The sequence below is a fragment of the Saccharothrix carnea genome (assembly GCF_003014735.1).
Classification (GTDB): domain Bacteria; phylum Actinomycetota; class Actinomycetes; order Mycobacteriales; family Pseudonocardiaceae; genus Actinosynnema; species Actinosynnema carneum.
The window spans coordinates 57672-115342 of record NZ_PYAX01000018.1 but is presented as its reverse complement, the minus strand read 5'-3'; the positions used below and the strand labels follow the sequence as shown (position 1 = coordinate 115342).

Annotated in this window: 44 protein-coding genes (2 of these 44 cut by a window edge); 18 read left to right on the top strand and 26 right to left on the bottom strand. The window is 73.1% G+C overall.

Annotated elements, in window-relative coordinates:
• Positions 1-1754, top strand: partial view of a S8 family serine peptidase gene (locus B0I31_RS34805; protein WP_106619649.1) — the 3' portion only. 1456 nt of this gene lie to the left of the window's left edge; the window shows 1754 of its 3210 coding nt (coding positions 1457-3210); the start codon falls outside the window, past its left edge; its stop codon occupies positions 1752-1754.
• A 21-nt stretch (positions 1755-1775) separates the two neighbouring features.
• Here the strand turns inward: B0I31_RS34805 and B0I31_RS34800 are convergent, their stop codons facing one another.
• The 5 genes from B0I31_RS34800 to B0I31_RS34780 all read right to left on the bottom strand — a co-directional run bounded on the left by B0I31_RS34800 (position 1776) and on the right by B0I31_RS34780 (position 5883).
• Complete coding sequence (locus B0I31_RS34800; protein ID WP_181320689.1) at positions 1776-2378, bottom strand: HD domain-containing protein; 603 nt, start codon at positions 2376-2378, stop codon at positions 1776-1778.
• 39 nt (positions 2379-2417) lie between these two features.
• Positions 2418-2804: a nuclear transport factor 2 family protein gene (locus tag B0I31_RS34795; RefSeq protein ID WP_106619647.1), complete on the bottom strand. Its 387-nt coding sequence runs from the start codon at positions 2802-2804 to the stop codon at positions 2418-2420.
• Between the two features lie 22 nt (positions 2805-2826).
• Positions 2827-4842 carry an NADPH-dependent 2,4-dienoyl-CoA reductase gene (locus B0I31_RS34790; protein WP_106619646.1) on the bottom strand — a complete coding sequence of 672 codons (2016 nt, stop codon included), beginning with the start codon at positions 4840-4842 and terminating at the stop codon, positions 2827-2829.
• Positions 4839-5384, bottom strand: coding sequence for a PadR family transcriptional regulator (locus B0I31_RS34785; protein ID WP_106619645.1), 546 nt, complete (start codon positions 5382-5384; stop codon positions 4839-4841). The genes B0I31_RS34790 and B0I31_RS34785 overlap by 4 nt, the downstream gene beginning before the upstream one ends.
• 133 nt (positions 5385-5517) lie before the next feature.
• Entirely contained in the window at positions 5518-5883 is a 366-nt protein-coding gene (locus tag B0I31_RS34780; RefSeq protein ID WP_106619644.1) for an SH3 domain-containing protein, read from the bottom strand.
• Positions 5884-6095: 212 nt separating this feature from the next.
• On the opposite strand from B0I31_RS34780, the gene B0I31_RS34775 reads away from it, so the two are divergent.
• Positions 6096-7733 carry an AfsR/SARP family transcriptional regulator gene (locus B0I31_RS34775; RefSeq protein WP_245950654.1) on the top strand — a complete coding sequence of 546 codons (1638 nt, stop codon included), beginning with the start codon at positions 6096-6098 and terminating at the stop codon, positions 7731-7733.
• Positions 7734-7739: 6 nt separating this feature from the next.
• Here B0I31_RS34775 and B0I31_RS34770 read toward each other — a convergent pair whose 3' ends face one another.
• Positions 7740-8447, bottom strand: a complete 708-nt coding sequence (locus B0I31_RS34770) for a TetR/AcrR family transcriptional regulator (RefSeq protein ID WP_106619643.1) — start codon at positions 8445-8447, stop codon at positions 7740-7742.
• Positions 8448-8579: 132 nt separating this feature from the next.
• Between B0I31_RS34770 and B0I31_RS34765 the strand changes: the two genes are divergently transcribed.
• Positions 8580-8978: a VOC family protein gene (locus B0I31_RS34765; RefSeq protein WP_106619642.1), complete on the top strand. Its 399-nt coding sequence runs from the start codon at positions 8580-8582 to the stop codon at positions 8976-8978.
• A 123-nt stretch (positions 8979-9101) separates the two neighbouring features.
• Here B0I31_RS34765 and B0I31_RS34760 read toward each other — a convergent pair whose 3' ends face one another.
• The 4 genes from B0I31_RS34760 to B0I31_RS34745 all read right to left on the bottom strand — a co-directional run bounded on the left by B0I31_RS34760 (position 9102) and on the right by B0I31_RS34745 (position 13873).
• Positions 9102-10400 carry a M28 family peptidase gene (locus B0I31_RS34760; RefSeq protein ID WP_106619641.1) on the bottom strand — a complete coding sequence of 433 codons (1299 nt, stop codon included), beginning with the start codon at positions 10398-10400 and terminating at the stop codon, positions 9102-9104.
• Between the two features lie 141 nt (positions 10401-10541).
• On the bottom strand, positions 10542-11486 hold the full coding sequence (locus B0I31_RS34755) for a DNA polymerase domain-containing protein (protein WP_106619640.1): 945 nt from the start codon (positions 11484-11486) through the stop codon (positions 10542-10544).
• Between the two features lie 78 nt (positions 11487-11564).
• Complete coding sequence (locus tag B0I31_RS42255; RefSeq protein ID WP_106619639.1) at positions 11565-12938, bottom strand: glycosyl hydrolase family 18 protein; 1374 nt, start codon at positions 12936-12938, stop codon at positions 11565-11567.
• A gap of 71 nt (positions 12939-13009) precedes the next feature.
• Positions 13010-13873: a sigma-70 family RNA polymerase sigma factor gene (locus tag B0I31_RS34745; protein WP_106619638.1), complete on the bottom strand. Its 864-nt coding sequence runs from the start codon at positions 13871-13873 to the stop codon at positions 13010-13012.
• 141 nt (positions 13874-14014) lie between these two features.
• Between B0I31_RS34745 and B0I31_RS34740 the strand changes: the two genes are divergently transcribed.
• Both B0I31_RS34740 and B0I31_RS34735 read left to right on the top strand, forming a co-directional pair.
• Positions 14015-15664, top strand: a complete 1650-nt coding sequence (locus tag B0I31_RS34740; RefSeq protein ID WP_106619637.1) for a cellulose binding domain-containing protein — start codon at positions 14015-14017, stop codon at positions 15662-15664.
• Positions 15665-15866: 202 nt separating this feature from the next.
• Positions 15867-16166: a DUF1540 domain-containing protein gene (locus B0I31_RS34735; protein WP_106619636.1), complete on the top strand. Its 300-nt coding sequence runs from the start codon at positions 15867-15869 to the stop codon at positions 16164-16166.
• A 181-nt stretch (positions 16167-16347) separates the two neighbouring features.
• On the opposite strand, the gene B0I31_RS34730 is transcribed toward B0I31_RS34735, so the two are convergent.
• From B0I31_RS34730 to B0I31_RS34720, 3 genes are read right to left on the bottom strand one after another with little or no spacing between them, the layout of a single operon-like run.
• A complete protein-coding gene (locus B0I31_RS34730) occupies positions 16348-17985 on the bottom strand; it encodes a hypothetical protein (protein WP_146174063.1) in 1638 nt (545 codons plus the stop codon).
• Complete coding sequence (locus tag B0I31_RS34725; protein ID WP_181320688.1) at positions 17982-18959, bottom strand: FkbO/Hyg5 family chorismatase; 978 nt, start codon at positions 18957-18959, stop codon at positions 17982-17984. Before B0I31_RS34725 ends, B0I31_RS34730 begins: the two co-directional genes overlap by 4 nt.
• Positions 18960-18983: 24 nt before the next feature.
• Positions 18984-20126, bottom strand: a complete 1143-nt coding sequence (locus B0I31_RS34720) for a 3-deoxy-7-phosphoheptulonate synthase (protein WP_181320687.1) — start codon at positions 20124-20126, stop codon at positions 18984-18986.
• A gap of 303 nt (positions 20127-20429) precedes the next feature.
• Here B0I31_RS34720 and B0I31_RS34715 point away from each other — a divergent pair, with 303 nt between their 5' ends.
• From B0I31_RS34715 to B0I31_RS34700, 4 genes are read left to right on the top strand one after another with little or no spacing between them, the layout of a single operon-like run.
• Complete coding sequence (locus B0I31_RS34715) at positions 20430-20987, top strand: hypothetical protein (protein WP_146174062.1); 558 nt, start codon at positions 20430-20432, stop codon at positions 20985-20987.
• On the top strand, positions 20987-22204 hold the full coding sequence (locus B0I31_RS34710; RefSeq protein ID WP_146174061.1) for a sensor histidine kinase: 1218 nt from the start codon (positions 20987-20989) through the stop codon (positions 22202-22204). The genes B0I31_RS34715 and B0I31_RS34710 overlap by 1 nt, the downstream gene beginning before the upstream one ends.
• Complete coding sequence (locus B0I31_RS34705) at positions 22201-22902, top strand: response regulator (protein ID WP_219910945.1); 702 nt, start codon at positions 22201-22203, stop codon at positions 22900-22902. The genes B0I31_RS34710 and B0I31_RS34705 overlap by 4 nt, the downstream gene beginning before the upstream one ends.
• A 46-nt stretch (positions 22903-22948) precedes the next feature.
• Positions 22949-23422 carry a hypothetical protein gene (locus tag B0I31_RS34700; RefSeq protein WP_146174060.1) on the top strand — a complete coding sequence of 158 codons (474 nt, stop codon included), beginning with the start codon at positions 22949-22951 and terminating at the stop codon, positions 23420-23422.
• A gap of 204 nt (positions 23423-23626) precedes the next feature.
• On the opposite strand, the gene B0I31_RS34695 is transcribed toward B0I31_RS34700, so the two are convergent.
• A complete protein-coding gene (locus tag B0I31_RS34695; RefSeq protein ID WP_106619629.1) occupies positions 23627-26779 on the bottom strand; it encodes a discoidin domain-containing protein in 3153 nt (1050 codons plus the stop codon).
• Between the two features lie 201 nt (positions 26780-26980).
• On the opposite strand from B0I31_RS34695, the gene B0I31_RS34690 reads away from it, so the two are divergent.
• Positions 26981-27394, top strand: a complete 414-nt coding sequence (locus B0I31_RS34690) for a hypothetical protein (RefSeq protein WP_106619628.1) — start codon at positions 26981-26983, stop codon at positions 27392-27394.
• Here B0I31_RS34690 and B0I31_RS34685 read toward each other — a convergent pair.
• From B0I31_RS34685 to B0I31_RS34665, 5 genes are all read right to left on the bottom strand, one after another.
• The gene (locus tag B0I31_RS34685; RefSeq protein WP_106619627.1) at positions 27381-28754 is read right to left on the bottom strand and encodes an FAD-binding oxidoreductase; all 1374 of its coding nucleotides are present in this window, start codon (positions 28752-28754) and stop codon (positions 27381-27383) included. The genes B0I31_RS34690 and B0I31_RS34685 overlap by 14 nt on opposite strands.
• Positions 28747-30663 (bottom strand): ABC transporter ATP-binding protein, encoded by a 1917-nt coding sequence (locus B0I31_RS34680; protein ID WP_245950653.1) that lies wholly within the window; start codon positions 30661-30663, stop codon positions 28747-28749. Before B0I31_RS34680 ends, B0I31_RS34685 begins: the two co-directional genes overlap by 8 nt.
• A 660-nt stretch (positions 30664-31323) precedes the next feature.
• Complete coding sequence (locus B0I31_RS34675) at positions 31324-34146, bottom strand: type 2 lanthipeptide synthetase LanM family protein (RefSeq protein WP_106619626.1); 2823 nt, start codon at positions 34144-34146, stop codon at positions 31324-31326.
• A 3-nt stretch (positions 34147-34149) separates the two neighbouring features.
• Entirely contained in the window at positions 34150-34341 is a 192-nt protein-coding gene (locus B0I31_RS34670; RefSeq protein ID WP_106619625.1) for a DUF6229 family protein, read from the bottom strand.
• Positions 34342-34424: 83 nt separating this feature from the next.
• The gene (locus tag B0I31_RS34665; RefSeq protein ID WP_106619624.1) at positions 34425-35198 is read right to left on the bottom strand and encodes an AfsR/SARP family transcriptional regulator; all 774 of its coding nucleotides are present in this window, start codon (positions 35196-35198) and stop codon (positions 34425-34427) included.
• 156 nt (positions 35199-35354) lie between these two features.
• On the opposite strand from B0I31_RS34665, the gene B0I31_RS34660 reads away from it, so the two are divergent.
• Positions 35355-37034, top strand: a complete 1680-nt coding sequence (locus B0I31_RS34660; protein WP_106619684.1) for an NAD(P)/FAD-dependent oxidoreductase — start codon at positions 35355-35357, stop codon at positions 37032-37034.
• A complete protein-coding gene (locus B0I31_RS34655) occupies positions 37034-38494 on the top strand; it encodes an ATP-binding protein (protein WP_106619623.1) in 1461 nt (486 codons plus the stop codon). The genes B0I31_RS34660 and B0I31_RS34655 overlap by 1 nt, the downstream gene beginning before the upstream one ends.
• On the opposite strand, the gene B0I31_RS34650 is transcribed toward B0I31_RS34655, so the two are convergent.
• A complete protein-coding gene (locus B0I31_RS34650; RefSeq protein WP_181320686.1) occupies positions 38450-39670 on the bottom strand; it encodes a putative glycoside hydrolase family 15 protein in 1221 nt (406 codons plus the stop codon). The two genes, B0I31_RS34655 and B0I31_RS34650, sit on opposite strands and share 45 nt — an antisense overlap.
• Before the next feature lie 310 nt (positions 39671-39980).
• On the bottom strand, positions 39981-40142 hold the full coding sequence (locus B0I31_RS40950; protein WP_181320685.1) for a hypothetical protein: 162 nt from the start codon (positions 40140-40142) through the stop codon (positions 39981-39983).
• A 164-nt stretch (positions 40143-40306) separates the two neighbouring features.
• Here B0I31_RS40950 and B0I31_RS34645 point away from each other — a divergent pair, with 164 nt between their 5' ends.
• From B0I31_RS34645 to B0I31_RS34620, 6 genes are all read left to right on the top strand, one after another.
• Complete coding sequence (locus B0I31_RS34645; RefSeq protein ID WP_245950652.1) at positions 40307-41209, top strand: DUF4132 domain-containing protein; 903 nt, start codon at positions 40307-40309, stop codon at positions 41207-41209.
• Positions 41206-46020, top strand: a complete 4815-nt coding sequence (locus tag B0I31_RS34640; RefSeq protein ID WP_245950651.1) for a hypothetical protein — start codon at positions 41206-41208, stop codon at positions 46018-46020. Before B0I31_RS34645 ends, B0I31_RS34640 begins: the two co-directional genes overlap by 4 nt.
• On the top strand, positions 46017-47162 hold the full coding sequence (locus B0I31_RS34635; protein ID WP_106619621.1) for an ATP-binding protein: 1146 nt from the start codon (positions 46017-46019) through the stop codon (positions 47160-47162). The genes B0I31_RS34640 and B0I31_RS34635 overlap by 4 nt, the downstream gene beginning before the upstream one ends.
• Positions 47143-50658 carry a DUF5682 family protein gene (locus B0I31_RS34630; protein WP_245950650.1) on the top strand — a complete coding sequence of 1172 codons (3516 nt, stop codon included), beginning with the start codon at positions 47143-47145 and terminating at the stop codon, positions 50656-50658. Before B0I31_RS34635 ends, B0I31_RS34630 begins: the two co-directional genes overlap by 20 nt.
• A complete protein-coding gene (locus B0I31_RS34625; RefSeq protein WP_106619619.1) occupies positions 50655-52379 on the top strand; it encodes a hypothetical protein in 1725 nt (574 codons plus the stop codon). The genes B0I31_RS34630 and B0I31_RS34625 overlap by 4 nt, the downstream gene beginning before the upstream one ends.
• A gap of 101 nt (positions 52380-52480) precedes the next feature.
• The gene (locus B0I31_RS34620; protein WP_106619618.1) at positions 52481-53416 is read left to right on the top strand and encodes an RNA polymerase sigma-70 factor; all 936 of its coding nucleotides are present in this window, start codon (positions 52481-52483) and stop codon (positions 53414-53416) included.
• Positions 53417-53428: 12 nt separating this feature from the next.
• Here B0I31_RS34620 and B0I31_RS34615 read toward each other — a convergent pair whose 3' ends face one another.
• From B0I31_RS34615 to B0I31_RS34595, 5 genes are all read right to left on the bottom strand, one after another.
• Entirely contained in the window at positions 53429-54193 is a 765-nt protein-coding gene (locus tag B0I31_RS34615; protein ID WP_106619617.1) for a GntR family transcriptional regulator, read from the bottom strand.
• 19 nt (positions 54194-54212) lie between these two features.
• A complete protein-coding gene (gene trpA, locus B0I31_RS34610) occupies positions 54213-55010 on the bottom strand; it encodes a tryptophan synthase subunit alpha (RefSeq protein ID WP_106619616.1) in 798 nt (265 codons plus the stop codon).
• Positions 55007-56203 (bottom strand): tryptophan synthase subunit beta, encoded by a 1197-nt coding sequence (gene trpB / locus B0I31_RS34605; protein WP_342751529.1) that lies wholly within the window; start codon positions 56201-56203, stop codon positions 55007-55009. Before trpB ends, trpA begins: the two co-directional genes overlap by 4 nt.
• A 57-nt stretch (positions 56204-56260) precedes the next feature.
• Positions 56261-57289: a DUF2330 domain-containing protein gene (locus B0I31_RS34600; RefSeq protein WP_181320684.1), complete on the bottom strand. Its 1029-nt coding sequence runs from the start codon at positions 57287-57289 to the stop codon at positions 56261-56263.
• Between the two features lie 94 nt (positions 57290-57383).
• A protein-coding gene (locus B0I31_RS34595; protein ID WP_106619613.1) for a response regulator crosses the window boundary here: on the bottom strand, positions 57384-57671 show its 3' portion. It continues 366 nt past the right edge of the window; 288 of the gene's 654 nt are visible here — the last part of the coding sequence; its start codon lies beyond the right edge, outside the window — the gene reads right to left on this strand; the stop codon is at positions 57384-57386.

Below are 57671 nucleotides of genomic sequence, written 5' to 3'. Positions count from 1 at the left end.
ACGACCAGCCGATCCAGGCGAAGATCGCCTACCGCAACACCGGCCCGGCGCCGGTGACCCTGACGCCGACCGCCGACCTGCGCGCCCCGAACGGCGACCCGGCACCCGCGGAGATGGTCGCGTTCTCACCGTCGTCGCTCACCGTGCCCGCCGGTGGTGAGGCCACCGTCCTGGTCACCGTCGACACCGCGCTCGACGGCCCCGAGGGCCGGTACATCGGTGCCGTCGTGGCCACCGGCGGCGCCACGCCGCTGCGCACGCCGATCGGCGTGACCAAGGAGGTCGAGAGCTACGACGTCAAGCTCACGTTCCTCGACCACGCCGGCGCGCCCACCCCGGACTACTTCTTCCGGCTCGTCGACATGGGCCACCGCAAGGCGTACGTGCGGCACGACCCGTCCGGCACGGTCGTCGTCCGCGTGCCCAAGGGCACGTTCTACGCCGACGCGTTCATCCAGACCCGGGCGACCGGGCAGCTGACCCAGGTGCTGGAGCCCAGCGTCACGATCACCGGTCCCGCCGAGTTCGTGTTCGACGCCCGCGCGGGCAAGCCGCTCGCCCTGTCGGTGGACGAACCGGACGCGGAGGCCGGGCACACCGAGGTGTTCTTCAGCCGGACGGCGTCGTGGGGCGAGACGGGCAGCGGGTTCATCGGGTTCCGGCCGGAGGACGTGCTGTTCGTGCCGTCGAAGACGTCCGCGCCGGGTGCGGCGGTGTTCGAGGTCGCCGGGCGGCTCGCCAAGCCGGACGGCAAGGGCACGTTCGTCGGCAGCCCGTACCAGTACTCGGTCGCCTGGCGGCACGACGGCGCGGTGCCCGACCGGCTCGACCGCGCGTTCCACCGCCGTGACCTGGTGAAGGTCAAGTCGCTGGTCGCCTCGGCCGGACCGGGCACGACCGGGTTCCGCGACCAGATGGCGGGCGGTCCGCTGCCACTGCGGATCACCGAGTACTACACGCCCGGCATCGGCTGGTACGGCGACTTCCTGCAGCTGCCCGAGCCGCAGGCGTTCCCGCCGCAGAGCAACCAGGCGACCGCGCTGCCGCGCACCTTCACCGCGGGCCGCACGGTCTCCGAGAAGTGGAACGCCGCCGTGTTCGGACCGGCCTTCCCGATGAGGAGCCGCGATCACGAGTGGGCGGGGCGGCTCGGCGACGAGGTCGTGATCTCGCTGCCGGTGTTCAGCGACCAGGACCCGAACCACTACGGGTTCTCCGACGTCACGGCCGCCAGGACCACGCTGCACCGCGACGGCGTGCTGCTCGCCGAGTCGCCCTACGACGGGTACGTGACGGGCGTCGTGCCCGCGGGCAAGGGCACCTACCGGCTGCACACCGAGGCGGAGCGGTCCGGCGTGGCCGAGCTGTCCACCCGGGTGGTGGCGGACTGGTCGTTCACCTCCGAGCACGTCGCGGGCGAGGACCCGGCGGCCCTGCCGCTGCTCGCGGTGCGGTTCGCGCCGTCGCTGGACGCCGAGAACCGGACGGCGGCGGGACGGTCGTTCACGATCCCGGTGTACGTGCAGCGCAACGGCGTGACCGGTGCCCGGGGCGTGGCCAAGCCCGCCGTGCAGGTGTCGTTCGACGACGGCGCGACGTGGCGGCCCGCGCCGCTGGTCAAGGTCGGTGAGCGCTGGCTGGCGGCGGTCGCGCACCCGGCCGGGGCGAAGTTCGTCTCGCTCAAGGCGCAGGCGCGTGACGCCGCGGGCAACGCGGTCGACCAGACGATCATCCGGGCTTACGGCCTGAGGTGATCGAACCCCGGACGCGCCCGGTCACCGGCCGGGCGCGTCCAACGGGTTGTTCGTCAGCCGCTGCGCCCAGCCGTCGCGCATCAACGCGGCGGCGGCGCAGCGCGGTTTGCGCTCGGCCTGGTCCTCGGCGCGGCTCAGGAACGCGTCGGCGAACCCCAGCCGCGGGTACCGGGTCAGCACGTCGTCCTTGACCTGGTCGGGGAACCGGTCGAGCCCGCGTCCCGACACGTCGGCGCTGACCGCGACCTGCAACAGGTGGCTCTCCGGGTCGTCCTCGGCCGGCACGTCGTCGCGCATGTGCAGCACGACGACCTCCGCCAGCCGGTCGCGCCGCACCCGTCCCCACCCGGCACCGGCCGCGAACACCCACGCCACGTGCCCGCCCGCCTCCTCGAACGGCAGGGCGTGGTTGTCGAACGCCGGGGTGAGCGCGAGGTCGTGCAGGAGCGCGGCGACGTACAGCAGCTCACCGTCGTAGGCGATGTCCGTGAGGGAGGCGTACGCGGCGGCCCACGAGTAGGCGCGCAACGAGTGGTTCAGCAGCCAGGGCTCGGCGTACTCGTGGCACACCTCCAGCGCGGCGGCGGAGGTCTTCGAGTCGGGCCGGGTGAAGATGAAGTCCACGTCGTGCAGCCTAGTGCCGCGACCGGCGGCGCCAGGGCGCTACGACACCGCGCCGTCTGCCATCAGGCCCGCCAGGATCGCCTCACCGACCGCGGTGAGCGCCGACTGGGGCCGGATCATCACGGTGAACGTGCCGATCCGGCCGTCCTCGTCCAGCTCGATCAGGTCGATGCCCTCGACCTGCCTGCCGCTCACCACGGTGCGGAAGTGCAGCACGTGGCCGTTCGGCCCGTCGTACTGGCCGACGTAGCGGAAGTCCTCGAACGTCCGCTGCAACACGCGGAACAGGGCGCGCACGGCGTCGATACCCTCGAACGGCTGAAACTTCACCGGGCTGTGCAGGGTGATGTCGTCGCTGAAGAACTCCGTCGCGCCGACGATGTCGCCCGCCTCGACGGCCGCCTTGAACCGCAGGGCCGCGTTCATCCGTGCCTCCTGGTCGAATCCGTCAGATGGTGGCCGCGAGCCGCGTGCCCTGGTCGATGGCGCGTTTGGCGTCGAGCTCCGCGGCCACGTCCGCGCCGCCGATGACGTGCGTGACGACGCCGCGCCCGGCGAGCTCGTCCACGAGGTCGCGCACCGACTCCTGGCCCGCGCACACCACCACCGTGTCGACGTCCAGCACCTGCGGCCGCTCGCGGTGGGGCCCGAACGTGATGTGCAGGCCCGCGTCGTCGATCCGCTCGTAGTTCACGCCGGTCACCTGCTCGACGCCCTTGGCCGCCAGCGCCGCCCGGTGCACCCAGCCGGTGGTCTTGCCCAGGCCCTTGCCGATCCGGGACGCCTTGCGCTGCACCAGGTACACCTGCCGCGCGGGCTTGGCGGGCTTCGGCGCGGTGACACCGCCGCGCACCAGCTCGGGATCCGTGACGCCCCACTCGGCACGCCACTCGGCCACGTCGAGCGCGGGGGAGGAGGCGTGGGTGAGGAACTCGGTGACGTCCACCCCGATGCCGCCCGCGCCGATCACGGCGACCCGGTCACCGACCGGCGCGCCGTGCCGCACGACGTCCACATAGGACAGCGCACGCTCCACGCCCGGGATGGCGGGCACGCGTGGCGTGACGCCGGTGGCGATGACGACCTCGTCGAAGTCGGCCACGTCGTCGGCGGTGACCCGGGTGCCGAGGTGCAGCTCCACCCCGGTCAGCTCGATCCGCCGCCGGTAGTAGCGGATCGTCTCGGCGAACTCCTCCTTGCCCGGGATGCGGCGGGCGATGGCGAACTGGCCGCCGATGTCGTCGTCGGCCTCGAACAGCTCCACCGCGTGCCCGCGCTCGGCCAGCGCGGTCGCCGCCGCCAGTCCCGCCGGACCGGCGCCGACCACCGCGACCCGCTTGGCGCGACGGGTCGGGAGCAGGCGCAACGTGATCTCGTTGCCCGCGCGCGGGTTGACCATGCACGAGGCCTTCTTCAACGAGAACGTGTGGTCCAGGCACGCCTGGTTGCACGCGATGCACGTGTTGATCTCGTCCGCCCGGCCGGTCTCGGCCTTGCGCACCCAGTCCGGGTCGGCCAGGAACGGGCGCGCCATGGACACCATGTCCGCGTCACCGCGCGCCAGCACCTCCTCGGCGACCTCCGGCATGTTGATCCGGTTCGAGGTGACCACCGGGATGCCGACGTGCGGGCGCAGCTTGGCGGTGACGTCGGTGAACGCCGCGCGCGGCACGGACGTGACGATCGTCGGTACCCGTGCCTCGTGCCACCCGATGCCGGTGTTGACGATCGTCGCGCCGGCCGCCTCGACCTCCTGGCCGAGCGCGACCACCTCGTCCCACGTCTGGCCGTCCTCGACCAGGTCGATCATCGACAGCCGGTAGATGATGATGAAGTCCGGGCCCGCGGCCTCGCGGCACCGGCGCACGATCTCGACCGCGATCCGCCGCCGGTTCTCCGGGCTGCCACCCCAGCGGTCGGTGCGCTTGTTCGTGCGCGGCGCCAGGAACTGGTTGATGAAGTAGCCCTCGGAGCCCATGATCTCGATGCCGTCGTAGCCCGCTTCACGGGCCAGCGCCGTGGCGCGGGCGAACGCGTCGATCTGGGCGCGCACGCCCCGGTCCGACAGCGCGCGGGGGCGGAACTTGCTGATCGGGGACTTGAGCGCGGACGCGGACACGCTCAACGGGTGGTAGGCGTACCGGCCCGCGTGCAGCAGCTGGAGGGCGATCTTGCCGTCGTGCTCGTGCACGGCCCGCGTGATGACGCGGTGGTTGCGCGCCTCGCGGTGCGTGGTGAGCTTGGACGAGAACGGGTAGAGCCAGCCGGTCCGGTTGGGCGCGAAACCGCCGGTGACGATGAGGCCGACACCGCCGCGCGCCCGTTCGGCGAAGTAGGCGGCCAGCGTGTCGAAGTCCTTGGCGCGGTCCTCGTTGCCGGTGTGCATGGAGCCCATGAGGACCCGGTTGCGCAGGGTCGTGAAGCCCAGGTCCAGGGGCTTGAGCAGGGTGGGGTAGGCGGTCATCGCCGGTCGTCCTCTCGCATCGCGGCCAGCACCTCGTCGCACCACTCGACCAGCGCCCGCTCGGCCCGGACGCCGCCGCGCAGGACCAGGTACTGGTGCAGCCGCCGGCCGGACAGGGCCGACGGGTCCGGGAAGTCCTTCTTCTCGATGGCGAGGTAGACGTCGAGGCGTTCGGCGTGCAGGTCGCGGTGCCGGGCGATCTCGCCGGTCAGCGCGGCGGCGTCACCCAGCGACGCGCCGCGGATCTTCACCGACAGGTCGTGCCGGAGGGTCTCCGGCTCGCTCGGCGAGGCCAGCCAGCGGGCCAGCTCAGCCCGGCCCGCGTCGGCGACCTCGTAGACCTTCTTGTCCGGGCGGCCGTCCTGGGCGACCTCGTGGCGCGACACCCAGCCCAGCTCCACCATGCGCTTGAGCGTGCGGTAGATCTGCTGGTGGGTGGCGGCCCAGAAGAAGCCGATGGACTTCTCGAACCGCTGGGCCAACTCGTAGCCCGAGCCCGAGCGCTCGTCCAGCGACACGAGGATCGCGTGCTCCAACGCCATGCCGGTGACCGTAGCTGTGCAACGGGGTGCAGTGCAACTAGTTGCATAGTGACATGCGGCGGACTCCTGGCGGCGGGCGCTCCGCGTCCGGCCCGATCCGCCAGGAGTCCGTCCTACCGCGAGGACCCGGGCGTCACATGTCCGCGACGCACGTGCTCGCCACGTAGCCGTCGATCCCGACGTCACCGCGGAAGTCGATCGGGATCCAGCCGTTGGCGTTGCTGGAGCCGCACGCGGAGTAGCGTCCACCGGTTTCCACCGGGTAGCAGGACAGCTTGTCGTCCCGGTACACGGTCTTGAGGACGTCGTAGTTGGTGCCCTTGCCTGCCCGCACGTTCAACCTGTCGGTGGTGACCCGCACGTAGTCGTAGTCGGCGCAGGTGGCCGCGGGCAGCGGTGCGTGCCGGTCGGACGCCGGTTCCGCGCCGGCGACGCCTCCGAACGTCACGCAGCCGAACAGCGCCGCCCCGATGGCGATCACGGACTTCACCTTGTTCATGGTTACCGCCTTGTTCGATGACTGGTGGGCCCGGCGGGGGACCTGGGCGCGGGCAGGCCACGGCGTCGGTGTTGCCGAACGTGGTGGTCGCCGCCCCGTTGCCCACGATGGGGCACCCATGGTGTGAACCTCTTGCAGAGTTCCTGCATCGCGCTGGTGGAGCGGCTATTCCTGGTGTCGGGGGAAGTCTCGGCGCACGGGGGGTGAGCGGAGTGGCGGTCGTGCTGCGTCTGCTGGGGGAGGTGGCCGCCGAGGTCGACGGGCGGCCGGTGGACCTGGGCGCGCCCAGGCAGCGGTGCGTGCTGGCCGCGCTGGCGGTCGACGCCGGTCGGGCGGTGCCGGTGGACCGGCTGGTCGAGCGGGTCTGGGGCACCGAGGTGGCCCGGCGGGCGCGGGCCACGTTGCACAGCTACATCTCACGGCTGCGCCGGGCGCTGGCCGACGCGGACGGGCTGGCGATCGTGCACCGGTCGGGCGGCTACGCCCTGGTGGCCGACGCGGTCGAGCGGGTGGTGGACGTGCACCGGTTCCGCCACCTGTGCGCCCGTGCCGGTGACGACGGCGCGGTGGTGGCGTTGACCGAGGCGTTGGCGCTGTGGCGCGGTGAGGCGTTCACCGGTCTGGCGGGGGAGTGGGTGCTGGCCGAACGCGACCGGCTGCGGCAGGAGCGGCTGGCCGCCGAGCACGACCTCGTGGACGCCCGGTTGCGTGCCGGGCAGGGCGCGGAGCTGGTGGCCGAGCTGTCCGCGCGGGCGGCGCGGCACCCGCTGGACGAACGCGTGCAGGGTCAGTACCTGCTGGCCCTGCACCGGGCCGGGCGCACCCCGGACGCCCTGGCGCACTACCGGCAGGTCCGCACCCGCCTGGTCGGGGAACTGGGCACCGAACCCGGCACCGCGCTGCGCGAGCTGCACCGGCGGGTCCTGGCCGGCGACACCGCCCTGACCGCGCCGACCGCCTCGGCGGGACCCGCGGTGCCGCGCCAACTGCCCGCCGCGCCGCTGCCGTTCGTCGGCCGCCGTGACGAACTGGACCGCCTCGACGCCATGAGCACGGCCGCCACGGTGGGCATCGCCGCGATCGTCGGTTCCGGCGGCATCGGCAAGACCTGGTTGGCGCTGCACTGGGCCCACCGGCACCTCGACCGGTTCCCCGATGGCCAGCTGTTCGTGGACCTCGGCGGCGCCGGAGGGGCGCCCATGGAGCCGGTGGTGGCGGTGCGCGGGTTCCTCGACGCGCTCGGCGTCGCCGCCGACCGGCGGCCGACCGACCCGCACGCCCAGACGGCTCTGTTCCGCACCCTGGTCGCGCGCAGACGGGTGCTGCTGGTGCTCGACAACGCCGCCGCCACCGCCCAGGTCGTGCCGCTGCTGCCCGGCGGCCGGACCTGCGCGGTGGTCGTGACCAGCCGCGACAGCCTGCCCGGGCTGATCATCGGGCACGGCGCCCGGCACGTGCCGCTGGACGTGCTGTCGGCCGCCGACGCCCGCGCGTTCCTGACCGAGCGCCTCGGCGCCGTCCGGGTGCGGGAGGAGCCGGCGGCGGTCGAGGAGCTGGTGGAGCTGTGCGGCGGGTTCCCCCTGGCCCTGGGCATCACGGCGGGGCACGCCTGCACCCGCCCGAGCCTGCCGCTGAGCGCGCTGGCCGCCGAACTGCGCGAACTCGGGCCGACCGAGCTGGAGGGCCACGATGCCGCGGCCGGCGCGCACACCGTCCTGACCTGGTCGCACCGCAGGCTCACCCGGGCGGAAGCCCGCCTGTGCGCGTTGCCCGCCCTGGCCCGTCCCGCACCGGACTTCCGCTCCCGGACACCGGGGCGCTGCGGCGCGACCCGGAACAGGTACCGCTGACGCCGGTCAGCGCGCCGCGCCGGAGTCGCGTGCCCGCATCAGCACTTCGAGCCCGTCCAGGATCCGGTTCAGGCCGAACTCCCAGCCGTTGTCCCGCGGCGCGCCGTTGGTCGACTGCGCCGCCTCGTGCAGCGCCGGGAAGCGGTCGCGGTGCTCGTGCAGGATCGTCCGGAGTTGCTTCTGCGCCGTCCACGGCTGCGTGCCCGCGGTCGCGACCGACTGAGTGTTGCGGATGTGCCCGCTGAGCAGGAACACCGCGTCCATCCGCTCACCGCCGTCCAAGCCGGTGCCCTCGAGCACGGCCACCGCGGACTCCGTCCAGCCGACTTCACGCGGACCGGTCACGCGCTCGCCCGTGGTCGCGGCGGGCAGCCACGGGTGGCGCTGCCACGTCTCCCGCATCAGGTCGGCCCACCGGACCAGCCTGGGCCGCCACCCGCCCGGCACCGCGCGCAGGTCGGGCGGCTCGCCGACCGCCGACTCGATCATCACCGCGACCAGCTCCGCCTTGCTCGCCACGTGCCGGTACAGCGCCATCTTCGTGACGTCCAACCGGCCCGCGACCTGCTGCATCGAGACCGATGCCATGCCTTCCGCGTCGGCCACCTCGATCGCCGCGGCGGCGATGCGGTCGACGGTGAGCGCGAGCCTGGCCGGCCGTGCGGGCTTCTCCCGCGAACCCCACAGCAAGTCCGCCCGGTCCTCGCTCGCCATCCGCTCACCGCTTCCGAAATCGGGGGTTGCTCGTGTTGTGGATCTGTGTCTATCGTACACCCAGTGTCCGACGGACACACAAGTATCCGCAGGACACACCCGTGTCCGCCGTGCCAATGGGGGCCTCAGACCATGTCCGTGAAGATCTTCGTCAACCTGCCGGTGACGGACCTGACCAAGTCGATCGAGTTCTTCGCCGCGCTCGGCTTCGCGCACAACCCGCAGTTCACCGACGAGAACGCGTCCTGCGTCGTGTTCAGCGACACGGTCTACGCGATGCTGGTGACCAAGCCGTTCTTCAAGACGTTCACCACGAAGGAGATCGCCGACTCGGCCACGACGACCGAGGCGATCGTCGCGCTGTCGCTGGACAGCCGCGAGCAGGTCGACGAGGTGGCGGACAAGGCGCTGGCCGCGGGCGGCGCGTTCGTCCGCGAGGCCGAGGACCACGGCTTCATGTACGGCCGCAGTTTCGAGGACCTCGACGGCCACCTGTGGAACCTGTTCTGGATGGACGACTCCGCCGCGTAGCGATCAGTCGCTCGGGGGTGGACGCGGTGGGCCGGCCGGGTGCCGGCCCACCGCTTCGTCCGCGGTGGAGGAGTGCAGGGTGCTCCGCCACCGCACGGCGTCGTTCGGAATTGCAAGGGACCGCTAGAACTGCAAGGACCAGCCGTTGATGCGGCCGGTGTCGGCGGATGCGACGTCCTGCACGCGCAACTTCCACGTGCCGTTGGCGACCTCGGACGACGCGTTCACCGTGTACGTCGTCACGATGTCGTTCGCGCTGTCGTTGCTGGAGGTCTTCACCCGGTACGCCGACCCGTCCGGCGCGATCAGGTCGATCACCACGTCACCCCGGTAGGTGTGGGTGATGTCCACACCGACCGCCAGCGCGGACGGCGCGTTGCCCGCCACCCCGGACACCGTGATCGGGCTCTCGACCGTGGTCAGGTCGGGGATGGCCACGTCGGTGAGGTTCTCGAACCGCGGCCCCGGCGGGGTGGTGCCCGAGCCCGCCAACGTCCACAGGGCGTAGGCGATGGCGTCGCTGTTGCGGTCCAACGCGGTCACGTCGACGTTGCTGATCGTGTCGCACGAGCGGTGGTAGCAGCGGTCGAAGGCGACGCCCGCCGTGCCGCCCCACTTCTGCGCCTGCGCCGAGGTCTTGGTCGTCTCCGCGCCGGTGAACGTGCCGCCGACCGGGATGCCCGCCCGCGCGAACGCGGCGTGGTCGGACCGCCCGCCCACCGACGTCAGCTCGGTCGGCACGCTGAACCCCGCCTGCAACGTCTGCTGCAGCAGCAACGACCCGGTCGGCTGACCGGAGGCGCTGTAGACGAAGTAGCCCGGGTTCGGCGAGCCGATCATGTCGAAGTTCAGGTACGCCTTGATCCTCGACCGCTCGGTCGTCGGCAGGTTGTTCACGTAGTAGGTGGAGCCGATCAGGCCCAGCTCCTCCGCGCCCCACCAGCCGAACCGGATGTGCTTGCGCGGCGCCAGGCTCTGCCGGGCCACGGTCAGCGCGACCTCCAGCAGGCCCGCCGACCCGGTGCCGTTGTCGTTGATGCCCGGACCGGCGCTCACGCTGTCGAGGTGGCCGCCGAGCATGAGCACGTCGTTCGGGTCGCCACCCGGCCAGTCCGCGATCAGGTTGTACCCGGTCGCGCCGTTGCTGGTGAACTGCTGCACGGACGTCTGGTACCCGGCCGCGTCGAGCTTGGCCTTCAGGTGGTTGACCGACGCCAGGTAGCCGGGCCGGCCGTGCGCCCGGTTGCCGCCGTTGTTGGTGGCGATGGACTGCAGGTCGTTCAGGTGCGCTTGCACGTTGGCCACCGGGATGTCCGGCACGGCCAGGGTGCTCACCGGTGCCGCGTTGGCGACGGGTGGGCTCAGCAGGGCCGCGGCGAGCACCAGCGCGCTCGCCACAGGGGTCGTCCTCTTCAAGGACATGGCTGCCTCCGCAGGGTTTAGGGATAGCCACGCACGAGCCTGCGGGCTGTGCCACCCCTGCGGTAGCGACTTTCGTCGTGGCACGTTCGGACGCACAGCGGACAGCACTGTCCACTCGATGACTTCAGTGCAGGTCGAAATCTACTTCTGCTCGCGCTGGGCGCGAGCCCGGCGCTTCCCCTCGTGCATGGCCTGGACGCGGGCCACCGGGATCGTGTGCCCCTCGGCGACCAGGTCGTCCGGGAGCTTCTGCGGCGCGGGCATCCGCGAGTGCCACGGGTCGTCGTCGCCGAGCAGTGCCGGCGCGGTCTTCACGGTGAAGTCGGCGGGCGTCACGGAGTCGAGGTCGTCCCAGTCCACCGGGAACGACACGGTGGCGCCCGGTCGGATCCGAGGGCTGTACGCGGCGGCCACGGTCGCGCCGTACGCCCGCGTCGAGTCGAGGAACACCCGCCCGCCCCGGTCGTCCTTGATGAACGCCGTGGTCGCCAGGTCCGGGTCCAGCCGTTCGGCGCGGACCGCCAGCGCCCGGGTCGCGGCGGCCACGTCGTGGTCCACGCCGTCCACCGGCACGAACACGTGCACGCCCTTGGACCCGCTGGTCTTCACCACGCCGGACAGCCCGTCGTCGGCCAGCGCGCGCCGCACCAGCTCCGCCGCCGCCACCACCACGTCGAACCCCGCGCCCTCGGGCGGGTCGAGGTCGAGCACCAGGTAGGTGGGCCGGTCGAACGCCCCGGCGGGCGCCAGCGTGACGTGGTACTCCACCGCGCGCTGGTTGGCGAACCACAGCAGCGTGCGCCGGTCCTCGCACAACGCGTACCGGATCTCGCGCTTGGACGTCTCCGCCCACAGCGACACCGACCGCACCCAGGACGGCGTGTACTTCGGCAGGTTCTTCTGCGTGAACGGCTCCTGGCCCGGCCGCACCCGCACCACCGACAGCGGTCGCCCGGCCAGGCCGGGGATGATCCGGTCGGCCACCGCGTCGAGGTAGTCGACGAGGTCGCCCTTGGTCGCGTCGGCGCCGTCGAACAGCGGCTGGTCCAGGTTGGTCAGCGCCACGCCGTCCCGCTCTTCACCCATCGCACCACCCTTGCGGTTGGCCGTGCCGCGGGCAAGCGGGACACGGCCCGCGGTGGCACGGGCCGTGTCCGCGGGTGCTCAGGCGGGGAGCCGCCACACCTGGTTGGAGCCTGCGAAGCAGTCCCAGACCTGCAGCCGGGTGCCGTCCGCCGAGCTGGGGCCGGTGGCGTCGAGGCAGCGGCCGGAGGCGGGGTTGCGCAGTGTGCCGTCGGAGGCGGCCTGCCACTTCTGGGCGCCCGTGCCGTTGCAGTCCCAGAGTTGGACGAGGGTGCCGTTGGCGGTGCCGGCGCTCGCCACGTCGAGGCACTTGCCCAGTGCCCGCACCGAGCCGTCGGCGGCCACGGTCCAGTTCTGCGCGGTGGTGCCGTTGCACGTCCACAACTGGACCGCGGTGCCGTTGGCCGAGGACGCGCCGGCCACGTCGACGCACTTGCCCGCGATGCCGGTGATGGGACCGGTGCGGCCGGGCGGGGTGGTGCCGCCCATGACGGTGTCGTAGATGGCGCTGAGCAGCGAGGTGCTGCCGCTGGTGTCCTGCGACAGCTCCCAGTTCATCACGCCGCCCGCGTTGGCCATGGCCCACTGGGTCTTGCGCTTGATCGTGGGGATGCCGTTGTAGCACTGCTGCACGCCGCTGACCGTGACGCAGTCGCGGTTGGCGTTGGCCGGGTCCAGGGCGACCAGTTGCGCGTAGGTGTAGTAGGTCGGCCGGCTGTAGAACGGCACGCCGAGCACGGTCTTGGCGGCGGGCAGGCCGCGTGATTTCCAGTAGTTGACGGTACCGATGGACCAGTCGTGGTTGGCGTGTGGGCTGCCGCCGTCGTAGGCCATGATGTTGAGCCAGTCGACCTGGCCGAAGACGGCGGTCTGGACGCCTTCCGCGGTGGTGCCGCCGGACACGACGGCGGCGGTGAGGAGCTTGCCGCGGCTGTGCATGGCGGTGCTGAGCTGTCCCATGAGGGCGGTGAAGTTGCTCGCCGAGGCGCCGGGGTCGGGGTACTCCCAGTCGATGTCGACACCGTCGAGGTTGTACTGGTTGACCGCGTTGACGACGCTGGTGACGAACGTGGTGCGGCTGGTGGGGTTGGCGGCGAGGGCTTCGAAGGCGGAGTCGTTGCCGTCGTTCCAGCCGCCGATGGCCAGGGAGACGCGCACGCCGTGGTTGTGCGCGAGGGTGACCAGGGACGTCAGCTTGCCCGGGTCGGGGATGGCCTGGAGGGTGCCGTTGGCGTTGGGCAGGGCGAACGCGTAGTTGATGTGGGTGAGCTTGGTGTACTGGACGGCGTTGACGCTGCCGGCCCAGGAGGGCAGGTAGCCGACGCTCTTGAAGCCGTTGGGCAGCACGGTGGCCTGGGCGGTCGGTGCGGTGGCGACGGCGACCGCGAGGCCGGCCGCGGCGGTGGCGAGGGCGAGGCCCGCGGCGCTCCACCGTGATCGTGCGGGGGACTGCATGGGCGTGGTCCTTTCGCAGGGTGATCGGACTTGGCAGCCGCGGCCGACCTTACTGATGCACTTGATTCAAGTCACGATAGAAGGGGGATGACGGTCAGTCGGCGCAGCCGGGCGGGGTCGGCGATCACCTCGTAGGCGGTGATCCGGTCGTCCGCGATCGTGACGGTGAGGGCGAGCCGGAGTCGTCCGCGCGGTGCGACGACGATGCCGAGGCGCCCGTCCAGGAGGGCCGGTTCGGCGTGGCGGGCGTTCGCGGTGAGCAGGACGGTCTCGGCGGCGACGGCGTGCGCGCCGCGGATCTCGACCGTGGCGCCGGGTGGCAGGGCGGCGGGGTCGGCGCGGCGGACGACGTCGGGGTGGAGCACGGTGAGCAGGGCGTCGAAGTCGCCCGCGCGGGCGGCGGAGAGGAAGGCGTCCACGATGTGCCGGTGGCGGGCGGGTTCGGTGTCGGTGGGCGGGGTGGTGCCGCGGACCTTGTGCCGGGCGCGGCTGGCGAGCTTCTTGGTGGTGGCGGTGCTGCGGCCGAGGATCGGCGCGATCCGCTCGAACGGCACGGCGAACGTGTCGTGCAGCACGAACGCCACCCGTTCGGCGGGCGTGAGGCTGTCGAGGACGACGAGCAGCGCGCGCCCGACCGACTCGGCGAGCAGCGCTTCGGTCTCGGGGTCGTCGTCGGCGGGCAGGTCGGGCAGGTGGTCGGCGGTGTCCTCGCGACGGGCCCGGCGGTGGCGCAGCGCGTCCAGGCAGACGCGGGACAGGACGGTGCGCAGCCACGCGGCGAGGTTGTCGATGTCGTCGGCGTCGACCCGGCACAGCCGCAGCCACGTCTCCTGGACGGCGTCCTCGGCCTCGGGCAGCGAGCCCAGCATCCGGTGGGCGATCGCGCGCAGGTGCCCGCGGTGCGCCTCGAAGCGGTGCGCCAGCTCGTCGTGCATCGGTCTCCTCCCGGTTCGTCCACCAGGGGGACGAACCGGATCCCCGAAAGGTGACGGGGCGATCTTCTCGACTACTCGCCGCCGACGTGGTAGCCAGGGGTCTCGCCAGTCACGGCCGCCGCCGGAGACCGAGGGGAACGCATGGTGAAGCGTCTTGTGGCGGTGGGTGTGGTGCTCGCCTGCCTGGTCGCGGTGGTCGGCCCGGCGCGGGCCGCCGCGGCGGAGTTGTCGGCCGTGTTCAGCCAGTCGTCGGTGTGGAGCACGGGGTACGGCGGGCAGGTCGTGGTGACCAACACCGGTGACGTGGAGAGCGTCGGCTGGGTGGTGGAGTTCGACCTGCCGCCGGGGTCGTCGGTGGTCAACGCGTGGAACGCGGTGCTGACCCGGGACGGGCAGCGTCACCGGTTCGCCAACGCGGGCTTCAACGGCCGTGTCGGGCCCGGCGGCACGGTGGACTTCGGGTTCACGGTCTCCGGTGTGGGCTTGCCGACCGGCTGCACGGTCGGCGGCGTGCCGTGCGAAGGCGGCGGTCCGGCTCCTGACACGGCCGCGCCGACCGTTCCGGGTGGTCCTCGGGTGACGGGTGTGACGGCGGGTTCGGTGTCGTTGGCGTGGGGCGCTTCGATCGACGACGTCGCCGTCACGGAGTACCAGGTGTTGCGCGGCACGACGGTGGTCGCGTCGGCCTCGGCCACCGCCGCGACCGTCGGTGGTCTGCTGCCGGGTACGGCGTACGCGTTCACGGTGCGGGCGCGTGACGCGGCGGGCAACGTGTCCGCGCCGAGCGCCGTGGTGACCGCCACGACCGCCGCCGGTGGGTCCACTGTGGACGTGTCGACGGCGGTGGGGTTGCAGGCGGCGTTGGCGGCGGCGGTGCCGGGTCAGACCATCCGGCTGGCCGCGGGCGTGTACCGGGGGTCGTTCGTGATCACCCGGCCGGGTAAGGCGGACGCTCCGGTGACGCTCACCGGTCCGGTGGACGCGGTGCTGGTCAACGACGGCCCGTCCGGTGCCGGGCCGGGTTGTCCGGTGCCGACGCCCGGCTGGGACTCCGGGTACGGGCTGTGGCTGCACGACGCACCGCACTGGAACCTGGTCGGGTTCACCGTGCGGGAGTCGAAGAAGGGCATCGTCGCGGACAACTCGCACCACACCGTGATCGACCGCGTGCACGTCCACCACGTGGACGAGGAGGCGGTGCACTTCCGGCGCTCGTCGGCGGACAGCGTGCTGCGCGATTCCACGATCAGCCACACGGGATTGGTGCAGCCGGGGTACGGCGAGGCGGTCTACCTCGGGTCGGCCGGGTCGAACTGGGCCTGCCACGGCAATTCCGGCGGTGTGGACCGCAGCGACCGGGTGCAGGTGCTCGGCAACCGCGTCGGGCCGGGCGTGACGGCCGAGCACGTCGACGTCAAGGAGGGCACGTTCGGCGGTGTGATCCGGGGCAACACGTTCGACGGCACCGGTCTCTCGGGGCAGAACTCGGCGGACTCGTGGGTCGACGTGAAGGGCGTCGGCTACACGATCGAGGGCAACACCGGCGTGTTCGCCCCGCCCGGCACGTTCGCCAACGGCTACGAGACGCACCACCCGGTCACGACGCCGTCGTTCACCAACGGGTGCGGCAACGTGTGGCGGGACAACCGCTCCGACCTCGGTGGTGTCGGCCAGTACGCGATCCGGGTCACGTCGACGTCGAAGTGCCCGGGTGTGCCGAACGTGGTGCACGGGTCGAACACCGTGACGCGGGCGGTGGTCGGACTGACCAACATCGCGGTGACGCCGTGAGCCGGCCAAGCTCTTCCGCGCCGCGTTGAGCGGGATGTCGTGCCGACCGCCGCTCTGCAAACCGTGAATGACATTTCCGGGGCGCCGATCCGAATCATGCCGCAGCCTTTAGGTTAGGCTCGCCTTAATGATTTCGTGTTGCGGCACACCGTGGTCGGTGGCAACGTCCCCTTCAGGAAAACTGCTGCCCAGAGGAGCGGTCATGACCACCACGGAAATGCCGGCCGTCAGCGAGTGCACCGTCACGGGCTGTTCGTACAACCACGACGGTTGTCACGCTTTCGCGATCACCGTGAGCGGTGTGAACGGTGCCGCCGACTGCGGGACGTTCATCCCCCTCGCCCGCAAGGGCGGCCTGCCGAAGGTCGTCGCGCAGGTCGGCGCGTGCTCGCGCACGGACTGCGTCCACAACAAGGAGCTGGAGTGCACCGCCTCCGATGTGCGCGTCGGTCCCGGTCAGGGCGACCACGCCGCCAACTGCCTCACCTACACCAGGGCCTGACCCGACGACCGCGCGGGACCGCCGCCGGCCGGTCAGCACCCCTCAGAGCTGACCGACCGGCGGGGCGGGACGGCGTCTCGGCGCCGTCTGCCGTGGCGCCGCTCGTCGCCGACCCGGAATCGCCTCGGAATGGGCCCTGCGAATGGCCCCGGGAATCGGTCCCGGAAACGGTCGTCCGGAATCAGGCACCGGACCGGCGGGCGGTCGTGAGCGTGTCGCCCAACGCCCGCAACCGCGTGTCGGTCCGCCGCACCTGTTCGGCGACCACGTCGAGCGCCCGGTCCAGGTAGGGGCGCACCTCGGCCGGCCAGTCGACGTCCGCCGCGCCGTCGCGGGCCTGTCCGGTCGGCTCCGGGAACGCCGTGGCCACCGCGTACACCACCGCGCCGAGCACCGCGTCCAGCACCAGCTCCGGCAGCAGCGACATCACCAGGTTCGGCAGGTGCCCCGCTTCTTCCTCACCGGCCCGCGGCTGCCACGGGTCCAGGTGCGGCCGGACCGTCTCCCACAGGCCCGCGTCGACCGCGCCCACGCCGTACCGGCCGGCCCACTGCAACGCGTCCGCTCTGGTCACGGTGGCCGTGAGCACCCGACGGGCGTCCGCGCCGATCCGCAGCAACTCCGCCAGGTCCAACGACTCCGGCGAGCCGAGCAGCGTCGGCCGCACGTCCATCGCCACCTGGTGGTGCCAGCGCGTCGCCCACACCGCCCGCCACCACATGGCCTCCTGGTCGGCCGGCCGCGACAGCCACACCGCGATGTTGCGGAAGTAGGCCTTGATCTCCTCGTACGCGGCCCGCCCGGAAGCCGAGGCGGCAAACCCGACGCTCTTGACCGGGTCGTCCGGCACGGTCGGGTCGCCGACCAGGTTGATGTTGAAGAAGTGGTGCCACGTGGCGTCCACCGCCACCCGGCCCACGCCCACCTGGTGCCCGTCGTAGGCGCCGATCGCGCCGAACGTGCTCGCGTCCAGCCGCCCCTTGCCGGGGTCGAGTTCCGCCGCCCGCGCGTTGAGCGTCGACCACGCGACGACCTCGGGCGCGAGCCCCGCCGGGTACTCGGTGATCTCGTACCCGGCGAAGGCGAACGACCGGGTCAGGTCGTCCGGCACGGTGCACTCGCCTTCGTGCGGGTGGTCCGGCAGCACGCGGATCGTGCCGCGCGGACCGCACAGCAGCGGGTGCGGGTAGGCCTGGTGCGCCCACTTCGGCGAGTCCGACGTCGCGTACAGCCGGGGCGTGATGACCTGCGGGATGTCGTCGGACTGGTCGTTGAGCTGGAACAACGGGTCGTGGCCCTCCGACAGCGTGTCGTTGCGCCCCGGGCCGTCGACGGACGGCGCCACCGGCTCGCCGTTCGGGCCGGGGTCCGGCCAGTGCCACTTGCGCATGCTGCGCACCCGCGGCACGGCACCGCACATCGACACGCCCAGGTCCTCGTGGTCACCGGTGGCGAACACGCCACCGCCGCCGTCCATGAACTCCGAGAGCGCGCGCAACTCCGTCTCGTCCAACGGCGGGCGGGGTGCGCGGGCCACGCCGAACAGCCAGACCTGGTCGTACCGGCCCAGGTCGTGCCCGTCGAACCGGAACCCCGTGAGGTCCGCGCCCTGCGCGGGCAGGTTGTCCTCCCGGTGCGCCCGCGTCACCTCGAAGCGCACCCACGGCCCGGGCGGCGTCCGCAGCACGTCCACGAGCGTGCCCAGGCCGAAGTCGGCCTGGTCGAAGCTCGCCCCTCCATCGGTGACCATCAGGATCCGGATCGCGTCCGGCTCGGCGAGGACGGAGGTGTTCGGCACGGGCGTTCCCCCTCGGTTCACGGCGTCATCCCTTCGATCTCGACCAGCAGGTCCGGACGGCGGACGTCGACGGTGAACACCGCGAGGTCCGCGCGCCGGGAGAACTCGTCGCGGCACAGCCGCGTCACCAGCGGCACGTCCTCCCGCCGCTGGACGTAGACCTTGATCGCCCGCAGGTCTTCGAGGCGGTAGCCGCCGTCGAGCCCGTGCCGGGCGAGGTTGTCGGCGCCGATCAGCGCGGCGATCTTGGCCAGCGTCACCTGGACCTGGCGCGCCACGTCACCGGGGGCGACGGTGACGTGGTCGAGGTTGCTCGCGGTGCCCGACACGTGAAGCTGGCCACGTCCCTGCTCGGGCTTGAGGTAGGTCGCGTGGGCGAAGCTCGGCGGCCTCGGCCCGTACTGCTGCGGGTACTCGTGCGCGGGCGCCTGCAACGGGTTCTCCAGGTGCACGGCCGCGTGCGACCGGTGCGCCAGGAAGTAGAACGCGACCCCGCCGCCCAGTGAGCCGACGTCGGTGGACGCGGGCACGGCGCGCCCGCGCTCCTCGAACGCCCTGCCCCGGCCGACGCAGAAGTCCCGGTACACCTCGCTGCCGCGGTCGGTGATGCCGTCGAGCGTGTTCCACATGCGGAACACGTTCGGGTAGCCCAGCCGCTCCACCAGCTCGAACGCCGCCAGGTACGCCCGGTGCGTCGCCTCTTCGCAGTCCGCGGACGGCCCGATCCACCCGGCGCAGAACAGCACTTCGCCGTCGTGCGCGTAGCGCATCCCCCGGTGCTCGCCGGTCCGGACCACGTCCCCCTCGGTGTGCCAGACCTCCACCACCTCGGGCTCACCCGGCCGCACCACGTGCAGCGGGAGGACCGGCAGACCGTGCTCCCACCTCGGCCGGCCGCCCGCCGTCGAGTGCCGCACGGCGCCCAGCACGGTGTCACCGGCCAGTCCGGCGAACTCCTCCGCCGACCGGAAGGTGCACGGCGGCCTCACGATCACGTTGCCACGCAATGATTTCCCCCTTCAGAACCGGACAGCGCGCCACGCCGCGACCACGGCGAGCGCCTGTCCGGGGTTGAGCCGCGGGTCGCAGAGGCTCGTGTACGAGCCGGTCGGGAACCCGTCCCAACCGCACTCCTCGACCTCGTCCGGGGTCGTTTCCAGGTGCAGGCCGCCGGCCACCCCACCGGCGGCGTGCACGACCGCCCGGAAGTCCGCCACCTCGCGGACGACCGCGTCGACCAGTCGTGCCTTGCGGCCGTCCGCGTCGGTGACCGTGTTGCCGTGCATCGGGTCGCACAGCCAGATCACCGGGTGGCCCGCCGCGCGGACCACCTCCACCAGCGGCGGCAGCAGCTCGGCCACGCGGTCCGCGCCGAGGCGGGCGATGAGCGTCAGCCGACCGGGCTCCCGCTCCGGGTCGAGGCGGTCGCACAGCGCCCGCAGCTCGTCGGGCCGCAGCCCGGGGCCGACCTTGCAGGCCACCGGGTTGGCCACCGACGCCAGCAGCCGGACGTGCGCACCGCACACGTCACGTGTGCGGTCGCCGATCCACGGCCAGTGCGTCGAGGTGAGCAGCGGGACGCCCCGGTCGTCCAGGCGCACCAGCGGCAGCTCGTAGTCCAGCACCAGCGCCTCGTGGCTGGTCCGCAGCCACGGGTGGTGGCCGCGCAGCAGCTCCGTCGCCGACCGCGCGGCGTGGTAGCCCGCGACGAGCCGCGTCGGGTCCGGCTGCCGGGCCAGCACGTGCGGCTGCGGCGCGTTGACCAGGTCGCCCCGGTACACCGGCAGCTCGACCCCGCCGACGAACTCGGTCGGCCGGGAGCGCGGCTTGGCGAACTGCCCGGCCATCCGGCCGACCCGCACCACGGGCACGTCGCCGCCGCCCAGCGCGGTGGCCAGCCGGTCGACCAACGCCGCCTTGGGCGTCACGTGCCGCGGTCCGCACTCGGCGAACGACTCGGCGCAGTCACCGGCCTGCAGGACCAGCCGCCGACCGGCCGCGACCTCGGCCAGGTCCGCGCGCAACGCCGCCACCTCGGCCGGTGTCACCAGGCCTTCCAGCCGTGCCAGCCGGGCCCGGAACGCCCGCCCCCGGCGGTCCGGCCACGCCGGCTGCTGGGCCGCGGGCAGCGATTTCCAGTGCGCGGTCTCCCATTCGGACAACACCCTGGCGTGACTGCGCGGAACTGGCTCCGTGGACACTCGCGCCTCCGTCGATCCGGTTTGCCCGCTGGTTTCGACGACAATGGTGCTGAATCGCACGGTGCCTTTTCGTCGGTCCACGGGGGGATTCGCCGCCTCCGCTTTCCCGTGCGGCGTCGCCCGATCGAGGTAAACCGGGAGGGGGATCGTCAAGCTCCGACGCGGGGTGGACGATAGTCCGGGCAGGGGGTGATCCCATTGTTCGCGGCGCGCGGAAATGCGCGTGCGGTGAACGTGGGATCGGGTGACAAGGGGAGGGGAATGGTGTCCAGTTCCAACGTGCGCCTCGCGGTGTCGGTGCAGGCACACGGTTTCGCCGAGAAACCGTGGGAAGGCCACCTGGCCACCGGGCTGCTGACCGAACCCGGCGTGGTGCTCGTGCCCGCCTCGACCGACGGGATCGCCGAGGCCACCGAGGGCATCGACCTGCTGGTGCTGCCGCTGCCGCTGGGCGCGGGCGGCCGGATCGAGCGGCTCGTCGCCGAACGGGTCACGTTCTGCCTGGTGCCCGGCGGCGAGGGCGCCCGGTTCGCGCTGATCCGGATGGCGAACGACTCGCGGCACCGGCCGAACGTCGGCGAGTTCACCGAGAGCGAGTTGGAGGAGGCGCTCAAGCGGCACCCGGGCGACCTGTGGGCGGCGCTGGCGTACCTGGGCGCGATCGAACCCGGCGCGCGGGACGCCGTCACGCCGGACCTGCTGCGCCAGGTGCCCGCGATCGAGGCCGCGCAGCGCGAGCCCGAGTTCGAGGAGCCCGAGGACGGTCTCGTGCCGGGCGGCCCGTGCGACGTGCTGCCCACGTGCCGGAAGGGGACCGCCTGATGGACCGGCGGGGACGGCCACCGTGGTTGTCCCACGCCACGGCGGCCGATCTGGCCGTGGCGGCGTCGGCCGCCGTGGTGGACGTCTTCCTGTTCTCCGCGGTGAGCAGCCGAAAACCCGAGGGCGCGGGGATGTGGCTGTTCGTCGCACTGGCCGTGATCGGGTTCGCCGCGTTGCTGGTGCGGCGCAGGCACCCGGTGCTGGTGTTCTGCGTGGTCTGGGTGTGGGCGGTGCTCGTCACGCCGACGAGCGAGCTGGAGTTCCAGCCGACCGCCATCCCGTGCGTGGCGCTGTTCACCGTCGCGCTGCGGGCGCAGGCGAGGGTGTCGGCCGGTGCGCTGCTCGCGTGCGCGGTGCTCGCCGTGCTGGCCGGGCTGCGGGAGGCCGCGTCCCGGCCGCCCGAGGCGCGGCTGGTCGCCACCTACGCCACGCTGGTGTTCTACCTGCTCGTGCACGGCTGCGTGTGGGCCGGCGGGCGGTGGGCGCGGCTGAGCCGGCAGCACGCCGACGACCTGGAGTTCCGCCGCCGGGTCGAGGCGCACGAGGCGGTGGTGGCCGAACGCACCCGCATCGCGCGCGAACTGCACGACATCGTGGCGCACTCGGTGACCGTGATGGTGCTGCAGGCGGCGGGCGCGCGGCGGGTGCTCGACACCGACCCGGTGCGCGTCGGGCACGCGCTCGGCCACATCGAGGAAGCCGGTGAGCAGGCGATGGGCGAACTGCGGCGGATGCTGACCGCGTTGCGGCTCAGCGACGAGGACGAATCCGGTGACGGCGTGACCGGCAGGCCGCAGCCCGGCCTGGCCGACGTCGAGCACCTGGTCGGCACGGTCGTGGCGGCCGGGGTGCGGGTCCACACGCGGGTGGAGGGCGAGCCGCGCCGGCTGGCGGCCAGCGTGGACCTCGCCGCGTACCGGGTCGTGCAGGAGGCGTTGACGAACGTGACCAAGCACGTCGGACCGGGCGCGTGCGTGGAGGTGCGGCTGCGCTGGGAGCCCGACGAGCTGACCGTCGAGGTCATCGACGACGGCCGGGGGCGGCGGCCGGAGCTCGCGCTGTCCACGAACCACGGTCTGGCCGGGCTGCGGGAGCGGCTGGCGATCGTGGGCGGGCGGCTGGCGGCGGAAGAGGTGTCGTCGGGCGGGTTCCGGGTGACGGCCGTGCTGCCGGTCGCGGGCCCGGTGGCGAGCGACCCCGTGCGGGAACACCGGTGATCCGGGTGATGCTGGTGGACGACCAGCCGTTGGTGCGGGCCGGTCTGGCGATGCTGCTCGACGCCGAGCCGGACATCGAGGTGGTGGCCGAGGCGGACGAGGGCGCGGGCGCGGTGGCGCGGGCCGGCGAGCTGCACCCCGACGTGGTGCTGATGGACGTGCGGATGCCCGGCGTGGACGGGGTGGAGGCGACGCGGCGGATCATCGACGCCGACCCGGCGGGCGAGGACCACGCCACCAAGATCATCATCCTGACGACGTACCACGTGGACGAGGCCGTGTACGCGGCGTTGCGGGCGGGCGCGTCGGGGTTCCTGCTCAAGGACGCGGTGCCGCGCGAGCTGGTCGACGCGGTGCGCGCGGTGGCGTCGGGCGAGGCGTGGCTGGACCCGACCGTCGCGAAAGGACTGATCCGGGAGTTCGCGGCCCGGCCGCGCCACCAGATGCCCACGTCGGCGGAGATGGGCGAGCTGACGGCGCGTGAGCGGGAGGTGCTGGTGCTCGTGGCGCACGGGCTGTCGAACCCGGAGATCGCCGCGCACCTCGTGGTCGGTGAGGCGACGGTGAAGACGCACCTGGGGCGGATCCTGATGAAGCTCGGGCTGCGTGACCGCGCCCAGGCGATCGCCGCCGCGTACCACAGCGGGCTGGTCGCGCCGGGCAGCAGCCCGCCGCCGCCGGCCGGGCGCACGTCTTGATCGTTACGGTCCGCCGCGCGGGTCGGGTGCGCGGTACCGTGCGGTGGTGCGCATTCGTCCGCGCAGGGCGCGTCGCCGTGCCGAACCGACGAGCGTGATGCTCGACCCGGCCACGGCGGAACTCGTGCGGCTGGGGACGTTGCTGGAGGTCGTGGTCCAGGCCGTGGCGCTGCAGGACCGGGCGGAGGCCGTGATCGCCGGCTGCGCGCAACCCGGTGAGCCGTCGTGGGAGGTCGCGCGCAGCGGACGTGCCGTGGCGGCCCAGTACGGCAGGCTGACCGGCTGGGCGGCGGACCTCGCGTGGCAGACCGACCGCCCCCCGCTGTCGCGGCGGACCGTCGAACTCCTCCGCTACCACCTGGTCATGCTGGACTGCGCGCTGAAGCTCGCGTTCCCCCGCTACCGCTCCGACCGCCTGGAACGCCACCGCCTCGCCCTGACCGGCCTCGGCCCACCGGCCCGCGAACTGCGCGACCTGGAATCCGCCCTCCGCACCCGCATCACCACCCTCTCCCCGTGAGTCGTACCTTCACGCCGCGAGAGTCCAACCCCGAGCCCACGCGTGTCCTACGTTCGGAACGCGCGTGTCCTACGTTCGCGACCCCCGAGTTGAACACTCAGCACAGTCGATCTCGTTCTGAGCGTTCAACTCGGGTGTTCTGAACGTAGGACACGCGTGACGCGAACGTAGGACACGCGGGGCCTGGAGGTACGACTCTCGCGGTCAGAAGGTGGTGCGGCCGGCGCCGAAGGGGTAGAGCGGGGTGCCGTAGGTCGGCGGGACCGGGGTGCCGGCGTCGATCTTGGCCCGGATGTCGGCACGTTCGGCGGCCGTGGCGCCCAGGTCGTACGGCAGGTCCCAGTGCTCGGTGGCGTCGGCCGGGACGTCGGTGCCACCGGGGCGGAGGACGTCGGACAACGCCCGCGGCAGTTGCCACGGCAGCTTGCCGGTCGGGGTGTAGTCGCCGAACAGGAGCGAGGCCAGCGCCGGACCCATCTCCTCACCACCGCGGTAGGTCACGACGATCGCGCTGGCCAGGTTGTGCCACTCCGTGATCACGTAGGGCCGGGGGAGCACCAGGGCGACCACGACGGGGATGCCCTGGCGGTGGAAGTCCTGGATCAGCGCCAGCTGCTCGGGCGGCAGGTAGGGCTGCTCCTTCGGCCAACTCGTCGCGTGCGTGTACGACGTCTCGCCCACGGCCACGATCGCCAGCTTCGGCGACGGCCCGGTGTCCTTGTGCACGTTCACCCCGGCCTGCGCGGCACGTGTGCGGATCGCCTGCAGCATGGTCTGCGAGCCGTACTCCTGGTGGAAGTAGCTCGTCCAGATGCAGCACGCGGCCGTGTCGTCCGCACGCGGACCGGCCACCACGATGTTGTCACCCCGGTTCAACCGCACCGGCAGCACACCGGGAGTGTTCTTCAACAACGTCATCGCCTCACGCGACGCCTGGTTCGCCAGCGCCGCGTACTCCGGCTTGTGGAACCGGTAGGGCCCGTTCACCGGGTCGCCGTACGGGTTCTCGAAGATCCCGAGCTTGAACTTCAACCGCAGCACCCGCCGCACGGCGTCGTCGATCCGCGCCGCCGGCACCCCCGACGTGAACTGGCCCATGGTGAACCCCGGCGCACCCGGGTCCGCACCACCCATCACGTCGGAACCGGCGTTCGCCGCACCCACCCACGAGCCGGACGGCAACCAGTCGGTCGTGATCAGCCCCGTGTACCCGAGGTTCTGCCGCAGGTACGCGAGGATCTTCGCGCTGTCACCCGCACCCGGCCCGCCCGGGTCCAGCAGCGAACTGCCCGCGTAACCGGGCATGATGTTCACCGCACCGGCCTCCATCGCGGCCCGGAACGGCGCGGTGTGGTACTTGATCGTCACGTTGTCGAACACGATCAACGCCTCACCACCGGCACCCTCACCCGGCCAGTGCTTCACGGTCGCCAGCACGGAAGCCGGGTTCAGCTCCGGCCCGCCCTGCAACCCGGCCACCAGCGCCCGCACCTGGGCCTGCGCGACCTCGGTGCTCTCGCCGTTGCCCTCCTGGATGCGCGGGTACAGCACCTTCGTGCCCACCTCGGCCAACGGCCCCAGCACACCGCGCGCCCCGACCTCCAGCTGCTCACGCCGCTGCATGTCGCCGAGCTTGTACTGCAACGGGTAGTTCCGCGCCGCCGCCAACGCGCTCTGCAACGGGTACGTCGTCTTGTACCCGGCGATCGTGTCACCGGCCGTCACGAACGGGATGCCCAACCGCGTCCCGCTCGACCCGAGCAACGCGTTGTGCAGGTCCTGCGCCTCCGCCGGCCCGAAGTGCCACCCCGAACGGGGGAACACCTGGGCGTTGTAGAACATCTGGTACGCCTTCTCCTCGATCGTCATCCGACCGAGCAGGTCGTTCACCCGCGTCTCCACGGGCTGCCGCCAGTCCTCGTACGGTTCGATCGCGCCGTTCTTGTTCAGGTCACGGCTGCCGTTCACCACCCGCACACCGTCGTCCACCGAAGCCAACGTCGGCACGTACACGCTGAACGTGCGGATGTTCGACGCGCTGGTGCCGCCCGACCCGTCCACCGCGACGACGAACCACTTGTACGTCCACCGGTCCGCGATGTCCCACGACGGTGTGTAGCTCGTGCCGGTCGGCTCGGCGACCTTGGTGTAGAGGTCGATCAGGTTGCCCGATGCGGTGAAGTCGTAGTCCGTGCGGCTGACGTTGAGCCAGACCTGGTAGCGCACCGCGCCCGGCACGGACGCCCACGAGAACACCGGACGCCGGGTCGACGTGACCATCGCGTTGTCGGCGGGCGCGGACAGGGCGAACCGGCCCGTCCCCGCCGGGGCCTTGGTCGGCGGCGACAGCAACGGCGGGGTGGCCGCGGACGTGTCGACGGTGCCGAAGACCTGGAACTCCCACAACGAGACGCCGTAGCCGGTGGCCCGTGTGGTGGCGAACAGCCGCAGGTAGCGGCCCGTGCCGCCGACGTTGAGCCGTTCCACGCCGCCCGCTCCGGTGGTGGTGGAGTAGATCGACGTCCAGTTCACCGCGTCGTTCGACAGTTCGAGCCGGTAGCCGCGCGCGTACGCGCCCTCCCAGTTCAGCACGACCTGGTTGACGGTGGCGACGGCGCCGAAGTCGACCCGCAGCCACTGGTTGTCGGCGAACTGGCTGGACCAGCGGGTGTTCGTGCGGCCGTCGAGCGCCGCGGCGGGCGCGTTGCCGCCCTCCCAGGTCGAGGCCGCGACCTGCTTGTACTCCGAGATCGGCGTGCCGGCCGGCGTGCCACCGGTCGTGCCGTAGACCTGGAACTCCCACAGCGAGTAGCCGTAGCCGGTCGCGCGGGCGGTGCCGAACATCCGCACGTGCCGGCCGGTGCCGGTGACCGGGATGCTCTGCGTGCCGCCGGAGCCGTTGGCGGTGGTGTGGACCGTGGTCCACGTGACGCCGTCAGCCGAGGTCTGGAGCTGGAACGCGGTCGCGTACGCGGCCTCCCAGGTCAGCACCACGCGGTCCAGCGTCGCGGTGGCGCCCAGGTCGACGCTCAACCACTGCGGGTCGGCGAACGCGCTGGACCACCGGGTGCCCGCGTTGCCGTCGGTGGCGGCGGACGCGGCGGTGCCGCCGTTCTCGGCGGACGACGCGGTGGTCGGCTTGCCCTGCGACAGCAGGACCCCGGCCGCTTGCGCCGAGGGCGACCCGATGGCGAGCTGTCCGGCGACCAGGGCGGCGACGACGCTCAGCACGGCGGGCAGGGGCCGGACCCGGCGACGTCGCGGCAGTGCGAGCAGGGCGGGGGAGAACCGCCCGCGGCGCGGGAAGGGGAGCAGGGACGGTACCCGGCGGCGGTGCCGGGTGGGTGCTTCGGGCATGGCGACTCCAGGCAGGGGTGACCCGCGGCCGGTGTGCCGCCGGCCGCGGATCGTAGACAGACTCTCGGAGAGCGCTCTCCCACAGCGAACTTCACGGGTGGTGCCGCCGTCAAGGGACCGGCGGACCGGTTCTCGCCGACCTGGCGGCCCGGTTCCGGTCGCGTCCGGGAGCGGCGCCGAGGGCGGCACTAGGATCGCCGGGTGACGATCACGATTCCCGGTTTCGGCGAGCTGACCCCGGTGGACCACGTGCCCGAAGGTGTGGCGTGCTGGAACGCGACCGCCGCCGGGGCGTCGGTGAGCGTGCTGGTGGAGGAGCCGGCCACCACCGACGACCTCGACCTGCCGTTCATCGGCTCGGTCCTGCGCGACCGCGACCGGCTGCTCGCCACCGCCCACCAGGCCGTGGCCGGCCACCTGCGCGACCGCCCCGGCTACGGTCCCGACGCCGTGTCCGGCCCGGAGTTCACCTTCCACCCCGGCCGGGACTGGCTGGTCCGGTTCGCCGAGTGCCGCGTCCCCGGTTTCACCGAGCTGGGCGTGGTCGTGGTGTTCCACGGCGCCGACGTGGTCGGGGTGGACGACCTCGCCGACGTCGACCTCACCGACGAGTGACCCCGACCGGGATGGACTGGGCGAACGTGAACGTGCCGTCCGGGTCGTAGCGCGCCTTCACCGCGCGCAGGCGGTACAGGTTGGCCCCGTAGTACGCGGTCGGCCAGTCCACCTGGGCCGGGTCGGGGAAGTTCGGGTAGACCCGGCCCGTGCCCCACGGGTGCGCGATGGCCCACGCGGCGGCGAGCCGGTCCAGCACTTCCCGGCCACGTCGGGCCGCACCGTTCGGGCCCACCAGGACGGTGTGCTTGACCAGGAACGCCGGACTGCGGTGGGCGAACGCGGTGGCGTCCGACGCCACCCGCCCGTACGCGCCGCGCCACGGCGTGAAGGCGATCTCGCGCAGCTCACCGTGCGCGCGTTCGGCGACGAAGCGCGCCAGCAGCGCCGTCACCACGTGGTCCGGCAGCGGCCGGTCGAAGAACTCGGTCTTGGCGGTGGACATGCCGGGCCGGTCGTGCACGAGCGGGATCTCGACCGGGTCGCGGGCGACGGCCGAGTGCGGGGTGGCGTGCAGCAGCACGGCGTCGGCGGCGGACACGTCGACCACCTCGGCGGACGCCGGCGGCACGCCGAACGAGTCGAGCATCGCGTCGACCGCGGCACGGTTCGGCGCGGCGCCGACGAGCATCACCACCGGCTCCTCGTCCGGGAACTCCGGGCACAGCGCGACCAGTTCCACCGACACGTCGTCAGCAGCGTCGGGCGCCCACCGCTGCCACCACCGGACGAGCGCCGCGGCGTGGTGGAAGTCCCAGGCCAGGCGCAGGTGGGTGCGTGGTCGGGCGGGCACGGTCCGGAACGTCGCACGGGTGACCACGCCGAAGTTGCCGCCACCCGCGCCGCGCAGCGCCCAGAACAGGTCCGCGTGCGCCGTGTCGGACGCCTCCACCACCTGCCCGGACGCCAACACGACCTCGGCGGACACCAGGGCGTCGCACGTCAGCCCGTGCAGGCGACCGTGGCCGCCGAACCCGCCACCGAGCGCCGCGCCGACCACGCCGACCGAGGGGCACGACCCGACCGGCACCAGCCGACCCACCGCCGCGAGTGCTTCGGACAACCGTCCGATCCGGACACCGCCGCCGACCGTGACCAGGTCGCCCGCCGCGGAGATCCCGTCCGATGGCGTGAGGTCGAGCAGGAGGCCGGTGGTGCTGGAGTGGCCGGCGTTGCTGTGCCCGCCGCCGCGGACGGCGAACGGCCACCCGCGGTCCCGCGCCAGGGCGAGCGCGGCGACCACGTCGGCGGCCGAGGAGCACCGGGCCACCTCGCGCGGCAGCACCTCGTCCGGACGTCCGATGAACTGGCTGCGGGACCACGCGTAACGGGGGTCGTCCGGTGCTACCAGGTCAAGCATCGGCGTACATCCGGCTCTGCAACTCGTACAGGTCCGCGTACCGGCCGCCCAGCGCGAGCAGTTCGGCGTGCGTGCCCTCTTCGGCGAGTTCGCCGTCGTGCAGCAGGAGGATCCGGTCCGCGTGCCGCACGCTGGCCAGCCGGTGCGTGATGAGCACGACCGTCCGGTCCTCGGCCAACGCGCGCAACGACTCGTACACGGCGAACTCGGCCTTGGCGTCCAGCGGGGCGGTCGGCTCGTCCCAGATCAGCAGCGGCGCGTCCCGGTAGAGCCCGCGGGCGACGGCGAGCCGCTGCCACTGCCCGCCGGACAGCTCGACCCCGCCCCGGAACTGCTTGGACAGCAACGTGTGCCAGCCGTCCGGCAGCCGGTCGACCACCTCGTCCGCGCCCGCCTGGGTGGCCGCGCGCAGCAGCGCCAGCCCGTCCGGGTCCGGCCGGTCGTGCCGCCCGACCTCGACGTTCACCCGGGCGGTGTGCGGCCAGCGGACCGGGTCCTGCAACACCATCATGACCCGGTCGGCGATGCGGCTCCGGTCGACCAGCGCGATGTCCTGGTCGGCCCACCGGACCTCACCCGACGTCGGCGTGTAGAGACCGGCGACGAGCTTGGCCAGCGTGGTCTTGCCCGATCCGTTCTCGCCGACCAGGGCGATCGTCTCGCCGGGCCGCACGGTCAGCGAGACGTCCCGCACGGCCGGGCGGTCGCTGCCGGGGTAGTGGAACGTGACCCCGTCCAGCGTCACCCGGCTCGGGTCGAGCGCGGTGTCGACGCCGGTCCGGTGCGAGCGTTCGGCGGAGGCCAGGAACTCCTGGTAGTCGGCGACGTACAGGCCCTGCTCCACGAGCTGGTTGGCGGCCAGCACCAGCCGGTTCAACGCGGTGGTCGCCACCCGGATCGCGATCACCGCCGTGCCCGCGACGGCGAGCGGCACCCAGCCGTACCGGACCAGGCCGCCCAGCACGACGTAGGTGAGGGCGAGACCCAGCCCGGCGAGTGCCCGCCCGATACCGCGGACGCGTGCCTGGGCGGTGGCGAGCCGGATGTCCTCGTCCCGCAACGGATCCGCCGCCACCCGGTACTCGTGCAGCACGAACGGTTCCGCTTGGTAGGCGCGGATCTCGGCGGCGGGCTCGCGTTCGGTGGCGAGGTCGGACACCATCTGCACGCGCCGGTCGAGCGCCACCGTGCGGCCGACACTGGCGTAGGCCAGCTTCGCCGCCCGCTGCACCGCCCACCCGTCCGGCAGCACGGCCAGCAGCAGCACGGGCACCAGCACCGGGTGCAGTATCGCCAGGCTGCCCGTCGCGGCGACGATGCCGAGCAGCGCGCCGATCAACTCGACCAGGTTGTCGGCCGCGCGTTCGAGGAAGAACAGGCCGCGGTCACGGGCGCGGTGCATCCGGTCGTGGAACCGGGAGTCGTCGAACGCCGCCAGCTCGGCACCGAGACTGGCCTCGTACAGCCGTTCCTCGGCCAACCGCCGCACCGCCGGCGTGATCCGCGCGTGGGCCAGCGAGACTCCGACGTCCATCGCGCCGCGCAACCCGAACGCCGCACCGACCAGCAGCAGGTCGGGCAGCGCGGCCAGCACGCGTTCGGTCGCCGCGCCACTGGCCAACAACTCGGTGAGCACGCCCGTCGTGGCGAACAACCCGAACGCCGCCGCGAGGCCCGACACGACCTGCATCACGGCCACGGCCAGGGCCGGTCCGGGGGCGGCTCGGCGGATCAGGCGGAGGACGGGCCAGGTGGCCGAGGGCAGGCCGCGCAGGACGCGGCGGGGTGCGGTGGCGGCGGAGTCGTCGAGCTGCCAGTGTGGTGTGACCAGTGCGCCTTCACGCGGATCCGCTTCGCTGCTCGCCACCGCCCCGGTCTCTGCCGCCTTGGTCGCCGCCGCCCCGCTCACCGCTTCACCGCTTGCCGTTTCACCGCTCACCGCTTCACCGCTCACCGCCGGACCGCTCACCGCCGCCTCCACCCGCTGCGACCGGCCGGAATTGTCGGACCCGGTCGGTAGAATGAAAACAGGGGTCCCTCTGGCGGGGACGCCTGCGAAGCGTTCTTCAAGGCTTGGCTCGAAAAGATCAAAAGATCAAAAGATCAAAAGCGTCCTCGCCGGACGGGCAGATCAGCAGGATGACCCCAACTACCCCTGGATCTCCCGACCCAGCGTGGTCCCGGGCTTCGTGTCATCCCACCGACCTCCCTCCGGGCTACCACACGCGTCAAGAGGGCGCCCACAGTTGACGCCGCGGGCAAAGCTGGACCAGCCCTCTTGACACGTGCGGTAGGGCTGCGCCAGGTCGGCGGGATGACACGAACCCCTACTTCTGCAAAGAGCGGAAGTGCATCGCAGCCGCACCCGCCCCGGCGCCGCTCGACCCCGCGCCCGCCGGCGACCCCCGCGCCGCCCTTGACACGTGTGGTAGCCCGGAGGGAGGTCGGTGGGATGACACGGAGTCCGGACCACCAACCCAACAGGACATCCAGACGGCATTTGGGGTCATCCTGCTGATCTGCCCGTCCGGCGAGGACGCTTTTGAAAGCTCTTCAGGCTTTTCGCCGGTCACGACGGACCGTCCGACAGGAGCAGCACGGACGGCAGGTCGCAGTCCGGGTGCAGGCGCAGCAGTTGGTAGGCGATGCCGCCCGACCCCGACATGATGCTCGGCGAGTACACCTCCCGCGCCAACCCCGTGGTCACCCCATTGGCCTCCAGGCTGCCGATCACCATCGCATCCACCGCCGCCCGATCAAGCCCGTCAGGCGCCAGCCCGGCATCCAAAGCCTTCACCAACAGCTCCCACGTCCCCAAGTCACCGTGGCACAAGGTGTGGGTCCAACCGACACCGTCACGCAGCCCCGAAGCCGCCGCCCGCCGCAGCACGTCCGAATCCTCAGTCGCCAAGCCGACGCCGATCGCCCCATGACACCAAGCGGCGGCAACGGTGTCCGGCTCACGCGGGTCCATCCACGCGGCGCGTTCCCGGTCGTACCAGGTCTCCTCGAACGCCGCCGCGCCCTCCGCCAGCACCGCGAACCGGCGCTCGCCGGTGACGGCCGCCAGTTTGCCCAAAGCCCACCCGATACCGGTCGCACCGTGGGCGAAACCGCCGATGCCATCGGGCCAGTTCGGTGCGGCCCATCGAGTCACGCCGTCCTCCGTGCGCGCCGACGCGGCCAACCGGTTGCCCGCTTCCAGCGCGAGATCCACCCAGCGCGCCTCACCGGTGCGGGAAGCGAGCATCAACAGCGGCACGATCGCGCCCGCCGTGCCCACCACCAGGTCCGGTCCCTCGCTCGCGGCGATCGCGGCGGGCATCTGCTCAGCCAGGAATTCCGCGTCGTCCAGGCAGTCCAGCCCCAGCCGGTGCAGGGTGAGCCAGCACCAGATCTGCGAGCCGAGGCCGATGTACCCGCCAACGGGGTCCGGCCTCCGGCGCGTGTGCTCCGCCTGCGCGGCCCACCACCGCTGGGTCAACTCGGCCGTCCGCACGGTCGCGTCGAGCAGTTCCGACACGCCGTCCACCGGGTCGGCACGTCCCGCCGCCACCTCCCGGCGGTAGGCCGCGAGCAGCACGGCGACACCCAACGTTCCGCCGTACAGGTCCGGTGTCAGGGGAGTGGTCTGCCACCCGGAGCGGTCCAGGATCGGGGCGAACCAGGTGGCCGTGCCGTCACCGCCGCGCACCGCCTCCTGCGCCAGCTCACGCATCAGCCCTGCGGCCAGCACCCGTCGTCGTGAGTCCAAAGAGGACAGGTCCGGCGCGGGCACGGCCATCCGGCCGAGTTCCGGTTCCGCCCCCTGGTTCAGGTAGGCGCTGACCAACGCCGCGTGCGTGACGCGGCGTTCCAGCGCGAGGTCGGCGGTGCGCCAGTTGGCCAACGCCAGCTCCACCTGGTCCACGCGGGGCCCGCAGACCAGGCCGCCGGGCGTGTGCAGCCAGCCTTCGGCGGGCGTCGTGGTGAACACCGGGATGTCGCCGTCGAGCAGCTCGGCCACCTCGGCCGCGTGCACGTCCGGATCGCCCGGCCCACGCGTGTTCATCGAGTGCCGGGCGAGCAACGCGCGCGCCTTGCGCACGGCCGCGTCCTGGTCGTGCAGGCCCGCCGGGTGCCACAGCATCCGCGCCAGCTCGGTGTACGACTCGGTGTCGCGCACGATCACCCGCACCACGCAGTCGGCGAACGTCGCCAGCAACGGCGCGAGCCGACCCGCCCGGTCCAACCGCGTGATCCGGTCGGCCATCTCGTCGAACCCGGCGACGACGCGCGGCCAGTGGCGGGCCAGCCGGGGCTGCGGGCTCGGCAGGTTCCGGGTCGGCGGCAACCGCTGCGGCACGATCGCGACGCGCGCGGTGTCCGTGCCCGCGCCCACCAGGTCGGGCAGCCCGATGTCGGGCTGTTCGCCGGGCAGTCCGCCCATGGCCGAGCCGTCCACGCCGCGCCACCCCAGACCTGCGCCGCGGCCGGGCAGCAGACCGGTTCGCAGCACGGTCCCGTTGAGCTGCTCGGCGATCCGGTCGGTGGCCTCGCCCGCGCCGGTCGGCGGGTGCGGCGGCCGTGGCGTGAACACGCTCTCGCAGTCCACGACGACCGGCACCGGCCCGCAGGCGATGATGTTCTCCGCGTGCAAGTCCGTCCCGGACACCAGCCGCATCACCGCCAGCCAGTGCCCGAGGTTGCGGTAGAACACGTCCAGCTCGGCGTCGGTCTCGCAGTACCGGTGGACGACGTGCTCGGCCCAGCCGTAGTCGTCGGCGACGACCGCGCGCGGCACCCGGATGGCGTCGTCGTCACCATCTGTCAGCACGGCGAGGAACTCGGCCAACCGATGGTCCACCAGCATCGGGCGCGGCTTGTAGACCACGGTGCCGCCGGTGCAGTGCAGCAGCGTGACGGTGTGGCCGCCGCGGTGGCTGTCGCCCGCGCCGAACTCCACCTTGCGCAGCTCGCCCGCCTCCGCACCGAGCAGCTCGCGCAACCTGGGCCGGTCGGCGGCGAACCGCGACGCCATCACGCGCACGGCGTCCACCCGGTTGGCCACGACCGTGCGCAGCCGGGTCACCAGGTGCGGGTAGTGGCGGGTCAGGTCCTGCCAGAACGCCGGTTCGGCCGCCCGCGCCAGGAATTCCGCCCACCGGCCGGCCGGGTCGTCGGCGACCAGCCTGCCCGTCACCCGCGCCGCGTTGAGCTCCAGCACGAGCACGCGGATCACCTTGCGCCGCACCGCGTCCAGCAGCGCGTCACGGGCGGCGTCGAGCACGGCGTCCGCCTCGGCGGCGCCGAGGTCGGCGACCTCGGCCACACCGCGGGCCAGCCGGTCCAGTGCCGGACCGAGCAGCCAGTCCAGGGTTCGGTCGAGTTCGCCGACCTCGTCGGGTGCCATGGGTCAGCAGCAGTACACCGGACGGGACGCCGTGCACGACGAGCAGCGGCTGCCCGGCGGGTTGCACGCCACGATGTCGCCCTCGGCGAACTCACCGTTGGCGAACAGCGGACCGGCCGGGTTGTCCCACTCGTCGAGACCGGCGCGCCAGCGCGCCACCGTCTCCTCGGCTTCGAGCAGCAGTGCGGTGGTCATGGGTGCTCCCTTCCTTGGCGGGAGCGAGGAGTGTAGAAATGCCGTGCACACGGGCCCGCACACAAACAGCGGCGTTCCGCCGTTCAGTTCTGCCCACCCGGTTCCGAGGCGGCCGGGTCGTTGCGCCGAACGGACTCGTACAGCGCGATCGTGTCCGCGCTCGGCGGGACACCGAGTTCGGCGTCGAGCACCGCGACCAGCCGCCGGTAGACCGCGACGGCCTCGGTGCGGCGGCCCTCGGCGGCCAGCGCGGCGACCAGGTGCCGCCAGAGCCGTTCCCGCAACGGGTGCTCGACCACCAGCCCGGCCAGCGCGGCCACCAGCCCGTCGTGCAGCCCGAGCGCGAGCCGCACGCCGACGAGGTCCTCGATCGCGCCGATCCGCTGCTCGTCCAGCACCGTCACGTCGGGCCGGACGGCCTCGGGCACCGGCACACCGGCCATCACCGGACCCCGCCACAGGGCGACGGCGCGGGCCAGGCACCCGGCCGCCGCGATCGCCTCGCCACGGCCGCGCAACTCGTGCGCCTCGGCCAGGAGCCGTTGGAACAGCGTCACGTCCACGCCGTCCGGCGGTGCGACCAACACGTACCCCTCGCGCGAGGTGACGATGGCCGGCCGGCCCTGCCCGGCCGCGCGCAACAGCCCGCGCAGGTCGGCGATGTGGGTGCGCACGTTCGCCGCGGCCGACGCCGGTGGACGGTTGGGCCACAGCGCCTCGACCACCCACTCCAGCGACAACGCGCGGTTGGCCCGCAACGCCAGCACGCCCAGCAGGATCCGCGTCATCCGCCGCGTCGGGTGGCGCGGCACCCCGCCGGTCCGCACCACCGGCCGGCCCAGCACCAAGACCGCCATCCGACACCCCTTCGCGGGCAGGACCTCCCGATATACCAGGGGTTAACGGTGGTGAACACCGACGTGGCGGCACGTTCGCACGACCGGCGCTGCGGGTGCGCCGGCGCCGACCCATCGGCAACGCGAATGGGTGCCGGCCACTGGTTCAATGTGGACATGACGACACCTCAGGTCGCGAGGCCCTCGATCCTGACCGTGGACGACGACCCGGGCGTGTCCCGGTCCGTGGCGCGCGACCTGCGCCGCAAGTACGGCGAGGACTACCGGATCGTGCGGGCCGAGTCCGGTGCGCAGGCGCTCGACGCGGTGCGCGAGATCAAGCTGCGCGGCGAGGAGGTGGCGGTGCTGCTGGCCGACTACCGGATGCCGGGCATGAGCGGCATCGAGTTCCTGGAGGCCGCGATGGACCTGTTCCCCGCGGCACGGCGGGTGCTGCTCACCGCGTACGCCGACACCGACGCGGCGATCCGCGCGATCAACGTCGTCGACCTCGACCACTACCTGCTCAAACCGTGGGACCCGCCGGAGGAGAAGCTGTACCCGGTGCTGGACGACCTGTTGCGCGCCTGGGTGTCGGCCGACCGCGGGCCCGTCCGGCAGGTCCGGGTCGTCGGGCACCGGTGGTCGTCGCGGTCCTACGAGGTGCGCGACTTCCTGGCCCGCAACTCCGTGCCGTTCCGCTGGCACGCGCTGGACGACGGCGACACCGAGGCCGGGCGGCTGCTCACCGCGTGCGGCGAGGACGGCGTGCGGCTGCCCGTCGTCATCACCGCGGACGGCGAGACGCTGGTCGAGCCATCGGACGCGGAGCTGGCCGCCCGGGTCGGCCTGGCCACGCGGCCGTCCACCGACTTCTACGACCTGATCGTGGTCGGCGGCGGCCCGGCCGGGCTGGGCGCGGCGGTCTACGGCGGGTCGGAAGGGCTGCGGACGGTGCTGGTCGAGCGCCGCGCCACCGGCGGCCAGGCGGGCACCAGCAGCCGGATCGAGAACTACCTCGGCTTCCCGGACGGCGTGTCCGGCGAGCAGTTGACCGACCGGGCCCGCAGACAGGCGCTGAAGTTCGACGTCGAGGTGCTGACCGCGTGCGACGTGGTCGGCCTGGAGGCACGCGGCGCGGCGCGGGTGGTGCGGCTGGGCGACGGCACCGAGCTGGCCGCGCACACCGTCGTCCTCGCCACCGGCGTGTCCTACCGCAGGCTGGACGCGCCTGGTCTCGACCGGCTGACCGGGCGGGGCGTGTTCTACGGCGCGGCCACCACCGAAGGACCCGGCTGCGCGGGCCAGGACGTCTACCTGGTCGGCGGCGCCAACTCGGCGGGCCAGGCGGCGCTGTACTTCGCCGCGCACGCCCGCCGCGTCGTGCTGGTGGTGCGCGGCGACTCGCCGGCCACGTCCATGTCGCACTACCTGGTCGAGCAGCTCGCCCGGGTGGACAACATCGAGGTGCGCACGTGCACCGAGGTCGTCGGCGGCACGGGGGAGGAGCACCTGGAGACCCTGACTTTGCGGCACACCAAGACCGGCGAGACGACGACCGTGCCGACGTCGTGGCTGTTCGCGTTCATCGGCGCCGCGCCGCACACCGACTGGCTCGCGGGCACACTGGCCCGTGACGAGCGCGGGTTCGTGCTCGCCGGACCGGACCTGGTCACCGCCGGCCGGCTGCCCGAGGGCTGGGACCTCGACCGGCCGCCCTACCACCTGGAGACGAGCGTGCCGGGCGTGTTCGTGGCCGGTGACGTGCGCGCCGACTCGGTGAAGCGGGTCGCCTCGGCGGTCGGCGACGGCGCGATGGCCGTGTCACTGGTGCACCGCTACCTGGAGAGGTCGTGATGGAGAACCTGACGGTCGACGACCTGCGCGGCCTGTTCCTGTTCGAGCACCTCTCGGAGGACCAGCTGGCGTGGCTCGTCGCGCACGGCCAGGTCGAGACGCACGCGGCCGGCACGCAGGTGTTGCGCGAAGGGCAGCCCGCGACGTGCTTCTTCGTGCTGCTGGACGGCACGGTCGCGCTCAGCCGCGTCATCGGCGGCCAGCGCGTGGAGACCAACCGAACCGACCACCGCGGCGCGTACTTCGGTGCCACCCAGGCTTACCTCGGCGCCGACGCGGAGGCCAGGACGGTTTACCAGATGACCGCCGACGCGGTGACCGACCTGCGGCTGTACCAGTTGCCCGCGCACGACTTCGGCGCGATGTTCCGCTCGTGGTTCCCGATGGCGATCCACCTGCTGGAGGGCCTGTTCTTCGGCATGCGCAACACCGAGCGGATCGTCAGCCAGCGGGAACGGCTGCTCGCGCTCGGCTCGCTGTCGGCCGGGCTGACCCACGAGCTGAACAACCCGGCCGCGGCGGCGGTGCGGGCCACCGGCGCGCTGCGCGAGCGGGTGGCCGGGATGCGGCACAAGCTGGCGCTGCTGGCGAGCGGTTCGATCGACCCGGCCACCCTGCCGGTCTTGGTGGAGCTGCAGGAGAGCGCGGTCGAGCAGGTGGCGAAGGCGCCGAAGCTGGGTCCGATGCAGACCGCCGACCTGGAGGACGAGGTCGCCGACTGGCTGGACGCGCACGGCGTGGCGGGAGGGTGGGACCTGGCGCCCGTGCTGGTCGCGGGCGGGCTCGACGTCGAGTGGCTGGACCGGGCGGCGGCGGTGTGCCCGCAGACCGCCACCGAGGCCGCCGTGCGCTGGCTGGCCTACACGGTCGAGACCGAGACGTTGATGAACGAGATCGAGGACGCCACCACCAGGGTGTCCACGCTGGTCGGCGCGGCCAAGCAGTACTCGCAGGTCGACCGGGCGCCGTACCAGGTGGTCGACGTGCACGAACTGCTCGACTCCACGCTCGTGATGCTCGGCGGCAAGCTCGGCGACGGCGTGCGCGTGGTCAAGGACTACGACCGCTCCCTGCCGCCGCTGCCCGCCTACCCGGCCGAGCTCAACCAGGTGTGGACGAACCTGGTGGACAACGCCGTGGCCGCGATGGAGGGCGACGGCACGCTGACCGTCCGCACGTCCCGCGCCGGTGACGACCTGGTGGTGGAGGTCGCCGACACCGGCGCGGGCATCCCGGCGGAGGTGAAGGGGCGCATCTTCGAACCGTTCTTCACCACCAAGGCGGTCGGCGAGGGCACCGGGCTCGGGCTGGACATCTCGTGGCGGATCGTGGTCGACCGCCACCACGGCGACATCCGCGTGGACTCCGAGCCCGGTGACACCCGCTTCCGGGTCCACCTGCCGCTGACCGCGCCGTCAGCAGGCCTTGCGGAGGACGGCGCCGGAGGTGCCGGCCAGTGAGACCGACGTGACCTGCGTGCCGCGCTCGTTCACGTGCCCGCCGTCCAGCGGCACGGTGACGGACTTGCTGTCGGTGCGGTTGGCGTTGACCACGACCGTGCCGCACGCGAAGTCGCGGACGAAGATGTTCGTGCCCGCGGACCGGTACGGCCCGGACGGCGTGCCGAGGTCCCAGTCGTACTCGGCGCGCCACGGCGTCGGGTCGCCGTAGCCGTCGGTCTGGTCGATGCTCGCGATCGCGGCCCGATCACCCGCCGCCAGCAGGTAGCTGGCGAGCGCGAACCGGTACGGCCGGTCCGCGCCGGCGGTGTGGTGCGGCTGCACCCAGGTGATCTTGCCCCTGGCCTCGTTCGCCGCGATCTCGGCGACCTGCCTGCTCCACCCCTCGGGGTACTCCGAGAGCAGGTTGGTGTCGTCGAACGTCAGCCACCACTCGTCGAAACCGCCGTCGAGGTGCTCGGTGTAGGCGTCCCACGCGCCCGCGTGCAGTCGCGCGTTGGACAGGTTCGCCACCGTCTTCAACCCGGCCGCGACGAAGTCGTCCCGGGTGTTGGCCAACATCGACTTGTACGCGTCCTGCAACGCCGCGTCGGTCGGGTACTTCGCCGGGCACACGCCCTCGTGATAGGCGTCGCACGGGAACAGCGCGTTGTCCATGAACACGCCGTCGAATCCGGCCGCGGTGCTGCTCTCGATCACGTTCGCCGCCCACGCGTCCTGGTAGGCGGTGTTGCCGACATCCATCTGCCAGTGGCCGGAATAGCCGCCGTACTCGAACCGGCGGCCGTTCGGGTCGAGCAGGAACCACTCCGGGTGGTCCTTTTCCGCCTGGCAATAGCCGACACCCGCCGGCAACTGCGCGTCGTCCACCCCGTCACGGCACGCGTACGAGCGCGTGGACGACAAGTCCTTGTAGACGAAAACCTGGACGGCCGGGTTCGCCGCCTTCAGCTTCGGGATCAGCGCGCCTTCCCAGGCGTTCAGCACGATGTAGGCGCGGCGGCGCGCCTCGGTGGCCAGCACCTCGTCGGAGACGGGGGTGGAGTTCATGTGCAGCCAGAAGGACTGCACCCGCCCACCTCCCGTGACCTCCTGGTCGGCCGCACCGGCCGCGCCGGTCGTGCCCGTCGCGCCGGACGGTGCGACCAACGCGGTCGCCGCGGTGACACCGGCCACGACGGAGAGCAGTATGCGGGTTCGGCCGCGGCGCGCAAGCCGGTGTCGGACGCGGTCATTCCGTTTGAACAGGGACATGCCGGACTCCCGGTACGGCAGGCGGCACCCACTGTCGATCACGACGACAATGTCTACCCACAACAGGGGACAATGGGCGTGCCCGCCCTCGATTCGGTCACGCGAAGATCGCCTACCGGTCAGTAGGGCGAATGCGCGACCGCAGTAAAACCGCTCGTCACCGGACAGGTCAAGTAACGTGCGCCACACTACGCACGAAATCGGTCGTCTCTATTGGTCGCAACTATTTCGGTCAACCGGTGAAAAGATCATGGCGCACCCGCGCGCACGGCCGGGCGGTCCGGTGTCGCACCTCGGCACAGCCGACGAGCGCCATACCCGCCAACAGCGGAAGAACCATGGCCCCCTCGACCGCCAGTGCGCACGTGAGTGCGATCCACAGCAGCAGTCTCATGGGGGAAAGGCTAGGGAGACGCCAGTCACATTCGCACCTGATTTGGGCAAGGCTTGAGGTAAGAGCCGGCCCTCGGGTGTCCCGCCGCTGGTCACGGCGAGGCGACGAACCGGCCGAACTGATCGTTTTGTCGGACCCCCTCGCTAACCTCCCCGCCAACCGTCGTGAACGACTCGCAGGAGGACACCGTGGGCTGGCTCGATGCCCAATCCCAATCCGGGCGCGCTTCCGGGTACCAGGTGCGGCTCGGGGACAACGGGCGCGTCCAGTGCCGCAACGGCAAGGGCAAGCTCCTCTCCTCGGTGCCCGCATCGCTCAAGGACGACCCGAGGGTCGTGCAGTTGCGGCAGCTCGCCGAGTGGCTGACCCGGCACCGGGCCGAGTGCCTGGCCGCCGTGGACGGGTGGATGGTCCGCTCGCTGCCGGTGCCCGCGGCACTGATCGCCGAGGTCTGGGCGGACGCCGCGTGGGCCGACGCGTTGCGCGACCTCGTCGTCACGGCCGACGACGGCACGGGCGCGGAGACCGGCTTCCTGCGTGACGCCGATCCCGAACGGGGGCTGGGCGTGGTCACCCTCGACGGCGACACGCGCCGGCTCAAGCCCGAGGTGGTCGGCATACCGCACCCGGTGCTGCTGGACGACCTGGAGGAGCTGCGCGAGTTCGGCGCGGAGCTGGGCGTCGAGCAGAAGGTGCAACAGCTGTTCCGGCAGACGTTCGCCAAGCCCGCCGGGCTGACGGGCAAGACCTCGGTGGGCGACTACGCCGGCGGCAAGTTCGAGCAGCTCAACCACGCGCTGAGCCGCTGCCGCACGCTCGGCTACCCGGTGCGCGGCGGCGACGCGGTCTACTCCGCGTTCGAGGACGGCCGGGTGGTGGAGGCCCGCTTCTGGCTCGGCTCCGACTACCCCGAGTCCGAGGCGTGGACCGGCGACCTGACCTGGTCGCTGGAGGACGGAACCGCGCTACCGCTCGCCGACGTCGGACCGGTCGCCTGGTCCGAGGGCATGCGCATGGCGGCGGCGATCCACGCCGGTCGCGTCGTCGAGGAAGCGGTGGTGGCGTGAACGACCTGAGCCCGAAGGCCCTGATCGCGGCCGGCGCCGTGCTGCCCGGCACCGCCGACGTCGGCGAGGACCGCGACACCGTCACCGCCCGCCACTACACCCATGAAGGCCTGGACGGCCAGGTCGTGGTCCGGCTGGTGCCCGCCGTGCTCGGCCGCGCCGAGGACCTGACCTGCGAGTACCTCGGGTTCGAGGCGCCGTCACGGGTCGCCGAGGTCGGCACCGGCAAGCGCAGCGCGCTCGGCTTCCCCGCGTGGGCGCTGGTGAACGACCCGGCCAACGCCCACCACGCGCTCAACCTGGTCAAGGACGTCGAGCGGCTGGCCCGCACCGCCAAGTCCAAGGCGGGTTCGGCGAAGGACGGTTTCACCAGGCTCGGCGACATGCTCGGCCGGTCCGCACCGCACTTCCTGCCCACGTTCTACGAGCAGGCCGGGCGGATCTTCCTGCAGCACGGCAACACCTCCTACGCGGCGAGCATGTTCGGCAAGGCCCGCGAGGCGGAGGAGGTGCACGACCTGGCGGTCGACCCGGAACGCACCCGCGAGGTGTTCCTGGAGTTCGCGTTCGCCGGCGCGCTGACCGCCAAGGCGCTGTCCGCGCACGCCAAGGGCCTGGCCCGCAAGCACGAGCCGGAAGCGGCCTACGAGCTGTTCTTCACGCTGTGCGTGGAGCGCACGCGCGGTGGCCTGCCGCCGTACACGGGGATGCCGGAGGACGTGCGGCGGCTGGCCAAGGCCGCCAAGCGCGACCTCGCGGCCGAGGACCGGCGGTTGCTGCGCGCGATCCTCGACAGCTCCGCGATCAGCCGCGCGGGCGGCGCGTTCTGGAAGTCCTACCGCGGTTCGCTGGTGGCGCTGGCGAAGGACGACGCGGCGGTGCGCGGCCGACTGCTGTCGTTCGTGCCGGACTCGGACACCGTGCTCGACCTGTGGCTGGAGATCCTGACCGACTGCGGCGCCACCCGTGCCCTGATCGGGCCGGACGAAGTGGAGGCGCACCCGGCCGAGTGGCTGTCGTCGGTGCTGTCGGTGCGCGAGTCGGGGTGGCGCGCCACCGGGCGGTCGGTGCGGCTGCTGGAGCTGGTCGAGGCGATGGCGGACCGGCTCGTGGCGGACGGCCTGCCGGTCCGCACGCTGCGCTACTACCGGCAGTCCGACCTGGACGTGCTGGACCTGCTGGTGTCGCGGAACGTGCCGATCGCGGACGACGGCGCACGGGGTCGCGACCTCGACGTCGCCGGGTGGTTGGCCGACGACGCGCCCGGCCGCCGCGACCTGTCCGCGCTGGCCGCGTCCGAGCGGTTCGGCAGCAGGCTCGGCGACGGGTTCATCGCCCACGCCCGCTCCAAGATCCGCGAGAACGCCGTCGCCCTGGACGTGCTGTCGTCCGCCATGGCCACGCCGGGGCTGCGCAGCGCGCTGGGCTCGTGGATCAGCTCGTACGCCGGACGCGTCGCCGTCACCGGCCTGCCCGACCTGGCCGACCACCTCGACCGGCTGGCCGTCGTGCGGCTGCCCGAGGCGTACGTGGACGTGCCCGACGTGGCCGAGGCGCTGGCCCGCACCGATGTCGCCGCCGCCCTGCACACGACGCTGCGCGCGGGACTGCTGGACGAGCTGGGGTGGCCCGCGCTGGAGGAGGCCGTCGAACGGCTCCGGTCGGCAGGCACGCCCAAGGACAACAGCGTGGTGGTGTGCGGCGAGGGCTGGCCCGCCCTGGTGCTGCGCTGCGGCGAGACGTTCGTCGTGGTCGGCCCGGACGGCGTGCTCGCCGAGCACCTGTCCCGCATCCCGGCCGACGCCCGGCACCGCTGGGGGTTCGCGCCGTCCGCGTCGTGGTTCGACGGGGTGCTGCTGGTGCGCTGGCAGGGTCCGGACGGCGAGTTGGCTTACTGGAGCGACGCGCCGGACCACGTCTTCGAGATCGGCGACGACAACCGGGGCTACTACCGCCACGACACGCCGGCGGCCTCGATCGCGCTGCCCGGCGGCGGCCGGTTCGCGGGCGGGCGGGCCGTGCACCCCGGTGACACGGTCGTGCCGAGGCCTTCGGAGGCGCACGGTGACGGTGCCGCGGTGTGGACCGGGTTGTGGCACGACCACGCCTGGCGCTGGTTCGAGGTCGACCCGGCCACCGGCCAGCGCGGTCGCGCGAGCCTGCCCCGGTTCGTGGAGGACTTCGCCGCCGATGGCGCCACCCTCGTGCTCGGCAGCTGCGACCTCAGGCCCGCCGCACCCGGCACCGGTGACAGCCCGCTCGGCGCGGCAGACGGCCTGCACGGCTGGCGGGTGCGCCGCGAGGAGGACGGCTCGCACGTCGGCGAGGGCGTGGACGGCCGCCGGGTCCGGCTCGCCGACTGCCCGATCGGCGTGCTGCGGTTGCCCGGCGGCGCGGAGGTTGCGCTGACCGGCGGGCGCGCGTCGATGGTCCTGTTCGACCCTCAAGGCACCAGGCTGGCCGCCCTGTCGGCCGCGGAGCGGCACCCCCGGTACGCGACCGGCACGCCGTTCGTGCCGCCGCTGGACTGGTGGCACCTCCTGCGGCCCCGGGACGAGGCCGGTTCCGCCGCACTGCGCGGCGTGACGCGGGAAGCGGTCGACCGGATGCTCGCCGCCGCACGGGAAGAAGGACCGGACAAGCGCACGATCCGCGAGCGGCTGACCGCGCTGGTCAAGGGCGAGCGCGGCGGGCTGGCCGGTGTCGTCGCCGCGGCACTGCCCGGCCTCACCCACCCCGCGCTGATCTCCGGCGTGGTGGACCTGGTCCGCCGTGCCGCCGAGTTGGAGCGCTCGTACCGCGGCTACGCCGAGATCGCCGCAGCGGCCCGCGAGGTCGACCCGGTCCTCGCGCCCACCGGGCCGGACGTCACCGAGGACCAGGTCAACGCCGCGCTCAACTGGTTCGGCGGCTACCGGTCCTACCACTCGCGCGGCCCGGTGCCGACCCCGTTGCCCGCGTTGATCGCCGCGCTCGCCGAGGCGGTCGAGCGGCCCGAGGGACGTGCCCTGCCCCAGTCGAACGCGCCGCGCTGGTTCGACGTGCTGCCGCACCTCGCCGCGCTGGCCCACCGCGCCGCGTCACCGCTCACCCCGGACGAGGAGCGGGCCGCGCTGGCACTGGTGCTGCGGTCCGTCGCGGACGGCGGCCTGGCGGACGGCGAAGGCCACTGGCGCACCGTCGGCGTGGTCGTCCACAAGGGACAGACCAACCCGAAGGACCGGGTGACGCCGGTGCGCGACGGGTTCATCGCCCTGTTCGAGACCAGGTGGCGCAACGATCCGGGCAGCCGGTTCGACGGCGTGCAGTTCAGCCGCACGCCGGGCGTGTTCGACCTGCCGGAGGACTGGCACGTCGAGACGGACCAGGAGGTGCGCACCGCGTTCGGAGCCGAGCGGGTGGCCCGGTTCCTCGACGTGCTCGCCGAGCGCGGCCCGGCGCCCTGGTTCCCGGAGGCGGTGCCCGCGCTGGTCGAGCGGACCGGCCTGGGCACGGCCGAGGCGACGTTGCTGCTGGCCGGGCTGCCCGGTGTGGACCGGCGGGACGCGAACTTCCTCGCCACCGCCGACCGGCACCTGCTCGGCCTGTCCGCGGCCGGCGCCAAGGCGGCCAAGGAGCGGTTCCGCGGGCTGGCCGACTGGTTCCGGCTCCGGCTGATCGCCGCCGCCGTGCCCGCCGACCCGGCCGACCTGTGGACAGCCGGGCCGGACGTGGCCGCGGTCGCCGACGTGTGGACCGCCGAGTTCGGCCGGCGCACGGCCGTGCCGGACGACGTTCTGGTGGACGCGGCGAAGCTGCTGAACCTGCGCAACGCCGGTGAGTCCCTGACCGGTGTGCTCAACCCGGACAGCACGCCGTGGCTCACCGTGGACGCCGAGTTCACGTTCACCGGCACGGCGCTGAAGGCCCGCCACCCGGAGGGGTTCGACCGCCTGGCGCTGTGGGCGGTGCCGCAGGCGTTGCTGTGGCTGGCGAACCGGCTCCCGATCGGCTCGCCGCTGAGGGCGCGGCTGCCCGAGTCGCTGGCCTTGGCGCGACAGCGGGTGGCGCACCCCGGTTTCGCGGTCGACCTCGGCTCGTGGGTGTCGGTGGAGAAGCTCTCCGCGCTGCTCGGGACCGACGTGCCCGCGGACGGCGGCGTCTACACCTACCGCGACTGGCTGGAGCTGGCCCGCGCGGGCGACGAGTACTGCCGGCTCGTGGCCAGGCCGGGTCTGGTCGGACCGGCGGACCGCGACCTGTTCGCCGCGGTGGTGGCGCTGACCGGCGCGCGGGACGTCCCGCGGATGCTGGACCGGCTGGCCGACGACCGCCTCACCGCCCTGTGCGCGGTACCGGCGCCCGAAGGCGTCGACCCGGCCGCCTACCACCAGGACCCGACGGTGTCGGTGCCCGCGTTGGTGGCGGAGGTCGCGACCAGGTTCGACCTGACCGAGGACGCGGCGGCGCTGTACCTGCAACTGCTGGCCCTGCCCGACCCGACCGACGCGAACGTGGCCCGGTGGACCGGGTGGAAACCCGCCCGCCTGCGCGAGGCCAGGGCCGCGCTCGCCCGGACCGACCTGGTGCTGACCGCGAAGCGGGCGCGGGCCGGGCGGTCGCTGTTCCTGCCCGGCGGCTGGCTGGCGCTGTCCTCGCCGCACCTGCCGTTGGAGCAGTGGAAGACGCCGATGTTCGACTACACGCCCGGCACGGCCGGCGTGATCGTGCCGCCCGAACCCGTCGCTGACCTGTTCGCCCGCGCCTGGCAACGGGTGCTCGACGGCGACGCGCCCGCCTACGAAGAGCTCAAAACCGGAGGACGCAGGTGACCGCACCCAGGCAGGTGGAACCGGCCGAGGACGCCTACCGCGAGGAGTTGGCGTTCCTCGCGGCCTACGACAACGGCCCCCGGCCGCCCGGGTGGCGGCTCACCCCGCGTGCCGCGGTGACGTTCGTGATGGGCAGCGGCGAGGTGTTGGCGCTGCCCAAGGGCGTCTCGGCGGACGGCGTGCCGTCCCGACTGGCGATCAGCCCCAAGTTCGTCGGCGAACGGGCGCTGGTCGAGCGTGCCGTCGTGACGCTGGCGGGCGAACGCGGCCTGCTGCTGGTCGGCGAACCCGGCACGGCCAAGTCGATGCTGTCCGAACTGCTGGCCGCCGCCGTGTCCGGCACCAGCCAGCTGGTCGTGCAGGGCACCGCGGGCACGACCGAGGACCAGCTGCGCTACGGCTGGAACTACGCGTTGCTGCTGGCCGAGGGGCCGAGCCCGCGTGCGCTGGTGCCGTCGCCGGTGTTCACCGCGATGCGCGGCGGCGGGGTGGTCCGGGTCGAAGAGGTCACCCGGTGCCTGCCGGAGGTGCAGGACGCGCTGGTGTCGATCCTGTCCGACCGGCGCATCGCGGTGCCCGAGCTGTCCGGCACGGACGGCGCGACCGTGCACGCCGCGCCCGGTTTCACCGTGATCGCCACGGCGAACCTGCGCGACCGGGGCGTGTCGGAGATGTCCGCGGCGTTGAAGCGGCGGTTCAACTTCGAGAACGTCGGACCCATCGGCGACCTGGCCGCCGAGACGGCGCTGGTGCGGCGGCAGGCCAGTGCCGCGCTGGACCGGGTCAGCGCGCCCTTCGCGGTGGACGACGTGGTGCTGGAGGTGCTGGTCACCGCGTTCCGGGACCTGCGCAACGGCGTGTCGGAGGAGGGGTGGGCGGTCGAACGGCCGTCCACGGTGATGAGCACGGCGGAGGCGGTGTCGGTCGCCACCTCGCTCGGGCTGGCCGGCGCGTACTTCCCCGGCGACCGCGACCCGCTGTCGCTGCTGCCCGGCCACCTGCTCGGCGTGGTCCGCAAGGACGACCCGAGCGACGCGGCCCGGCTGCTCGGCTACTGGGACGGTGCGGTGCGGCGGCGGGCCGAGTCCGGCGCGCGCACCTGGCGACGGCTGTGGGAGCTCCGTGACGTCCTCGATGCGTGACCTGGCCGACCACCGGCACCCGTACCTGATCGGGGTGCGGCACCACTCGCCCGCGCTGGCGGCGGTGGTGCCCGCCCTGCTGGACGCGTTCGCGCCCGAGGTGCTGCTGGTCGAGCTGCCGGAGGAGCTGGGGGAGTGGCTGCCGTTCCTGGCCGATCCCGACCTCGTCGCGCCGGTCGCGCTGTCCGGCGCGTCACCCGGCGGTGACCTGGCGTTCTACCCGTTCGCGGACTTCTCGCCGGAGCTGGCCGCGGTCCGCTGGGCGCGGGCCAACGGCGTGGAGGTCCGGCCGTGCGACCTGCCGCTCGCCCTGCGCGGTGACGGGCACCGGCCCGCCGAGCGGGGCCCGACGCCGTTGACCGACGCGTTGCGCGGCGCGACGACCGGCCGTGACGGCGACGACCTGTGGGACCGGCTGGTCGAGGCCGCCGCGCCCGGCCAGACGCCGGAAGCCGTGCGGCGGGCGGCGTTGATGGTCGGCTGGGCGTTCCGGCAGGACGCCGACGTCGACCCGTACGACCTGCGCCGGGAGGCGTGGATGCGGCGGGCCGTGCGAGAAGTGGGCGGACGGCGTTGCGCGGCGGTGGTCGGGTCGTTCCACGCGGCGGCGTTGCTGGAGGGGCCGGTGGACGACTCGCCGGTGCCCGCGGCCGACATCGTCACGTCGTTGGTGCCGTACGGGTTCGCGTTGCTGGACGAGCGTTCCGGCTACCCGGCGGGCATCCGCGACCCCGAGTGGCAGCAGGCCGTGCTGGAGGCGGCGGGCGACCCGGACGCGGTCGAGGCCGCCGCCGCGTCGGTGGTCGTGCGGATCTGCGCGCGCGTGCGGGAACTCGGCCACCCGGCCGGTCCCGGCGAGGCGCGCGAGGCGTTGCGCCTGGCGGTCGACCTGGCCCGGCTGCGCGGCCTGCCCGCGCCCGGTCGCGGTGAGCTGGTGGAGGCGGTGCAGAGCGTGCTGACCCACGCCGAGCCGCTGGGCCGCGGCCGGGTGGTGGCCCGGGCCGCCGGTGACGTGCTGGTCGGGCACCGGACCGGGGTGCTCGCTCCCGGCACGCCCCGGTCCGGTCTGGCGCCGGCGGTGGAGTCGCAGGTCGCGGCGCTGAAGCTGCCCGGTCCGGACTCGCGCGAGCCGGTGTCGTTGCGGCTGGACCCGTTGCGGTCGGCGCTGGACGCGCGGCGCGAGGTGGCGTTGCGGCGGTTGGCCGTGCTCGGCGTGACCTACGGCGAGGAGACCGCGACCACGGGCGTCGGCGGTGCCGACGCGCTCACCACCCGCTGGACGGTGGCGTGGACCCCGGCGACCGCGGCGACGTTGCCGGTGGCGGGGCTGTGGGGTGCGACGCTGGACCTGGCTGCGGCCGGTCGGTTGCGGGCCCGACGCGCCGAACGCGACCAGCGCGGCGGACACACACCCGGTGCGGTGCTGGCCGATCTGCGGGACTCGGCGCTGTGCGGGTTGCCCGACGTGGTGGACGCGCTGTTGTCCGACGCGGCGACCGTGCTGCCGACGTCGGCGACGTTGCGGGAGCTGTTGGCGGGGCTGGACCTACTCGACCGGTTGCGTGCCGGTCACGTGCCCGGGACGTCCGGCGACGTGCTCGACGGGCACCCGTCGCTGGCGCGGGAACTGGAGACGGCGGCCGTGGCGCAGCTCGACGGGCTGGCCGGGTCGGAGGACGTCGCCGACGCGCGGGCGCTGGTGGAGCTGGGGCAGCGGCCCGAGGTGCACGGGCTGCGGCTCGAAGCGTGCCTGCGGACGTTGGCCGACACGGGCGCGCCCCTGATCGCCGGTGCGGCGGGCGCGGCCCGGGTGCTGCTCGGCCTGGTGCCGCCGGCGGCGCTGGGGGAGCGGGTGGCGTCGTGGGTGGACGGTGCGTCGACGCCGGAGCGGCGGGGCGTGCTGCGGCGAGGGCTCACCGGGGTGCTCGCGGCGGCCGGGCCGTTGCTGGAGACGCCGGAAGCGCTGACACCGCTGCTGGACCGGGTGGAGGGCTTGGCGGACCGCGACTTCCTGGAGCGGCTGCCCGCGTTGCGCGGTGCGTTCACGTCGGTCGGGCCGGCGGCGCGGGCACGTGTGCTGGCGGTGGTCGAGGAACGCACCGGTGAGCGGGTCGACGCGGTCGGCGCGCCCGACCCGGAGCTGCTGGCGGTGTGGTTGGAAGCCGAGCACGCCGCCGTGGACGCCTTGCGGGCGCACGGTTTGCTGCCTCACCGCTCGATGGCGTCGGCCGACGCGGGCGGATTGTCGGTCGGAGCAGACGGTGGGAACGGATTGCCTGCGACCGGTCAGGGCGTGTCGCTTGCCGAGGCGGCGGCTGAGGGCGGGTTGCCCGCGGAGGCGGCCGGTGGCAGCGGGTTGTCGGCGACCGGTGACGACGGAGGGCCTGCCGAGGTGACCGGTGGGCTGCCCGTCGCGGTCCGGTGGCGGTTGGTGTTGGGCGCGCACGGTGACCGTCCGGCGGGGGCGGGGCGGTTCGCCGCCGCGTTGGACGAGCTGTACGGGCGGGACGGGGGTGAAGGCGCGGCGCGGGGCGATCTCGGGGCGGACCGCTCCAGTTCGTTCCCCGGCGTGCGCGAGTGGTCCGAGGAGCTGCGCGACCTGTTCGGTGAGCGCGTCCGGGAGGAAGTCCTGGCCGCGGCGGCGGAAGGTGGGCGGCTGGAGGCGGCGCTGGAGATCGACCCGGGGTCGGTGCGGCCTTCGGTGGACCTGCTGCGCAACGTGCTGTCGTTGGCGGGCGGGTTGTCGGAGTCGGCGCTGGCGAGGCTGCGGCCGTTGGTGGCACGGCTGGTGCGCGAGCTGACCGACCAACTCGCCAACCGGGTGAAGCCCGCGCTGACCGGGATCCAACTGCCGACGCCGACCCGGCGGCCCGGTGGTCGGCTGGACCTGCCGCGCACCCTGCGGGCCAACCTCGCCACCGCCCGCCGCGGCGCCGACGGGCGGGTCGTGGTCGTGCCGGAACGCCCGGTGTTCCGCACCCGCGGGCGCAAGGCGAACGACTGGCGGCTGGTGCTGGTGGTGGACGTGTCGGGCTCGATGGAGTCGTCCACGGTGTGGGCGGCGCTGACCGCGTCGGTGTTCGCCGGGGTGTCCGCGCTGTCGACGCACTTCCTGGCGTTCTCCACCGAGGTCGTCGACCTGAGCGACCGGGTGGCCGACCCGTTGTCGTTGCTGCTGGAGGTCCGGGTGGGCGGCGGCACCCACATCGCGGGAGCGTTGCGCCACGCCCGTTCCCTGGTGACCGTGCCGGAGAGGACGATGGTGGTGCTGGTCAGCGATTTCGAGGAGGGCGGTCCGGTCGGGCCGCTCGTCGGGCAGGTGCGGGAGCTGGTCACGTCCGGCGTGACGGTGCTCGGCTGCGCGAGCCTCGACGACCGCGGCGTCGCCCGCTACTCCACGTCGGTAGCGGGCGCGCTGGTCGCGGCGGGCATGCCGGTCGCCGCCCTCAGCCCGCAGGAGCTGGCCCGCTGGGTGGGGGAGAAGGTGCGCGGATGAGCGTGCCACCGGTGTTCCCGGCGGTGGTGGGCGATGTGCTCGACGCCCTGCCTCCCCGGCTGCGCAAACGGGTCGACGCCTCGCTGGGGCGCGTGGCCGAGTGGACCGTGACCGCGGCCGACGACACGGCCCGGGCCACCCTCGATCCCGAGACCACGCTCACCTGGACGTTGCGCGGAGGTGTCCTCACGGCGGCCGACGACCTGGTGTGCAGTTGCCTGCTCGCGCCGAAGTGCCTGCACCGGGGCGTCGCCGTGGCGGCGGCCGACGTCGCCCACGCGGTCGCGGAGCCGGTCGCGGTGCCCGACGAGCCGGTTCCCGCCGTGGCCGAGACGATCTCGGACGACGAGCGTGCGGCGGCGGGCGCGCTCTGGGCGGCGTGCGCGACGGTCCTCCGCGCGGGTGCCACGGGCAGCGGCGCCGTGGTGCGGGCCGAACTGCTGCGCGCCGTGCACACCGCCCGCGTCGCGGGCCTGCACCGGGCCGCCGCGAACGGCCTGCGCATCGCCGCCACCCTGGCCGCCGCACGATCGGGTGACCCGACGTTCGACCGCGAGGCGCTGACCGCCGAACTGGTCGAGCTGATGGTGCTCTGCCACGACCTGCGCACGGGCACCGGCCCGGCCGCAGAGTTGCGCGGCACTGCCCGGCGCGAGTACCGGCCGATCGGCTCGCTGCGCCTGTACGGCCTGTGCACCGAGGCGGTCGTCGCCGGCTCGGGTTACGCCGGCGTCGTCACGCACCTGGTGGACGACGGCGGCGTGCTGTGGACGGTGCCCGCGATCATGCCGGGCGGCGCGGAACGGGTCGGTGCTGCGGCGAGCGGTCCGGTGGCGATCGGCGAGTCCGGGCTCAGCCACCGTGAACTGGGCCGTTCGGGCCTGCTGCTGTCCGGCGGCACGGCGTCGTCGGACCACCGGCTCGGCGCGGGCAAGGCAGTCCGCGCGGTGGCCGCGTCCGCCGCGTCGTGGGACGAGCCGCCGTTGGCCGACCTGTGGGCGCAGCCGTTGCCGGATCAGGTGACGCGCGCGTTCCAGGCGCACACCCGGCCCGAGTCCCACCGCCCCGCCGGCGCGGACCTGCTGTTCGTCGCGGGCACCGTGCTCGGCGCGGCGGGCGACGCGGTGCGGCTGGGCGCCGACGAGGCCCACGTGGACCTGGTCGGTGCGAACAGCCGTGCGCGGGAGAACCTGCGGGTGCTCGCGAACGCGCCGGGGCTGCGGCTGCGCGCCGTGGCACGCCTGCGGCCGGACCGTCCCGGCACGGCGGTCGCGCTGGCCGTCGCCGGGGACCTCGACCTGCCCACCGACCTGCGCCACCACGTCGACCTGGGCCTGGACCAGCTCCAGCGGTCCCACGTCGCCGGTGACGGCACCCGCGCGCTGCCACCGCGACCGGAACCGACCGACCGCGTCCCGCCTCCGGTCCGTCCGCTGGAGAACGTGCTGCACCGCGTCGCGCTGGGCGGACGTGCCGTGGCGGCCGTCGCCTCCGCCGAACGGGCGGTTCGCGCCCTCACCGGCAACGGCCTCACCGCCACGGCCGACCTGCTGGCGGAACTGGCCGCCGCCTCGCGCGACCGCGGCCGGGACGCGTTCGGTCGGGTGATCCGCGACGAGAGCGACGACTTCCCGCTCGCGTGGCTGCGCGCGGGCCTGCACGTCCGCGAGTTCACCCGTGCCGCCGCCCGCCGCGCGTGGCTGGCGGCGGTCGAACGGTGACCCCGGCCCCGCTCGGGCACGTGACGAGCGCCACGCGGTGTCACAGAAGTGCGCGCCCCGGTGTCCGGTGGGCAGACTCGGCGAACCACGAGGGGGCACTCATGGCCGGTAGGCGGACCGCACCCGGGGACCAGGCCGGCGGCACGGGCCGGGACGCCCGCGCGGACTCCGCCACCGACGCGTTCGTCGCGCATCGCAACCTGCTGTTCACCGTCGCCTACGAGATGCTGGGCTCGGCGGCCGACGCGGAGGACGTGCTGCAGGAGACGTGGTTGCGGTGGGTGGCCGTCGACCTCGACACCGTGCACGACCGGCGGGCGTACCTGGTCCGGATCACCACCCGCCAGGCCCTGAACAGGCTGCGGGCGCTGGGTCGGCGCAAGGAGTCGTACGTCGGCTCGTGGCTGCCCGAGCCGTTGCAGACCACGCCCGACGTGGCGGAGGACGTCGAGTTGGCCGACAGCGTCTCGATGGCGATGCTGCTGGTGCTGGAGACGCTGACGCCGACCGAGCGGGCGGTGTTCGTGCTGCGCGAGGTCTTCGGCCTCGGCTACGACGAGATCGCCGAGGCGGTCGACAAGAGCCTGGCCGCGGTGCGCCAGATCGCCCACCGCGCCAAGGCGCACGTCGCCGAACGCCGACCGCGCGGCGTCGTCACCCCGGCCGCGAGCCGTGACGCGATCGCCGCGTTCCAGCGGGCGGTCGACACCGGCGACCTGCAGGGCCTGCTCGACGTCCTGGCGCCCGACGTCGTGCTGCTGGGTGACGGCGGCGGGGTCGTCCGAACCGCGACGCGGCCCGTCGTGGGCGCCGACAAGGTGGCTCGCCTGCTGGCGGGCAGGCTGGACAGGCTCGCCACCGCCTCACTGCACCCGGTGCAGGTCAACGGCCACCCGGCGTTGCTCCTCCGGCTCGACGGCGAGGTCGACACCGTCCTGGCGGTGCGCGTGGACGACGGGCTCGTCACCGGCATCTACGCCGTGCGCAACCCCGCGAAGCTGTCGCACCTGGACCGGGAAACCGCCCTGGACCGGTGAGCGCTGCCGGCGTCAGCGGTGTCCGTAGGCGAGGTCGGTCCCGGTGACGGCACGTTCCGCGGTGATCACCGTGTCGCCGACGAGCAGCGCGCGGTCGTCCACCAGCGGTGTGCCGTCCTCGCCCCGGCTGAGCCGGCAGCTCAGCAGCGCGGGTGAACCGGGCTCGCGCTGGAGCACCCGGGCCTGGTCGGCGGTCAGCGCGACGGCCTGGATCGTCTCGCTCGCCTGCCGCACCGGCCGACCCGACTCCTCCAGGAGCCGGTAGAGCGACCGGTGGCGCAGCTGCTCGGCGCCGATCCCCAGCTCCTCGGGCAGGTACGACGTCTGCAACAGCAGCGGCACCGCGCGGGTGCGGCGCAGCCGTTCGACCGCCAGCACCCGACCTCCGTCCGCGACGCCCAACCGCGTGACCACGTCCGCCGGCGGCACCACGAGCCGCGCGTCCAGCACCTCGGTCTCCAGCTCGATGCCCTGCTCGACCAGGTCCTGCGACAGGCTGCGCAACCCGGTGAGGCCGTAGGCGAACGCGGGCCGCCGCGCGAACGTGCCCACCCCGTGCCGGGTCTCCAGCAGCCCGTCCGCCTCCAACGCCTGGATCGCCTGCCGCACGGTCATCAACGAGACGTCGAACTCCTCGACCAGCTCCCGTTGCGCGGGCAGCGGCGCGTCCGGCGGGTAGCGGCCATCGGCGATCCGGTCGGCCAGCACCCGGTAGATCGCGAGGTACTTGGGCACGCGCGTCTCGTACTCGCGGCCCGTGCGCCGCCCGTCGTTCACCGGTGGACACTCCCGACTCTCAGCCCCCCGCCGGGGAAAGGTGCCCGGAGGATAGCGCCCGGCGGAACGCGGCCACCTCCTCCACGACCTCGGCCACCGGCGCGCCGTCGACCAGCATCCGCATCAACACCGAGCCGATCACCACCCCGTCCGCGTCCGCGCAGGCTTCCACCGCTTGCGCGATCGTGGAGATGCCGAACCCGGTCACGACGGGCAACCCGGTCATGCCCTTGAGTCGCCGAGCCGTCTCCCGTGCCGTCGCGGGCAGGTCGGCGCGTTCACCGGTGATCCGCATCGAGCTCATGCAGTACACGAACCCGGACGACGCCCGTGCGATCTCACGGCACCGGTCGTCACCGCACACCGGTGCGGCCAGCAGCACGGCCGCGACCCCGGCCGCCGCGGCACGTGCCCGGTACTCCGCCGACTCCTCCAGCGGCAGGTCCGGCACGATCGCACCGCGCACGCCCACCGACGCCAGGTGCTCCACGAACCCGCCGACACCGCGTCCGGGCGTCAACGTCATCGCCACGTTCGCGTAGGTCATGACGACCAGCGGCACGTCGAGGTCGAGCCCGGCCAACTCGTCCAGCAAGGCCCTCGGCCGGCCACCACGCGCGGCGGAGAGGGCGGCGGCCCGCTGCACGGTCGGCCCGTCCAGCATCGGGTCGGAGAACGGCAGGCCGATCTCGACCGCGTCCGCACCGGCCCGCGCCGCACCGCGCACCAGGTCGAGCCAGTCCGGCACGACACCCGCCATCACGTACGGGATCAACAGCGGGCGCCCACCGGCCCGCAAGGTCAACGCGACGCTCATCGCAGGTGCTCCCTGATCTGCTGGATGTCCTTGTCACCGCGGCCGGACAGCGTGACCAGCACCGTCGACCCGGCCGCCAGCTCGCCGGTCGCGGCGGCGTCGACCACCCACGCCAGGGCGTGCGCCGATTCGAGCGCCGGGAGGATCCCCTCGGTCCTGGTCACCAGCGTCAACGCCCGCAGGGCCTGGTCGTCGGTCACGCTCGTGTAGTGCACGCGACCCGTCTCGGCGAGGTGCACGTGCTCCGGGCCGACGCCCGGGTAGTCCAGCCCGGCCGAGATCGAGTGCGCTTCGAGCACCTGGCTGTCGTCGTCCTGCAGGAAGTGCGACATGAACCCGTGCAGCACGCCGAGCTTGCCCTTGTCGACCGCGCTGCCACCGGCCGCCTCCACCCCGACCAGCCGGGCGGTCGTGTCGGCGAACCCGGCGAACGTGCCCGCCGCGTTCGACCCGCCGCCGACGCAGGCCACCACGACGTCCGGCACCGCCTCGGGCAGCCGCACGGCGCACTGGGCACGTGCTTCGTCACCGATGACGCGCTGGAACTCGCGCACCATCCAGGGGTACGGGTGCGGTCCCATGGTCGAGCCGACGCAGTAGTGCGCGTGCTCGGTCTCGTTCACCCACGCGCGCAGCGCGCCGTTGGTCGCCTCCTTCAACGTGCCGCCACCGTTCGCGGACGTCTCGGGCACGACCTCGGCGCCGAGCAGCTCCATCCGGAAGACGTTCACCGCCTGCCGCCGCACGTCGGTGTGTCCCATGTGGACGGTGCACGCCAGGCCGAGCAGCGCGGCGGCGGTGGCCGTGGCGACGCCGTGCTGCCCGGCGCCGGTCTCCGCGATCAGCTTCCGCTTGCCCATGCGCCGGGCCAGCAACGCCTGGCCGAGCACGTTGTTGATCTTGTGTGAACCGGTGTGCGCGAGGTCTTCCCGCTTCAGCAGCACGCGCACGCCCAACGCCTCGGACAGACGCGAGCACTCCGTCAACGGCGTGGGCCGACCCACGTACGTCTCCAGCAGTCGTCGGTACTCCGCCGTGAACGCCGCATCGGACCACGCCTCGCGGAACGCGGACTCCACCGCCTGGGCGGCGGGTACCAGTGCTTCCGGCAGGTAACGCCCGCCGAACCTCCCGAACCGACCGGCCGCGTCGGGTGCGCTCATCACGCCGGTGCTGACTCTCTGACTGGACACTTCTAGAACTCTAGAACTCTCCCTCCGGTGGGGCAAGTGCTTTCGGCGAGCGGCCGGTCAGGGTTTGGTCGGAGCGTCCCGCTTGGCCGAACGGCGACGCACGATCACGACCGCACCGGCCGCCAGCGCCAAGGCCGTCAGGATCAACAGCACCGCCGGGTCCGGCCACGGCGAGCGGACGTACTCCGTGACGATCACCAGCTCGCGGTGCGGCTCGTCGGTGGCGGAACGGGTGAAGCGGATGTCGTCGGTGATCAGCTCCGGGCTCAGCTCCGCGTCGTAGCGGGTCAGGAAGCGCGGCCCGGTCAACGCCGCGGAGAGCGTCGGGTACTGCGGGTCCGGCCGCACCTCGCCCGCGAACGTCAGCTCGGGTGCCGCGCCCTCGGGCGCCGGGTTGCTGACGTCCGTCCGGTGGTCGGCCAGCACGTACAGGCGCAGCGGCTGCCTGCGCTCGGCGGTGGCCGACAGCCGCATCGGGTAGACCGGCGTGTCGGTCTCGAACGTCAGCCGCATCGGCGGCAGCCCGGAGGCGAGGCTGCCGGACGTCGGGGCCAGGCGCACCGCGACGACCAGCCAGCCTTCCGCGAGGTACGGCGCGAGCGCGCCTCCCAGGGCCGTGGGCAGGGTGAAGTCGTTGTCGCCCAACCACTGCGTCACGGCGGTGGCGTCGCTGCCGGCGAGCTGGGCGACCTCGTACGGGCCGATCTCGACGTGGTCGACGACCGTGGCGCCGGGGGCGGACCCCGGGGGAGCGCCACCTTCCCCGTCCACCGTGACGCGCCGCACCTCGACGTCCGGCCGGCTGATCCGGTCGAGTTCGGCGAACAGCTCACCATCGGCCATCTCGAACCGGGCACGCGCGGGAACCGGCATGAGGAACGCCGCCTGGGTCGCCTCGGACCGCGCCTGCACCGCGAGGGTGATCGACTCCGTCCGCCCGGTCAACTCGACCAGCGCCGTCTCCTGCACCGCGTCGAGCTTGTCATTGGCGACGAACGCACCGCAGGCGCACGCGCCGGACAGCGCGGGATTGCCCACCACCATCGCGAGGACGAGCGCGAGCACCGCCGCCATGCGGATCGCCATACGGCCATTTGCCATGATCGGTCAGACGCGGCTGTCCCGACCGGGGTTCCGCGTGCCTCCCGATCGCGGGCCGCCGACGTGAGCACCGAACCGATCAGGGCGTCGGGGGGATGAGGCCCGCCTCGTACGCCACGATGGCTGCCTGGACGCGGTTGCGCAGGCCCAGGTGCCGTAGGACGTTGCCGACGTAGACCTTGACCGTCCCCTCCACCACGTGGAGCCGGTCGGCGATCTCGGCGTTGGACAGCCCGGCGCCGACCAGTCCCAGCACCTCGCGCTCCCGGTCGGTCAACCCGTCGACCCGTTCGCCGGCGCGCAGCCTCGGGCCGTGACCGGACAGGTGGTCCACCACCCGTCTCGCGACCAGCGGCGACAGGTAGGC

What these genes read in the sequence shown, in the direction of transcription:
- B0I31_RS34600 (WP_181320684.1), bottom strand. Translation starts at nt 57,289, where the DNA reads ATGGCGATCCGCATGGCGGCGGTGCTCGCGCTCGTCCTCGCGATGGTG.
- B0I31_RS34785 (WP_106619645.1), bottom strand. Translation starts at nt 5,384, where the DNA reads ATGGCGTTGGAGCACGCGATCCTCGTGTCGCTGGACGAGCGCTCGGGC.
- B0I31_RS34740 (WP_106619637.1), top strand. Translation starts at nt 14,015, where the DNA reads ATGGTGAAGCGTCTTGTGGCGGTGGGTGTGGTGCTCGCCTGCCTGGTC.
- B0I31_RS34790 (WP_106619646.1), bottom strand. Translation starts at nt 4,842, where the DNA reads ATGACCGCCTACCCCACCCTGCTCAAGCCCCTGGACCTGGGCTTCACG.
- B0I31_RS40950 (WP_181320685.1), bottom strand. Translation starts at nt 40,142, where the DNA reads ATGAGACTGCTGCTGTGGATCGCACTCACGTGCGCACTGGCGGTCGAG.
- B0I31_RS34710 (WP_146174061.1), top strand. Translation starts at nt 20,987, where the DNA reads ATGGACCGGCGGGGACGGCCACCGTGGTTGTCCCACGCCACGGCGGCC.
- B0I31_RS34795 (WP_106619647.1), bottom strand. Translation starts at nt 2,804, where the DNA reads ATGAACGCGGCCCTGCGGTTCAAGGCGGCCGTCGAGGCGGGCGACATC.
- B0I31_RS34670 (WP_106619625.1), bottom strand. Translation starts at nt 34,341, where the DNA reads ATGACCACCGCACTGCTGCTCGAAGCCGAGGAGACGGTGGCGCGCTGG.
- B0I31_RS34765 (WP_106619642.1), top strand. Translation starts at nt 8,580, where the DNA reads ATGTCCGTGAAGATCTTCGTCAACCTGCCGGTGACGGACCTGACCAAG.
- B0I31_RS34655 (WP_106619623.1), top strand. Translation starts at nt 37,034, where the DNA reads ATGGAGAACCTGACGGTCGACGACCTGCGCGGCCTGTTCCTGTTCGAG.
- B0I31_RS34665 (WP_106619624.1), bottom strand. Translation starts at nt 35,198, where the DNA reads ATGGCGGTCTTGGTGCTGGGCCGGCCGGTGGTGCGGACCGGCGGGGTG.
- trpA (WP_106619616.1), bottom strand. Translation starts at nt 55,010, where the DNA reads ATGAGCGTCGCGTTGACCTTGCGGGCCGGTGGGCGCCCGCTGTTGATC.
- B0I31_RS34625 (WP_106619619.1), top strand. Translation starts at nt 50,655, where the DNA reads ATGAGCGTGCCACCGGTGTTCCCGGCGGTGGTGGGCGATGTGCTCGAC.
- B0I31_RS34675 (WP_106619626.1), bottom strand. Translation starts at nt 34,146, where the DNA reads ATGGCACCCGACGAGGTCGGCGAACTCGACCGAACCCTGGACTGGCTG.
- B0I31_RS34760 (WP_106619641.1), bottom strand. Translation starts at nt 10,400, where the DNA reads ATGTCCTTGAAGAGGACGACCCCTGTGGCGAGCGCGCTGGTGCTCGCC.
- B0I31_RS34780 (WP_106619644.1), bottom strand. Translation starts at nt 5,883, where the DNA reads ATGAACAAGGTGAAGTCCGTGATCGCCATCGGGGCGGCGCTGTTCGGC.
- B0I31_RS34695 (WP_106619629.1), bottom strand. Translation starts at nt 26,779, where the DNA reads ATGCCCGAAGCACCCACCCGGCACCGCCGCCGGGTACCGTCCCTGCTC.
- B0I31_RS34745 (WP_106619638.1), bottom strand. Translation starts at nt 13,873, where the DNA reads ATGCACGACGAGCTGGCGCACCGCTTCGAGGCGCACCGCGGGCACCTG.
- B0I31_RS34735 (WP_106619636.1), top strand. Translation starts at nt 15,867, where the DNA reads ATGACCACCACGGAAATGCCGGCCGTCAGCGAGTGCACCGTCACGGGC.
- B0I31_RS34620 (WP_106619618.1), top strand. Translation starts at nt 52,481, where the DNA reads ATGGCCGGTAGGCGGACCGCACCCGGGGACCAGGCCGGCGGCACGGGC.
- B0I31_RS34755 (WP_106619640.1), bottom strand. Translation starts at nt 11,486, where the DNA reads ATGGGTGAAGAGCGGGACGGCGTGGCGCTGACCAACCTGGACCAGCCG.
- B0I31_RS42255 (WP_106619639.1), bottom strand. Translation starts at nt 12,938, where the DNA reads ATGCAGTCCCCCGCACGATCACGGTGGAGCGCCGCGGGCCTCGCCCTC.
- B0I31_RS34685 (WP_106619627.1), bottom strand. Translation starts at nt 28,754, where the DNA reads ATGCTTGACCTGGTAGCACCGGACGACCCCCGTTACGCGTGGTCCCGC.
- B0I31_RS34660 (WP_106619684.1), top strand. Translation starts at nt 35,355, where the DNA reads ATGACGACACCTCAGGTCGCGAGGCCCTCGATCCTGACCGTGGACGAC.
- B0I31_RS34770 (WP_106619643.1), bottom strand. Translation starts at nt 8,447, where the DNA reads ATGGCGAGCGAGGACCGGGCGGACTTGCTGTGGGGTTCGCGGGAGAAG.